General features: G+C 69.0%; 49 protein-coding genes and 1 pseudogene (2 of these 50 only partly in view). 19 read left to right on the plus strand and 31 right to left on the minus strand.

All coding sequences use genetic code 11. From position 1 onward, the window contains the following. From AC3WQR_RS07390 to AC3WQR_RS07440, 11 genes are all read right to left on the minus strand, one after another. Window positions 1–310 carry the beginning of a DUF1501 domain-containing protein gene (locus AC3WQR_RS07390; protein ID WP_492741601.1) on the minus strand. Its footprint begins 914 nt before the window's first position, so only the first 310 of its 1,224 coding nucleotides appear in the window; it begins with the start codon at window positions 308–310; the stop codon falls past the left edge of the window. 13 nt (window positions 311–323) lie between these two features. Beyond that, window positions 324–1,919 (minus strand): DUF1800 domain-containing protein, encoded by a 1,596-nt coding sequence (locus AC3WQR_RS07395; protein WP_492741603.1) that lies wholly within the window; start codon window positions 1,917–1,919, stop codon window positions 324–326. A gap of 115 nt (window positions 1,920–2,034) precedes the next feature. Next, window positions 2,035–2,709, minus strand: coding sequence for a DsbA family oxidoreductase (locus AC3WQR_RS07400; protein WP_492741604.1), 675 nt, complete (start codon window positions 2,707–2,709; stop codon window positions 2,035–2,037). Between the two features lie 47 nt (window positions 2,710–2,756). Next, the gene (locus AC3WQR_RS07405; RefSeq protein ID WP_070059401.1) at window positions 2,757–4,178 is read right to left on the minus strand and encodes an MFS transporter; all 1,422 of its coding nucleotides are present in this window, start codon (window positions 4,176–4,178) and stop codon (window positions 2,757–2,759) included. Between the two features lie 49 nt (window positions 4,179–4,227). Next, window positions 4,228–6,129 (minus strand): bifunctional sugar phosphate isomerase/epimerase/4-hydroxyphenylpyruvate dioxygenase family protein, encoded by a 1,902-nt coding sequence (locus AC3WQR_RS07410; protein ID WP_492741605.1) that lies wholly within the window; start codon window positions 6,127–6,129, stop codon window positions 4,228–4,230. Between the two features lie 141 nt (window positions 6,130–6,270). Beyond that, window positions 6,271–7,047, minus strand: coding sequence for an alpha/beta fold hydrolase (locus AC3WQR_RS07415; RefSeq protein WP_492741606.1), 777 nt, complete (start codon window positions 7,045–7,047; stop codon window positions 6,271–6,273). Then, entirely contained in the window at window positions 7,044–8,285 is a 1,242-nt protein-coding gene (locus AC3WQR_RS07420; protein ID WP_492741607.1) for a multidrug effflux MFS transporter, read from the minus strand. The genes AC3WQR_RS07415 and AC3WQR_RS07420 overlap by 4 nt, the downstream gene beginning before the upstream one ends. Continuing rightward, on the minus strand, window positions 8,282–8,722 hold the full coding sequence (locus AC3WQR_RS07425) for a carboxymuconolactone decarboxylase family protein (protein WP_159272283.1): 441 nt from the start codon (window positions 8,720–8,722) through the stop codon (window positions 8,282–8,284). The genes AC3WQR_RS07420 and AC3WQR_RS07425 overlap by 4 nt, the downstream gene beginning before the upstream one ends. After that, entirely contained in the window at window positions 8,719–9,933 is a 1,215-nt protein-coding gene (gene pcaB, locus AC3WQR_RS07430) for a 3-carboxy-cis,cis-muconate cycloisomerase (protein WP_095744850.1), read from the minus strand. Before pcaB ends, AC3WQR_RS07425 begins: the two co-directional genes overlap by 4 nt. A 16-nt stretch (window positions 9,934–9,949) precedes the next feature. Next, window positions 9,950–10,783: a shikimate dehydrogenase family protein gene (locus AC3WQR_RS07435; RefSeq protein WP_492741608.1), complete on the minus strand. Its 834-nt coding sequence runs from the start codon at window positions 10,781–10,783 to the stop codon at window positions 9,950–9,952. A gap of 30 nt (window positions 10,784–10,813) precedes the next feature. Next, on the minus strand, window positions 10,814–11,737 hold the full coding sequence (locus AC3WQR_RS07440) for a shikimate dehydrogenase family protein (protein ID WP_492741609.1): 924 nt from the start codon (window positions 11,735–11,737) through the stop codon (window positions 10,814–10,816). A 199-nt stretch (window positions 11,738–11,936) separates the two neighbouring features. On the opposite strand from AC3WQR_RS07440, the gene AC3WQR_RS07445 reads away from it, so the two are divergent. Next, window positions 11,937–12,731, plus strand: coding sequence for an IclR family transcriptional regulator domain-containing protein (locus AC3WQR_RS07445; RefSeq protein WP_056573982.1), 795 nt, complete (start codon window positions 11,937–11,939; stop codon window positions 12,729–12,731). A 91-nt stretch (window positions 12,732–12,822) separates the two neighbouring features. Here AC3WQR_RS07445 and AC3WQR_RS07450 read toward each other — a convergent pair whose 3' ends face one another. Beyond that, a complete protein-coding gene (locus AC3WQR_RS07450) occupies window positions 12,823–19,806 on the minus strand; it encodes an autotransporter outer membrane beta-barrel domain-containing protein (RefSeq protein ID WP_492741610.1) in 6,984 nt (2,327 codons plus the stop codon). Window positions 19,807–20,083: 277 nt separating this feature from the next. On the opposite strand from AC3WQR_RS07450, the gene AC3WQR_RS07455 reads away from it, so the two are divergent. The 7 genes from AC3WQR_RS07455 (at window position 20,084) to map (ending at window position 25,780) form a co-directional block, all read left to right on the plus strand. Beyond that, window positions 20,084–21,091, plus strand: coding sequence for a Bug family tripartite tricarboxylate transporter substrate binding protein (locus AC3WQR_RS07455; protein WP_492741611.1), 1,008 nt, complete (start codon window positions 20,084–20,086; stop codon window positions 21,089–21,091). Window positions 21,092–21,117: 26 nt separating this feature from the next. After that, window positions 21,118–21,783 carry a response regulator gene (locus AC3WQR_RS07460; RefSeq protein ID WP_062482520.1) on the plus strand — a complete coding sequence of 222 codons (666 nt, stop codon included), beginning with the start codon at window positions 21,118–21,120 and terminating at the stop codon, window positions 21,781–21,783. After that, window positions 21,784–23,199, plus strand: a complete 1,416-nt coding sequence (locus tag AC3WQR_RS07465; protein ID WP_492741612.1) for a sensor histidine kinase — start codon at window positions 21,784–21,786, stop codon at window positions 23,197–23,199. Between the two features lie 23 nt (window positions 23,200–23,222). After that, the gene (locus AC3WQR_RS07470; RefSeq protein ID WP_492741613.1) at window positions 23,223–24,242 is read left to right on the plus strand and encodes a Bug family tripartite tricarboxylate transporter substrate binding protein; all 1,020 of its coding nucleotides are present in this window, start codon (window positions 23,223–23,225) and stop codon (window positions 24,240–24,242) included. Window positions 24,243–24,257: 15 nt separating this feature from the next. Beyond that, the gene (locus AC3WQR_RS07475) at window positions 24,258–24,662 is read left to right on the plus strand and encodes a DUF6194 family protein (protein ID WP_492741615.1); all 405 of its coding nucleotides are present in this window, start codon (window positions 24,258–24,260) and stop codon (window positions 24,660–24,662) included. Window positions 24,663–24,728: 66 nt separating this feature from the next. Next, window positions 24,729–24,989 (plus strand): ParD-like family protein, encoded by a 261-nt coding sequence (locus AC3WQR_RS07480; protein ID WP_062482851.1) that lies wholly within the window; start codon window positions 24,729–24,731, stop codon window positions 24,987–24,989. Then, window positions 24,989–25,780, plus strand: a complete 792-nt coding sequence (map, locus tag AC3WQR_RS07485) for a type I methionyl aminopeptidase (protein ID WP_492685301.1) — start codon at window positions 24,989–24,991, stop codon at window positions 25,778–25,780. The genes AC3WQR_RS07480 and map overlap by 1 nt, the downstream gene beginning before the upstream one ends. Window positions 25,781–25,810: 30 nt before the next feature. On the opposite strand, the gene AC3WQR_RS07490 is transcribed toward map, so the two are convergent. The 6 genes from AC3WQR_RS07490 to AC3WQR_RS07515 form a co-directional block, all read right to left on the minus strand. Next, window positions 25,811–26,785 carry a Csu type fimbrial protein gene (locus tag AC3WQR_RS07490; RefSeq protein ID WP_492741616.1) on the minus strand — a complete coding sequence of 325 codons (975 nt, stop codon included), beginning with the start codon at window positions 26,783–26,785 and terminating at the stop codon, window positions 25,811–25,813. Next, window positions 26,773–29,097 (minus strand): fimbria/pilus outer membrane usher protein, encoded by a 2,325-nt coding sequence (locus AC3WQR_RS07495; RefSeq protein WP_492741617.1) that lies wholly within the window; start codon window positions 29,095–29,097, stop codon window positions 26,773–26,775. The genes AC3WQR_RS07490 and AC3WQR_RS07495 overlap by 13 nt, the downstream gene beginning before the upstream one ends. Window positions 29,098–29,122: 25 nt before the next feature. Next, window positions 29,123–29,872 carry a fimbrial biogenesis chaperone gene (locus tag AC3WQR_RS07500; RefSeq protein ID WP_492741618.1) on the minus strand — a complete coding sequence of 250 codons (750 nt, stop codon included), beginning with the start codon at window positions 29,870–29,872 and terminating at the stop codon, window positions 29,123–29,125. 33 nt (window positions 29,873–29,905) lie between these two features. Next, on the minus strand, window positions 29,906–30,430 hold the full coding sequence (locus tag AC3WQR_RS07505; protein ID WP_492741619.1) for a Csu type fimbrial protein: 525 nt from the start codon (window positions 30,428–30,430) through the stop codon (window positions 29,906–29,908). Window positions 30,431–30,831: 401 nt separating this feature from the next. After that, entirely contained in the window at window positions 30,832–31,956 is a 1,125-nt protein-coding gene (locus tag AC3WQR_RS07510; protein ID WP_159277427.1) for a 3-deoxy-7-phosphoheptulonate synthase, read from the minus strand. A 146-nt stretch (window positions 31,957–32,102) separates the two neighbouring features. Beyond that, window positions 32,103–32,744 (minus strand): hypothetical protein, encoded by a 642-nt coding sequence (locus tag AC3WQR_RS07515; protein ID WP_307694066.1) that lies wholly within the window; start codon window positions 32,742–32,744, stop codon window positions 32,103–32,105. A 199-nt stretch (window positions 32,745–32,943) separates the two neighbouring features. Here AC3WQR_RS07515 and AC3WQR_RS07520 point away from each other — a divergent pair, with 199 nt between their 5' ends. Further along, window positions 32,944–33,201 (plus strand): hypothetical protein, encoded by a 258-nt coding sequence (locus AC3WQR_RS07520; RefSeq protein WP_492741620.1) that lies wholly within the window; start codon window positions 32,944–32,946, stop codon window positions 33,199–33,201. 62 nt (window positions 33,202–33,263) lie between these two features. Continuing rightward, complete coding sequence (locus AC3WQR_RS07525; protein WP_492741621.1) at window positions 33,264–33,617, plus strand: hypothetical protein; 354 nt, start codon at window positions 33,264–33,266, stop codon at window positions 33,615–33,617. 13 nt (window positions 33,618–33,630) lie between these two features. Here AC3WQR_RS07525 and AC3WQR_RS07530 read toward each other — a convergent pair whose 3' ends face one another. The 4 genes from AC3WQR_RS07530 to AC3WQR_RS07545 are packed head-to-tail and all read right to left on the minus strand — an operon-like array spanning window position 33,631 to window position 37,646. Next, entirely contained in the window at window positions 33,631–34,854 is a 1,224-nt protein-coding gene (locus AC3WQR_RS07530) for an ROK family transcriptional regulator (protein ID WP_492741622.1), read from the minus strand. Then, window positions 34,847–35,644, minus strand: a complete 798-nt coding sequence (locus AC3WQR_RS07535) for an ATP-binding cassette domain-containing protein (RefSeq protein ID WP_492741623.1) — start codon at window positions 35,642–35,644, stop codon at window positions 34,847–34,849. Before AC3WQR_RS07535 ends, AC3WQR_RS07530 begins: the two co-directional genes overlap by 8 nt. After that, a complete protein-coding gene (locus AC3WQR_RS07540) occupies window positions 35,644–36,603 on the minus strand; it encodes an ABC transporter permease (RefSeq protein ID WP_062475719.1) in 960 nt (319 codons plus the stop codon). The genes AC3WQR_RS07535 and AC3WQR_RS07540 overlap by 1 nt, the downstream gene beginning before the upstream one ends. 29 nt (window positions 36,604–36,632) lie before the next feature. Then, entirely contained in the window at window positions 36,633–37,646 is a 1,014-nt protein-coding gene (locus tag AC3WQR_RS07545) for a sugar ABC transporter substrate-binding protein (protein ID WP_492741624.1), read from the minus strand. Between the two features lie 467 nt (window positions 37,647–38,113). On the opposite strand from AC3WQR_RS07545, the gene aspT (AC3WQR_RS07550) reads away from it, so the two are divergent. From aspT (AC3WQR_RS07550) to AC3WQR_RS07580, 7 genes are all read left to right on the plus strand, one after another. After that, window positions 38,114–39,802 (plus strand): aspartate-alanine antiporter, encoded by a 1,689-nt coding sequence (gene aspT, locus AC3WQR_RS07550; protein ID WP_492741625.1) that lies wholly within the window; start codon window positions 38,114–38,116, stop codon window positions 39,800–39,802. A gap of 73 nt (window positions 39,803–39,875) precedes the next feature. Continuing rightward, window positions 39,876–41,564, plus strand: coding sequence for an aspartate-alanine antiporter (gene aspT / locus AC3WQR_RS07555; protein WP_062475727.1), 1,689 nt, complete (start codon window positions 39,876–39,878; stop codon window positions 41,562–41,564). A 55-nt stretch (window positions 41,565–41,619) separates the two neighbouring features. Continuing rightward, on the plus strand, window positions 41,620–43,293 hold the full coding sequence (locus AC3WQR_RS07560) for a bifunctional aspartate transaminase/aspartate 4-decarboxylase (RefSeq protein ID WP_492741627.1): 1,674 nt from the start codon (window positions 41,620–41,622) through the stop codon (window positions 43,291–43,293). An 87-nt stretch (window positions 43,294–43,380) separates the two neighbouring features. After that, entirely contained in the window at window positions 43,381–45,087 is a 1,707-nt protein-coding gene (locus AC3WQR_RS07565) for an Hsp70 family protein (protein WP_492741628.1), read from the plus strand. A gap of 18 nt (window positions 45,088–45,105) precedes the next feature. Beyond that, window positions 45,106–46,803 carry a TonB family protein gene (locus AC3WQR_RS07570; RefSeq protein ID WP_492741629.1) on the plus strand — a complete coding sequence of 566 codons (1,698 nt, stop codon included), beginning with the start codon at window positions 45,106–45,108 and terminating at the stop codon, window positions 46,801–46,803. Continuing rightward, the gene (locus AC3WQR_RS07575; RefSeq protein WP_492741631.1) at window positions 46,800–47,486 is read left to right on the plus strand and encodes a site-2 protease family protein; all 687 of its coding nucleotides are present in this window, start codon (window positions 46,800–46,802) and stop codon (window positions 47,484–47,486) included. The genes AC3WQR_RS07570 and AC3WQR_RS07575 overlap by 4 nt, the downstream gene beginning before the upstream one ends. Window positions 47,487–47,495: 9 nt before the next feature. Beyond that, window positions 47,496–48,188 carry a prepilin peptidase gene (locus tag AC3WQR_RS07580; protein ID WP_447743327.1) on the plus strand — a complete coding sequence of 231 codons (693 nt, stop codon included), beginning with the start codon at window positions 47,496–47,498 and terminating at the stop codon, window positions 48,186–48,188. A gap of 9 nt (window positions 48,189–48,197) precedes the next feature. Here AC3WQR_RS07580 and AC3WQR_RS07585 read toward each other — a convergent pair whose 3' ends face one another. From AC3WQR_RS07585 to AC3WQR_RS07625, 9 genes and pseudogenes are all read right to left on the minus strand, one after another. After that, window positions 48,198–49,391: an MFS transporter gene (locus AC3WQR_RS07585; protein WP_492741632.1), complete on the minus strand. Its 1,194-nt coding sequence runs from the start codon at window positions 49,389–49,391 to the stop codon at window positions 48,198–48,200. Beyond that, window positions 49,391–50,503, minus strand: a complete 1,113-nt coding sequence (gene aroC / locus AC3WQR_RS07590) for a chorismate synthase (protein WP_095947386.1) — start codon at window positions 50,501–50,503, stop codon at window positions 49,391–49,393. Before aroC ends, AC3WQR_RS07585 begins: the two co-directional genes overlap by 1 nt. A gap of 33 nt (window positions 50,504–50,536) precedes the next feature. Further along, window positions 50,537–50,722 (minus strand): hypothetical protein, encoded by a 186-nt coding sequence (locus AC3WQR_RS07595; RefSeq protein ID WP_062475744.1) that lies wholly within the window; start codon window positions 50,720–50,722, stop codon window positions 50,537–50,539. Between the two features lie 54 nt (window positions 50,723–50,776). Further along, the gene (locus AC3WQR_RS07600) at window positions 50,777–52,360 is read right to left on the minus strand and encodes an MFS transporter (protein ID WP_492741634.1); all 1,584 of its coding nucleotides are present in this window, start codon (window positions 52,358–52,360) and stop codon (window positions 50,777–50,779) included. Then, the gene (locus AC3WQR_RS07605) at window positions 52,357–52,725 is read right to left on the minus strand and encodes a YciI family protein (RefSeq protein ID WP_062475751.1); all 369 of its coding nucleotides are present in this window, start codon (window positions 52,723–52,725) and stop codon (window positions 52,357–52,359) included. The genes AC3WQR_RS07600 and AC3WQR_RS07605 overlap by 4 nt, the downstream gene beginning before the upstream one ends. Continuing rightward, complete coding sequence (locus AC3WQR_RS07610) at window positions 52,722–53,102, minus strand: YciI family protein (RefSeq protein WP_492741635.1); 381 nt, start codon at window positions 53,100–53,102, stop codon at window positions 52,722–52,724. Before AC3WQR_RS07610 ends, AC3WQR_RS07605 begins: the two co-directional genes overlap by 4 nt. A gap of 72 nt (window positions 53,103–53,174) precedes the next feature. After that, complete coding sequence (locus tag AC3WQR_RS07615) at window positions 53,175–54,449, minus strand: RNA polymerase sigma factor (RefSeq protein ID WP_492741636.1); 1,275 nt, start codon at window positions 54,447–54,449, stop codon at window positions 53,175–53,177. Beyond that, a complete protein-coding gene (locus AC3WQR_RS07620) occupies window positions 54,446–54,928 on the minus strand; it encodes an SRPBCC family protein (RefSeq protein ID WP_492741637.1) in 483 nt (160 codons plus the stop codon). Before AC3WQR_RS07620 ends, AC3WQR_RS07615 begins: the two co-directional genes overlap by 4 nt. A 149-nt stretch (window positions 54,929–55,077) precedes the next feature. After that, window positions 55,078–55,365 (minus strand): annotated as a pseudogene (locus tag AC3WQR_RS07625) (ArsR/SmtB family transcription factor); the annotation flags it as partial. On the opposite strand from AC3WQR_RS07625, the gene AC3WQR_RS07630 reads away from it, so the two are divergent. Beyond that, on the plus strand, window positions 55,364–55,786 hold the full coding sequence (locus AC3WQR_RS07630) for a cupin domain-containing protein (protein WP_492741639.1): 423 nt from the start codon (window positions 55,364–55,366) through the stop codon (window positions 55,784–55,786). The pseudogene AC3WQR_RS07625 and the gene AC3WQR_RS07630 overlap by 2 nt on opposite strands. Window positions 55,787–55,866: 80 nt before the next feature. Further along, window positions 55,867–56,693, plus strand: the 5' portion of a protein-coding gene (locus AC3WQR_RS07635) for a DUF2167 domain-containing protein (RefSeq protein WP_492741640.1). The gene runs 91 nt beyond the window's last position; the window shows 827 of its 918 coding nt (coding positions 1–827); its start codon is at window positions 55,867–55,869; its stop codon lies off the right edge, out of view.

The raw sequence follows: 56,693 nt of genomic DNA on the forward strand, positions 1-56,693 counted from the left end.
AGGCCGCCTGCTTGCGCTGGTACAGCGGCAGCACGCTCTGCGCGAGCGCGGGGTGCAGGCCCCAGTCGCCGCCATCGAGCGGCAACGCGCCGTCGGGCGTGCCGGGCCGGGGGATGGCGATGTTGGGCCGCGAGGCGTAATAGAAGTCGCTGTTCGCGGTGGGCACCAGCAGGCTGGTGCTGTCGTAGGCGCCGCGCAGGAACACGACGAGCAGCTTGGTGCCCTCGGCAGCGGGCGCGGCGACCGCGCGCGCTGCGGCGCCGGCCAGCGGCGTGGCGGCGATGAGTTGCAGCAGGTGTCGACGTTGCATGGTGGTCCCTCTTTCAACGCCGCATCAGCTCGGGTGATGCGAGCAGGAAGGTGTTCCACTCCGGCGGGCTCTTCGCCTGCGCGAGCGCCTGTTGCGTGTCGGCGCTCAGGCCGGGTTGCAGCGCACGCACGGCGCGCGACTCGGCCAGCGGCGGAAACGGCGGCTTCTCGAGCGGCGCCTTGTCGTCGGTGCGGAACAGCACGGCGCCGCCCGTGCCGATGGCGCGCGCGATTTCGAAGCGGGTGTTCATCTGGCCCGCGCTGGCCCAGGCGGCCTCGTTGAGCGGGTAGCCGTCGGGCGTCTCGTGGGCGTACAGGGTCTCGCCCATGCGGTTGATCCAGCCGATCATCGGCGTGGTGTTGAGCACCACGCGCTCGTCGTAGGCCAGCCGCACGCCCGCCACCACGTAGTGCACGGGGTCGCGGAACTTGCGGCCCAGCGAGGCGGCGAACTCGCGCGACTCGAACAGCGTCTGCAGGGTGGCGGCGATGTCGCCGTCGCTGCGCGTGAAGGTGGCGGCCATGCGATCGACCAGCGCGGGCGGCGGCTCGTCGGCCACGAAGTACACGGCGAGCTTGCGCGAGATGAAGCGCGCGGTGGCCGGCGCACGCGCCAGGCGGTCGAGCGCCTCGTCGGTCTCGGCCAGGCCGCGCACTTGAATGGGCTGGCCCAGGAAGGTCTTCGGGCCGTAGTCGTGCCGGTTCGGGTGGAACTCGAACAGGCCCTGGCGCACGTAGTCGGCGCGCACGGCCGGGCGCATCGCGGGCGGCGCCGCATCGGGCGGCTGCACGCTGACGCCCACGCCGGTCAGCACGCGCGCCAGCTCCTGCACGTCGGCCTGCGTGTAGCCGCCGCCCACGCCGAGCGTGTGCAGCTCCATGAGCTCGCGTGCGTAGTTCTCGTTGATGCGATTGGCGGCGTTCTGCGCGTTGTCGAGGTAGCGCAGCATGGCCGGATGCCGCGCGGTGGCGCCCAGCAGGTCGCGGAACTTGCCGAGCGCGTGCGGACGGATGGCGTTCTCTTCGTAGTCGCCGACCATCGCGCGCACCAGGTCCTTGCGGATGCTGACGCTGAAGTGGTTCATCCAGAACCAGGTCATCTGCTCCTGCAGCTGGTTGGGCGAGTACAGCGCGCGCAGCAGGAAGCGCTGCTGCGCCTCGCGCGCGAGGGTGTTGAGTTCCTGCTGGTAGGCCGTGCGCGCGGCCTTCTTCGCTTCTTCGTCGGGCAAGGCGTCGGCAGCCTTGCGCCGGGCGTCGAGCGCGAAGACGAGCTGGTCGAGCGGCGTGCGCGAGATGGCCATGGCGTCGATCTGGGCCTGCGCCGCCGCGGGCAGCAGACGCGGCGCGGGGCGCAACTGGCGGCCCATCCAGCGCGGCAGGCCGTCGCGCGCCAGTTCGGCCTGGCTGCCGGCGTTGGCGCCCCAGCTCACACGATCGAGCCAGCGCAATTGCGCGGCGGGCGTGTCGGCGGCATGGCCCAGCGCCGTGAGCGGCGGGCCCTCGGGCCGCAGCAGGCCGGTGGAACAGGCGGTGAGCGCCAGCACGGCGGCCAGTGTCACGGCGATCGCGCGCGAGCGGTGCAGCTTCGGAAACGGCATGCGGTCGATCATGAACCGATCAACCGCTTCGCGATGTAGGCGGTTGACCGACCTCGGCCCGCGCTCAGGTAAAGCTGAAGGTCAGCTTCGTTTCAGGACGAAACGCCGGGGCCGCGGCCCTGCGCCTTCAGGCCGTGGCGGTGCGGCTGGGCTCCGCGCCCGCAATCTGCCGCAGCGCGCGCTCGAACACCTCGACCGGCTGGCCGCCGGAGATCAGGTGCTGGTCGTTGATGATGATCGCGGGCACCGAATGGATACCGGCGTCGGTGTACAGGCGCTCGCGTTCGCGGGTTTCCTGTGCGAACTCGTCGCCGGCCAAAATCTCGCGGGCCCGCGCCGCGTCGAGCCCCGCCTCGGTCGCCGCGCGCACCAGCACCTCGATGTCCGAAGGGTTCTGGCTGTCGGTGAAGTAGGCCTTCAGCAGCAGCTTCTTGAGCGCCACCTGCTTGGCCGGGTCTTCCAGCTCGGCCCAGTGCAGCAGGCGGTGGGCGTTGAAGGTGTTGTACACGCGGGGCCGGCCCCCGGCGCTGAACTCGAAGCCGACGGCCGCGCCGCGCTGGCGGATCGCCTCGCGGGCCTGGGCCTGCTGCTCGCGCGAGGAGCCGTACTTCTGGTTCAGGTGCTCGAAGGTGTCCTGGCCTTCGGGCGGCATCTGCGGGTTCAGCTCGAAGGGCTGGAAATGCAGTTCGGCCGTGACCTCCGGCGCCACCCGTTTCAGGGCGGCTTCGAGTGCGCCAAGGCCCACGGCGCACCAGGGGCAGGAGACATCGGAGACGAAATCGATCTTGAGATGGGCGGTCATGGCGCCATTCTTCATGGCGCCACAACCCCTTTGTGCGCGCGGGGTCTTCAGGCCATGGCCTTGCGGCGCTCGCGCTCCGTGCGGGCGCTGGCCAGCGTTTCTTCGCGCAGCCGGTCGTACTCGGCCTTGTCGACCGGCACGGCGTTCGGGTTGCCCAGGTCGCGCATGTGGACGCGGTAGGTCTCGCGGGCGCTCATGGCGGCCAGCGCGGCCAGCACGGTCACGGCGAAGGTGATGGCACCCACGGTGAACCAGATGTTGGTCGAGCCCGGAGGCGCCACGGCGGCGAACAGCGCGGGCAGCAGCGCGGTGAAGGTGGTGCCGATGTTCTGCGAGATGGCCATGGCCGACACGCGGTTGCGGGTGCGGAACAGCTCCGGGTAGAAGCTCGGGAAGGTCGCGTTGTAGCCCTGGTACACGACGCCCCACATCAAGAGCGACATGCAGATGGCCAGCGGCACGTTCTTGATGCTGATGGCGTACAGGTACACGAACGACAGCAGGCCCGAGGCGAGTGCGCCCACGATGATCGGCGGCTTGCGGCCGATGCGGTCCGACAGGTTGCCCACGAACGGGATCACCAGCACGGCCAGGATGTTGCCCAGCACGGGAATCCACAGGTACACGTCTTTCTGGAAGCCGATGCCGTAGGCGGCCTGCACTGCGTAGGCCGCGCCGAACACGGTGGCGACCACGGGAATCACGTTCATCAGCGCCATGCAGATCACGCGCAGCATGTCGCCCCAGCTGTCGGTCAGCGCCTGAACGATCGGCGCCTTGGCCACTTCGCCCTTCTGGTCGACTTCGGCGAAGGCCGGCGTCTCGTCGACCTCGCGGCGGATGATGTAGCCGGCCACGATCACGATGAAGCTCAGCAGGAACGGAATGCGCCAGCCCCACGAGTTGAAGGACTCTTCAGGCATGTAGTGCGCCAGCGGCAGGAACACGGCGGCCGCCAGGATCTGGCCGGCCTGCACGCCCTGCAAGGTGAAGCTCGCGAAGAAGCCGCGGCGCCCGAACGGCGCGTGCTCCAGGATCATCGAGCTCGCACCCGAGATTTCGCCGGCCACCGCGAAGCCCTGCACCAGGCGCAGGAACACCAGCAGCGCCGGGGCCAGCAGGCCGACCTGGTCGTAGGTCGGCAACAGGCCCACGGCCACGGTCGAGAAGCCCATCAGGAACATGCACAGCACCAGCACCTGCTTGCGCCCGTGCGTGTCGCCCCAATGGCCGAGCACGAAGGCGCCGATGGGGCGCGCGACATAGCCCACACCGTAGGTCGCGAGCGACGCGATGATGGCCGTGGTCGGGTCGCCCTTGGGAAAGAAGATCTGCGGAAAGATCAGCGCCGCGGCGGTGGCGTAGATGAAGAAGTCGTAGTACTCCAGCGCCGAGCCGATCCAGCCGCTGGCGGCGGCTTTCCTCGACTGGTGCTTGCCTTGCGGCTCTTTGGCGGATGGGTGGGCCATGGGTTGTCTCCAGTGGTGTGACGAAGGTATCGGATGCGAGGGGAAAAAATCAGTCTTGTTGTTGGGGCTGCTGCGCCTGCGACGCCATGCGCGCGGGTGCGTTGAGCGCGCCGTAGGCGTCGTAGCCGCCCACGCGCTGCGCGACCTCGAAGAAGAGGCCGCCGTCGAAACTCTCGGTGTAGATGTGCAGGTAGTCGCCGGCCGCCGAGCGGTCGAACAGCACGCCCGCTTCGCGCATGCGCGCCAGCAGCTCGGGCGCCACGTCGATGCGCGTGGCCAGGTCGTCGTAGTAGTTGTCCGAGATCGGCACGAAGCGCGTGCCGTTGGCGCGCAGCCGGGCCACGGTGTCGAAGATGTCGTCGCAATCGAGCGCGATGTGGTGCACGGCGCCGCCGCCGGTCACGCTCAGCGTGCGCGCGGTGCGCGTGCGCTGGCTCAGCGACACGTTCAGCACCAGGCGCAGGCTGCGGTCGGCATTGGCCACGCCACGGCTGCGGATCAAGCCGAAGGGATCGGCCAGCTCCAGGCTCTCGCCGGGCTCCAGGCCGAGCACGGCGCGCGTGAACAGCACCCAGGTGTCGAGCTGGTCAAGCGCCAGGCCCAGCGCCACATGGTCGATGCGCGTGAGGCCGGCATCGTGCGCATCGGGCGCTGCGTCCTCGAGGATGAAGTCGGTCTCGTACAGCCCGTTGGCGCCCAGCGCCTCGGGCACGAAATGGATCAGGTTGCCGCCCGGCGCCACGATGGCCGGCACGCGCAATTCGTTGGGACCGACCGGGCTGTCGTGGCGCTGCGAGCGCATGGCGCTGGCGCGGCCCACGGCCGCGAGCGGGTCGGCGCAGCGCACGCCCAGCGCGCAGACCGAGGTGCCGTGCGCCTCGAAACGGCGGCGCGCAAACGAGTCCGGCTGCGCGTTGACGATGAAGTGGATGCCGCCCTGGCGGTACAGCGTGACGGCCTTGGAGCGATGGCGCCCCACACGGCGAAAGCCCAGCTGCCCCAGCAGCGCACCGAGCGTGACGGCAGAGGCCTCGTTGGCCGCGAACTCGATGAACGACAGGCCCGAGAGCGCCGGCGCGGGCGGCGGGTTGAACAGCTCCACGCGCTGCGGCTGCACGGGGGCATTCCCGCTGGCGAGCCGCTCACGCGTTTCGCTTTCGAGGTACAGCAGCGAACGCATCGCATCGACGGCGGTGCGGCGGTTCGGCGTCTCGCGGAAGATGTCGTTGAAGATCTCCAGCGACAGCGGCCCGGTGTAGCCCGCGCGCAGCACCTGCTCGAAGAAGCCGACCACGTCGAAGTCGCCCTGCCCCGGGAACGAGCGGTGGTGGCGCGCCCACTGCAGCACGTCCATCGACAAGAGCGGCGCATCGGCCATCTGCACGAAGAAGATCTTCTCGCCCGGAATCGCGGCGATGCCCGCCGGGTCGTCCTTCAGCGACAGCGTGTGGAAGCTGTCGAGGATCAGCCCGAGGTGCGGGTGGTCGGCGCGCTGCACGATGTCCCAGGCCTGGGCGTAGCGCGAGGTGTGGCGGCCCCAAGCCAGCGCCTCGAAGCCCACGCGCAGGTTGCGGCGCGCGGCGCGTTCGGCCAACTCGTGCAGTTGGGCGGCGGCGCGCGCCGGGTCGTTCACCGACAGCGGCGAGGTGTTGGAGCAGCACAGCACCAGCGGCGCGCCCATGGCTTCCATGAGGTCGAACTTGCGTTCGGCGCGCTCCAGGCTGCGGTGGAACTGCGCCTCGGGCATGCCTTCGAAGTCGCGAAACGGCTGGTACAGGTCGATCGACAGGCCCAGGTCGGCCACGATGCGGCGCAGCTCGGCGGCGGTGCCACGGAAGTTGACGAAATCGGCTTCGAACAGCTCGATGCCGTCGAAGCCCGCGGCCGCAATGGCTTCGAGCTTCTGGCGGAGGGTGCCGCTGAGCGAGACGGTGGCAATGGCGCGGTGCATGGGGATGGACTGTAGAAAGAGCCCGGGCGCGCCACAACGCAAATCAGCCCCTCATGATCGATGATCGCACGCTACCGATCATCATTCGCACGAAATAGGGGTTACACCTAGCCAACACGGGGGTGCGGGCCGGGCGTTTTTTCAGAGGCTGCGCCAGTAATCGATCAGCATCTGCGCGAACTCGACCGGGCGCTCCACCGCGCTCAGGTGCGCGGCATCGATGGTCGCCAGCCGCGCGCCCGGGATCTGCGCCACCATGGCCTCGGACATGGCCAGGGGCGTGGCCTCGTCCTGCAGCCCGCCGATCACCAGCGCGGGCGTGGCGATGCGGCGGTTGCTGTCGCGAAAGTCGATGGCGGCCACGGCGTTGCAGCTCTCGATGTAGCCCTGCGCGTCGGTGCGCACCAGCGTGTCGTGCAGCGTGCGCGCGGCCAGCGCGCCCTCGGGCGTGGCGGCGTAGGCCGGCGTGAGCCAGCGTGCCACGGCGCCCGGCGCGATGGCGGCCACGCCCTTGGCGGCCACGGTTTCCGCGCGCAGGCGCCACGGGGCCTGGTCGGGGTAGTGCGCGGCCGAATTGGCGATCACCACGGTCTTGAGCTGCGCGGCATGCCGTACGGCCAGCGCCTGCGCGGTCATGCCGCCCATCGACAGGCCCACGAAGTGCACGGGCTCGCCGCCCGTCTCGCGCGCGATCAGCTCGGACGCGTCCTGCGCCAGCGTTTCCACGCGCAGCACGCCGGGCACCACCTCGGAGCCGCCGTGATTGCGGTGGTCGTAGCGGATCACCGTGTGGGCGCGCGCGAGCTGCGCGGCCACGCCGTCCCACATGTGCAGGTCGCAGCCGAGCGCATGGCTGAGCACGACGAAGGGGCCGTCGCCTTCGCGCACGACATTCAGGCGGGGGGAGGAAGTGGTCATGGGGTGGAGTCCTTCTGGGGAGAGGATGGAGAAGCAGGTTGTGCGAGACGCGGCAGCCACAGGAACGCGATGGCCAGCAGCACGGTGCCGGCCATCAGCATCGGCACCACCATCGGCCAGGCGCCATACGAAAAACTGGTGTCGACGAACAGCGCGGCGACCTGCCCCACACAGAACGCGACCATCATCATGCCGAAACCGGACCACGACACGGCCCGCCCCGCCAGGTGCGGCAGGTCGCCCACGGCGCCGGCCTGCCCGCAGGGCTGGTGGATGCCGTGGCCGAGGCAGTACACGGCGTGGCCCGCCAGCAGCGGCACCGCGCTGTGCGGCATCAGCCAGCAGCCCAGCGCCTGGATCACGGCGCCGGTGATGCTCAGCACCGCGCCCAGGCGCACCGTGCGCATCGGCCCGAAGCGGCGCAGCAGGCTGCGGCACATCGTGGTGCTGAAGATGTAGACCAGCGAGCCGCCGGCCGGAATCCAGCCGTACCACGCGGGCGACCAGCCGAGGTAGCCGATGTAGACCATCGGCGACAGCAGCAGGAAGCAGAACAGCCCGCCATAGGTGGCCGCCGCCACCGAGGCCCAGGCGCGGAAGGCGCGGCTCGCGAACACGGCGCGCGTGCTGCCGCGCGGCGCGGACGATTCGCCTCCGGCCAGCGGCTTGCGCGTTTCGCCGAAGGAGCGCCAGCACAGCGCGAACAGCGCCAGCGAATAGACCGCCATCGCGACCATCACCCAGCGCCAGCCCGCGCCCTGCACCAGCCAGGCGCCCAGCAGCGGCGCCACCAGCCCGACCATGCCCAGCCCCGTGAGGCCCCGTGCCATGACGTGCGGGCCCTCGTGCGCCGGATACAGGTCGCGCACCGCGGCGCGTGAGCACACGAGAGTCGCCGCCATCGAAAAACCCTGCAGCGTGCGCCAGCCCGCGAGCACCGCCACGCTGCCCGCAAAGGCACCGCCGAAAGCCGCGACCACATAGCAGGCCAGCCCCGCCAGCAGCACCGGCCGTCGGCCGAAGCGGTCGGCCAGCGGGCCGCACAGCAGCTGCGCAAAGCCGAAGGCCAGCACGAACAGCGTGAGGCTGGTGCTGGCCGAGCCCAGTTCCTTCGCGATGGCGGGGAGCGCGGGCAGATAGCTGTCGGTGGCGACCGGTTGCGCGGCCAGCAGCAGCGGCAGCAGCAAGGTGAAACTGACGTCGAACCGGCCCTTCTTCGGGGCGACCGGCGCCTTCACTGCGCCGCGGACGGAGCAGCGGGTGCTGCGGGCAGCAGGCCCTTCTCGCGCAGGATGTTCGTCGCGATGCCGAAGGCGTGGTTGGCCACCGGCACGCCGCAGTAGATCGCGGCCATCATGATCACTTCCTTGATCTCGTCGGGCGTGAGGCGCGACTCGGGCGGGCCGTCGAGCGCGGCGCGCACGTGCATGGCGAACTCTTCGTACGCATGGATGCCCAGCATCATCGACAGCACCATGAAGCGGCGCGTCTTGTCGCCCAGCGCGGGGCGGCCCCAGATGTCGTTCCACGCGTGGCGCGTGATGAGCTCCTGGAACTCGGCGTTGAAGCCGTTGCGGTTGGCGAGCGACTTGTCGACCCACGCGTCGCCGAGCACGCGGCGGCGGTTGACGAGGCCGTCTTCGTAAGGATTGCTCGGGGTGTCGGGGGCGGTCATGGCGAGAGTTCCTTGTCGGATGAGAGTTGGGCTTGCAGGGCTTTCACCTGCGCCAGTGCGGTCTGGCCGGCGTTCACGGCCAGCGCCGGGTCGAACCATTCGTCCGCCGCGTCGCGCGGCAGCTCGGCGCGCAGCCGGTCGATGTTGGCGCGCATGCGCGCCGCATCGACCTGCAGGCCGGGCAAGGCGCCGGCCATGGCGCGCACGCTGCCGTGCGCCGACATCAACAGCTGCGGCCATTCGGCCAGCTCGGCCTGCCAGGCGCCGAGCGCGCGTTCGTGCTGCTGCGGCATGGCGCCGAGCAAGGCGGCCACGCGCTGCGGCGCGCGGTGCGCGGCGGCGATGGCGACCATCGAGGCCACGGGGTTGCGCTTGTGCGGCATCGCCGACGAGCCGCCGCGCCCGGGTTCGCTGGGCTCGGCAACCTCGGCCACTTCGTACTGGCCGAGCAGCGAGATGTCGACCGCGACCTTGCCCAGGCTGCCCGTGAGCAGCCCGAGTTCGCAGCCGAGCGCGACCCATTCGTCGCGCTGCGTGTGCCATGTGGCGCCGGGGTCGCCCAGGCCGAGTTCCTTGGCCATGCGCTGGCGCACCGCGGCGCCCTGCCCCTTCATCTGCGCCAGCGTGCCGACGGCGCCGCCGAGCTGCAGCTGCAGCGCGTGCTTCGCGGCGGCGCGCAGGCGGGTGCGGCTGCGCACCAGCGGCGCGGCCCAGCCGGCGCACTTGAAGCCGAAGCTGGTGACCGAGGCCGGCTGCATCAGCGTGCGCGCGAGCATCGGCGTGTCGGCGTGCTGCACCGCCAGGCGCAGCAGCGCGTCGGCGGCCTTGGCGAGGTCGGCCTCGACGAGTGCGACGGCTTCGCGCGTGACCAGCGCCATCGCGCTGTCGATCACGTCCTGGCTGGTGCTGCCGAAATGCACGAAGGGCACGGCCTCGGCATTGAACAGGCCCACCGCTTCGCGCAGTGCCTTCACCAGCGGGATGGCGACGCTGCCCGCACGTCCGCTCTCGCGCACGATCTTGGCCACGTCGAACAGCTCGACCTTGCAGCTGCCGACGATCGAATGCGCGGCGCTCTCGGGAATCAGCCCCTCGGCCGCCTGCGCGCGTGCGAGCGCGGCCTCGAAGCGCAGCATGGCGTCGACGAAGGCGCGGTCGCTGAAGGCGCCCAGCGTTTCGGAGGTGGAAAGGAAGCCTTCAAAAATGCTCATGCGTGTTCCGGTGTTTTCAGTATTTCAGTTGCGCGACGGCGCGCAGTTCTTCAGGCGAAGCCGTGCCGAAGCCGAAGAACTCGAGGTAGGCCGGGATCATTTCGAACAGCATGTCGGTGCCCACCTGCACCTGGCAGCCCTTGGCCTTGGCGGCCTGCAGCAGCGGCGTGTATTCGGTCTTCATGACGACCTCGCCGACGAAGGTCTCGGGGGCGATGCGGTCCACGTCGAAGGGCAGCGGGTCGGTGTCCTTCATGCCCAGCGGCGTGGCGTTGACGACGATGTCGAAGCCGGCCGGGTCCTTCGAGCCCGTGGTGACCTTCATCTGCGGATAGTGCTCGCGCAGCCGCGCGGCCAGGGCCTGCGCGGAGGCATCGCTCATGTCGAACAGCATCAGCTCGGCCGCGCCGGCCGCCGCGATCGACGCCGCAATGGCCGACCCGACGCCGCCCGTGCCCGACACCAGCACGCGCGTGCCCTTGAACAGCCGCCCCTTGCGCTCCACGCCGCGCACGAAGCCCGCGCCGTCGAACTGGTCGCCCAGCAGGCTGCCGTCGGGCCGCTTGAGCACGGCATTGCAGGCGCCCGCGACGCGCGCGGTAGGCGTGACTTCGTCGACCAGCGACATCGTCGTGACCTTGTGCGGCATCGTGACCAACGCGCCGCGCAGGTTCGAAAACTTGAAGATCTGCGCGAGCGACACCGCGTAGTCCTCGGGCTTCACGCCCATGGGCACGACGACCGCGTCGATGCCCTGCTTGTCGAACCAGGGGTTGTAGATCATCGGCGCCTTGAAGGCTTCGGTGGGGTAGCCGATGTGGGCGATGAGCGTGGTCTTGCCGGAGATCATGGGAGTCGTCTTGTTCAGGAAGGTGCGGGGTCAGGCCACGCTCGGGGATTGGTAGCGCAATGGCGTTGCGATCTCGGCGTGCATCGCCGGCGGATAGATGAGCTCGCGCAAAAAGTCGGCGTCGGCCTGCATCGCATTGGCCGCGTCGATGTGGCCGAAGTAGCGGAAGTAGTGCGGCATCTGCTGCACCAGCATCTCGAAGCCGGCCTGTGCGTTGAGCCCGCGCGCCCGCGCCGCGCGCACCAGCGGCGTGGGCTGGTTGCGCAGCAGGATGTCGAACAGCGCCGCGTGCGGTTCCATGCGCGCCACGTCCAGCGGCAGCGCGTCGTCTTCGGCCAGGCCCAGCGGCGTGGCGTTGATGACAAGGTCGTACCCCTCGGGCGCGTTGCTGTCGACCGCCACCACGGTCGCATCGAAGAAAGCGTCGAGCTTGGCGGCCACGCCCGCGGCCTTGCCGGAGGCGGTGTCGAAGAAGGCGATGTGCTCGGCGCCGTTCACCGTGCCGCCCTCGGCCAGCGCCACGCCGATGGCCGCGGCGCTGACGCCCGCGCCGAGGATCAGCACGCGCTTGCCGCGAAACGGCACGTTGCAGCGGTCGAGCGCGCCGATCAGGCCTTCGCCATCGAACAGGTCGCCCTCGAGCTGGTCGCCCTCGGTGCGGCGCACCACGTTGACCGAGCCCGCCACGCGGCCGAACAGGCCGCAGCCGTCGAGCAGGTCGACCACGCGCGGCTTGTGCGGCGGCGCGATCACCATGCCGCGCACGTTGCGCGCCAGGAAGGCCGACTTCATGAACACCGCGAAGTCGCGCACCGGCACCTGCATGGGCACCAGCACCGCGTCGATGCCGTAGCGCGCGAAGGCCGCGTTGAACATGCGCGGCAGCCGCACGTTGCGGACCGGGTCGCCGGGGATGAGGTAGGCCTGGGTGCTGCCGGTGATGATGGGGCTCATGGGCGTGCTTCCGTTCGTCAATCGCTCGTTTCGGGGCGGAACAGCGGGCTTTATAGTCCCTTCGCGCGCAGCCTGCTGACACACGGATAGCCAAACGTTCGATGATCGATCTCTAAAGTTCGTCAATCGATCAAATTGCGGGTTTTTACTTAGCCATTCGGCCCTCGCCGCCGCGCCGGACGCGGGCACACTTCCGCCCATGAACAGCACCAGCCCCGACGACTCGACGCCGCCCGCCGGCCTGGACAAGCGCGACTGGATCGCCGGGCTGGAGCGCGGCGTGAGCATCATCGAGGCCTTCGACGACGCCAATCCGCGCCTCACGGCCAGCCAGGCCGGCCAGCGCACGAACATGACGCGCACCGCCGCGCGGCGCTACCTGCTCACCCTACAGCACATGGGTTATGTGGCCAGCGACGGCAAGCTCTTCTGGCTCACGCCGCGCGTGCTGCGCCTGGGGCAGTCGTACCTCGAATCGGCCCGCCTGCCGCGCGTGGTGCAGCCTTTTCTGCAGCGCGTGGCGGCCGGCACCAACGAGATCGCCTACTTGAGCGTGATGGACGGCGACGAAGTGGTCTACATCGCGCGCAACGGCCCCAACCGCAGCATGAGCACCGGCTATGTGCTCGGCGCGCGCGTGCCTGCGCAGGTGACGGCCTCGGGCATGTTGATGCTGGCGCTGCGCAGCGACGCCGAGCTGAACGACTGGCTGGCCACGCGCCAGCTCACGGTGTTCACCTCGCACACCATCGCGAGCATGGAGCGCATGAAGCTCGAGCTGGCGCGCATCCGCGCCCAGGGCTGGGCGCTGTCGGAACAGCAGCTCGACCTGAACTCGCGCGGCATCGCCGTGCCGCTGCGCGACCGCCACGGCACGCTGGTGGGCGCGCTCAACATCACGATGCCGATGGGCCACGAGAGTTCGGAAGACGCGGTGGCCCGCGTGCTGCCGGTGCTGCGCGAGACGGCGCAGGCGATGCGCAACCTGATCTGAGCCGAACCGGTGGCGCGCGTCGGTCATGCCGACGCTTTCTTTCGAAGCGGTCGCGACAGGCAGTTCCGCCGCGCCGCCTCACGTCACCTGCTCACCACTTCACTCGCACGCCCGCCGCCGCATTGATGGAGCTGCCCACCCGCGCCCCGCCACCCGTGGCCCACTGCTTGCCGAGTTCGCCGTAGAGGCTCGTGCGCTGGCTCACCGCCAGCGTGAAGCCCGCAGCCAGCTCGGTGCTGGTGCCACCAATCGGCGCGCCGACAGGCGTGATGGCCGCCGGGTTCACGAAGCGAGCAACGTCGTTGCCCTTGGCGCTGCGATAGACATTCAGGCGCGCATAGGGCTGCAGCGTGCCGGCGCCGGTCGCGAAGCTGCCCTTGATGCGAACGCCCGCGCGGCCGATCCAGCCGCTGTCCGCGTCCTGCTGCACGAGTGCGCCCGGGATGGACACGTCGTCAAGCCGCAGCCGTTGATGGATCAGCTGCAGTTGCGGCTCCACCGACCAGCCGCTCGCACCGATCGCGAAGGCCTTGCCTACTTCGATCGATGCCAGGAAGCTGTTGCCCTTGCCCGAGACGCCCGCACTCAGGAGCGGCTGCACCGTGTAGCGGTGGCGACCGGCCTGCAGCACCGCATCGGCATAGAAGCCATCCTCAGTGGTGAAGGTGCCGTAGAGACCCAGGTATTGGCTGCGCAGATCGTTGCTGCCTGCGGCGGTGTTCAGAAGGCCGCCGCTGAAGCCGCTCGTGCGGGCGTTGCCGTCGAGTTGGCCCACGTAGATGCCCGCGCGCCAATCCGGGTTGGCCCACAGGTCGGTGCCGGCCTGCAGTCCGGTCAGACGGCCCTCGCCGTGCGGCGAGACGGTGCCGCCCTGGCGGATGTCCATGTCGGTGGAGATCAGCCGGCCCCAGGCGCGACGGTTGTTGCCGTCGGTGCCCGGCGTTGCTCCCGCACCGCCGCGCACATCGTCGTCGCCGACGCGTTGGCTGCGGCTCGCGAGCATGCCCAGGTTGCCCTGGCGCAGCTGATGGGGCAGCGCCGCGAACAGCGAAGCCTCGGCGCGGTAGGTCGGCAGCCCGGCACCGCCGGAAGTGCCTGGAACGCCCGGAGCGCCCGGTTCGGCCTCGGTGCGCAGATACCAGTTCTCGCCACCGCCGCTGGCGTCGCCCGCGTACAGCCGGTACTCGAAGGCCCCGGCATCGACATGGCCGCCCGAGAGCACGAAGGCGTCCTTGGTGGTCTGCGCGGTGGTGGTCGCGCCGTTGCGTGCACTGATCAGCTCGATACCCGCGCCGCTGGTGCGTGCGCCCAAGCCGCCGAGGTTGGAAACCTGCACCGTCGTGCGACCACTCGCGCTGGCGGCAGCACCGTCGAGCACGAGACGGTCGGCGGTGCCGGGGTTGTCCAGCTTCGCGGCCAGCCGCAGCACGCCGTTGTTGCCGACGTAGGGGCCGGTCAACGTGAGCGTGGTGCCGGGCGTGCTGCCCAGCAGCGAGACCGTGCCTGCGTTGTTCAGGCCTGCCATCTTCTGGCTGAAGCCCGCCAGGTCGAGCGTGGCGCCGCTGGCCACCACGCCGCTCGACGCAGCGCTGAAGGCGTTGGCCGCGCCGGCCTTGAGCATGCCTGCGACCACGCGGGTCTCGCCGCTGTAGCTGGCCGTGCCTGCGAGCGTGAGCGTGCCTGCACCCACCTTGACCAGCGAACCGCCGGCGCCGCTGATGGCGCCCGAGATCGTGCTGTCGCTGCCGACTGCGCCGGTGGTCAGCGCCTTCGCGCCGAGCACCACGTCGCCCCCACCGCCGAGCGAGCCGATGCTCGCGCCGGTAGTGGCCAGGTCGATGCGCACCTGCGCGCCAGCCGCATTGGTCACCGTGGCGCTGGCGGCATTCGCGCCGTCCTGCAGCCGCAGCGTGCCCTGGTTGGCAATGACCAGCGTGCCCGCGTCGGCCTTGCCGCCGAACTGCAGCGCCGCGCCCGAGGCGATGCCGACAGCGCCCGTGCCCAGCGCGCCGCTGGTGTCGGTGGCGAGCGTGCCCGCATCGACCAGCGTGCCGCCGCTGTAGCTGTTGGCACTGGCCAGCGTCAGCGTGCCGGCGCCGATCTTGCGCAGCTTGCCGGTGCCGCTCATCACGCCGGCGTAGGTGCCAGCGGTCTTGTCCTGATCGAACGCGACCTCAGCGTTGTTGACGATGTTGCCCTGCAGGCTGGTGGCGCTGCCCTGCAGCACGCCGCCCTTCACGGTGGTGCCACCGGTGTAGGTGTTGATACCGCCGAGGATCAGCCGACCCGCATCTTCCTTCGAGATGCCGCCTGCGCCCGAGAGCGCGACATTCACCGTGGCGGTCATGGCCGCGCCCCCGGCCATGCCGTCGCCCACGCGCACCACCGAGTTGGCGTTGTCCAGCGTGAGGCCGTCGCCCTGGACCGTGTAGCCGTCGACCGCGAACTGCGCGCCCGCGATGCGCACCGCGCCACCGCCACCGGCCCCGTCGACCGTCACGGTGCCGGCCTTGCCCCCGAACACCGCGAACTGGCCCTGCGCCCAGTTGGCGTTGAGCTTGCCGTCCACGTCGGTCCAGCCGTCCTTCGAGGGCTGGGGGTTGCCCGCGCGCCAGGTGCCGCTGCCGCCGGCCACCTGGTTGTCGTGGTACTTGGTGCTGTCGCCGCCGTCCCAGAATCTCAACTCAAGGCCCGCGCGGTTGACCAGGTTGACCTGGTTCGCCACCGAGGTCTGCACCTGCAGGTCGGCCAGCTTGGTGCCGGCCGGTGCGGTGCCGATGTCCAGGCCGAAGTCGGTCAGCGTGCCGCCGTAGCTCATGAGGCGATACAACCCTGGCCCGAAAGTGCCGCCGGCCGACTGCGCGACGTTCAGCGTGCCATTCAACTGCAGGTTGCCCGTGACATTGATCAGGTCGTTGAGCGCGCCACCGGGCACGCCGGCCTGGCCGAGTTCGTAGTTCAGCGTCGCGCCGCCGCCCAGTGCGAGCGCACCGAGCGTCAGCGTGCCGGGGCTGTTGCCCGCGGCGAGGATGCCGCCGTCGGCAACGAAGACCGTGCCCGCGATGGTGCCGCTGCCCGCGAGCGTGGCGCCCGTTTGCACCTGCACACTGCCCGTGCCCGTGGCACTGCCGCTCTTGTTGTTCACGCTCAACGTGCCGGCGGTCACCCGGGTGCCGCCGGTGTAGGTGTTGGCGCCCGACAGCGTGAGCGTGCCGCCGCCCACCTTGACGATCGAGCCCCCGGCACCGCCGGTGCCGCTGATCGTGCCCGACAAGGTGTTGTCGCCACCGCTGCCGCCGAGCGTGAGTGCGCTGCCGCCGAGCACCAGCTCGCCTGCGCCGCTGAGCGAACCGAAGCTCACGCCAGTGACCGCCTGATCGATGCGCACCTGCGCGCCGGCCTGGTTGATCACCGTGGCCTTGTCGGCCGAGGCGTAGTCGGCAAAGTCCAGCACCCCGCCCGCGGCGTTGGTGATGGTCGAGGTGCCGGCGCTTGCCTTTGATTGGAAACGCACCGAGCCCTGGTTGTGGATGGCCGCGCCGCCCGCGTCGGCGTTGATGCCGAACAGCAGCCTGCCGGGGGCCGCGACGCTCACCGGGCCGCTGCCCAGGGCGCCGGTGACATCGGTGGAGAGCAAGCCGCCATCGACGAAGGTTCCGCCCGTGTAGCTGTTCGCGCTGCCCAGCAGCAGAATGCCGCCGCCGATCTTGCGCAGCCGGCCGCTGCCGCTCATCGCGCCGTTATAGGAACCGACGACGAACAGGTTCGGGTCGAAGACGACCTCCGCGTTGTTGACGATGTTGCCTCGCAGGCTCAGCGTGTCGCCCACCAGCACGCCGGCCTTGACGGTGGTGCCGCCGGTGTAGCTGCTGGTGCCGCGCAGCACCAGCGTGCCCACGTCGTCCTTGACCAGGCCGCCCGTGCCGGTGAGCGCGACATTCATCGTCGCGCTGCGCGCGGTGTCGGTGCCCGAGCCATCGCCCACGCGCACCACCGTGCCCGAGGCGCCGAGTTCGATCGCATCGCCCTGCACCACATAGCCATCGGCCGCGAACTGCGCGCCGATGATGCGCACCGTGCCGCCCGCGTTGCTGACATTGACGGTGCCGCCCGTGCCGCCGAACACCGCGACCTGGTCCTGTGCCCACGCCGCGTTGATCTTGCCGTCGGTGCCGGTCCAGCCGTCGCCGGGCACGCCCACGCGCCAGGTGCCCGCGCCGCCGGCGATCTTGCCGTCGTTGTACTTGCCGGCGTCGCCGCCGTCCCAGAATTTCAGCTCGAGGCCCGCGCGGTTGACCAGGTTGACCTGCTGGGCCACCGAGGTCTGCACCTGAAGGTCTGTGGCCGCAACCGGCACGCTGCCGATGTCCAAGCCGTTGTTGGTGAGCGTGCCGGTGTAGTCGATCAGGCGGTAAATGCCCGCACCGAACTGGCCGCCCTTGGACTGCGCCACGTTGAGCGTGCCGTCCAGCAGCAGGTTGCCGTTGACCTTGACCAGGTCGTTGAGCGAACCGCCGTCAGTGCCGGCCTGGCCGAGGTCGTAGTTGAGCACCGCGCCCTCGAAGAGGCTCAGGCTGCCAAGCGTCAGCGTGCCGGCACCACCATTGCCGGCCGACAGCACGCCGGCCTTGGAGATGGTGACCGCGCCCGCGATGCTGCCGTTGCCCGCCAGCGTCCCGCCGCCGAACACTCGCACCGCGCCGCTGCCGGTCGCACTGCCGCTCACGTTGTTCACGTTCAGCGTGCCGGCTGCGATGGTGGTGCCGCCGGTATAGGTATTGGCGCCGCTCAACGTGAGCGTGCCTGCGCCCACCTTGACGATCGAGCCGCCCGTGCCCGAACCCGGCTGCGAGAAGATGCTGCCCTTGTCGCTGACGGTGCCCGAGATCGTGTCGTTGCGGCCCAGACCGCCGAGCGCGAGCTGCGTGGCGCCCAGGACGACGGCGCCGCCACCCGAAACCGCACCGAGTTCAAGCGGGGGCCTGCCCGTCGCGCCCGACACGTCGAGCGTGGCGCCTGTGGCGTTGGCGACCGAGGCACTCGTGCCCGTCGCGGCATCGACGAAGCGCACCAGCCCGCCGGCCGTGTTGACGATCTGCGCACTGCCGGCCGTGGACGTCTGGCCGAAGGCCAACAGGCTGTTGCCTCCGTTGGTGATCGTCGCCGTCCCGGCGCTGGCGCTCTCGAAGAAGTTGATCGCCCCGCCCGCGTTGGTGATGGTCGATGCATCGGCACTCGAATTGCCGCCGAACTGCAACGCGTTCGCGCCGGCCATCTGCCAGGTCGCGCCATTGAGCGTGATCTTCGAGGAAGCGGCCGTGGCACTTTGGGCGAACGACAGCGTGTTGCTGCTGTCCCCGCCTGCGGCGCGGCCCACCGTGTACGCGTTACCGCCGGCGCTCGCCTTGTCACTGAAAATCAACTGCGAGCCGACGCCCTGCTGCTGCACCGCGCCGCTGCCGAACACGCCGCTCACGGTGGTGAAGATGCTCACGCGGTCCTGCAGCACCGTGCCGCCGCTGTAGTTGTTGGCCCCCATGAGGCTCAGGGAGCCGCCCTTGCCAGTGACGGTGAGCGAACCGTTGCCGGTGATGACGCCGGCCACGCCGAAGAAGTTGTCGCCCAGATCGATCGTGCCGCCGCCGGAGCCGAGCGCGACGTTGCGCATGCTGAAGGACGGCGCGGAACCCGCGGCGATGCGCAGGGTGCCACCATCCAGCGCCAGGCCCGTGCCGAACGCGCCGAGGTTGGCGTCGCCCGATATCTGCAGGATGCCGCCCTTGATCGTCGTGCCGCCGAAGAAGTTGTTGTTGCCCCTCAGCGTGAGCGTGCCGGCGCCGTTCTTGATGAGGCCACCGATGCCGCTGACGGTGCCGCCCAACGTGAAGTTGTTGTTGCCCTGCACGGTCAGGCTGCCGACAAGGTTCACGTTCTGGGCCAGCGTGAGGCCGTTCGCCGCGGCCTGGATCGCGCCGCCGTTGCCCATCAGCGTGCCGGTGCCGAAGGCGCCTGCGTCATCGAAGATCGCGACGCCGCCGTTGAGCAGGGCGCTGCCGCTGACCACCGGGCCGTTCAGGGTCCAGGTGCCGCTGTTGACCTGGAGGTTCTCGAAGTTCAGGTACTGCGCGGCCTTGATCTCGCCCGAGCCAGCACCACCGCCGGCGTTGCGCAGCACCAACGTGTCGGTGCCACCAACGCCCGCATCGACCGTGCCGGCGGCCGCGAAGTTGAGCGTGCCGCCCGACGGCGCCGCCACCGCAGTGGCCGGCACCAGGCTCGGTCCGCCGTTGATGGACGAGCCGGTGGCCGCGATGAAGGTGTCGTTGCGCGCCCCGGTGCCGAGCGAAACGCTGCCGTTGATCGTGCCCGCGTTGGTGAAACTGTTGCCGCTGGAAGTCGGGCTCTCGAACGCGATGCGGCCGGTGATCGTGCCGGTGTTCACCATGTTGATCTGGCCGCCACCATAGACGGCGACCGCCGCTGCATCGGCCTCGGCCAGTGTCGCTTTGGCGATAGCCCCGGTGGTCATCGTTCCGTTGTTGGTGATCGTCGTGATGCCGCCGCCGTTCTGCAGCGCGAGCGCCAGGCCGGCCAGGCCGACAGACGCATCCCTGGTGCCACTGATCGTCCCGTTGTTGATGACGGTGGCCGTACTGGCCCCGCCGTTGCCCATCACGACGCCCGTGGACAGGTTCGCGGTGCCGTTGCCGAACAGCAGCGGATCGATCTGGCCGTTGTTCGTGAGCTTGATGTCGGAACCCGTCAGCGTCATTGCGCTGCCGCTTCCACCCGGCAGCACGCCGACGGTCGCCCCGGCGTTCACCGTGACGTTCAGGTTGCTGGCGCCGTTCGCATAGTCCGGCGCCAGCAGGGGGGCGGCACCGTCGCAGGTCACGTCGTTGAATGCAACCGTGCACACCGCCTGCGCCGGAAAGAAGCTGGTCGCCAAAAACGCGAGCGCAGCGCCCGCCACTGTCGCCGTGCCGCGGCCCTTGCCGCAGCCCTTCGCCAGTTCCGATGCAACGCGAAACCGGCCCAGCCGACGGTCGAAGATCACGCGGTAGATGTGATTCAAAGGTCTCTCCTCCAATTTTGTAAACCGATGTTATCTAGCCGATGAACTCGAGGTCCCGTGAACGCGAGAAATCGGTGAAGGACCAAATGGAAGGCGAGGAAGTGTCTTGAAGCCACAACATTCCGAAGCCCGCGCCATTGATTGCGAGTTCGCGACCGGCAGCGCGACGCCATCCCGTTCGACCACCGGGCTCCATCCAGAGAGGCACAGACAGCATTCCGACAGCATCCGCCCGGCAGGATGCGGGCTTCCATCCAAAAAACACTGGAGACAAGCCATGTCCGACCGCTTCCCCACCGACGTTCCCCTGAGCCGCCGCCACTGGCTGCAAGCCGGCGGCGCCCTCACCCTCGGCGGCCTGCTGCCTTCGATAGCCTCGGCGCAAGATGCCTGGCCCAGCAAGTCGATCCGCTTCGTCGTGCCCTTCGCGCCGGGCGGCAGCTCGGAGATCGTGGCGCGTTCCACCGCCGCCGAGCTGTCGCGCACGCTGGGTCAGAGCGTGTTCGTGGACAACAAGCCCGGCGCGGCCGGCAACATCGCCATGAGCGAAGTGGCGCGCGCCACCGACCAGCACACGCTGATCCTCGGCCACATCGGCACGCTGGCCGTGAACCCCTACATCTTCGCCAAGCTGCCCTACGACGCGAACAAGGACTTCAAGCCCGTGAGCCTGCTGGCCAAGGTGCCCAGCCTGTACGTGGTGCACCCCGACGTGCCGGCGAAGAACCTCAAGGAATTCATCGCCTACGCCAAGAGCAAGCCCGGCAAGCTCAGCTACGGCTCGGCCGGCAACGGCAGCGCCGGCCATCTGGCCTTCGAGTACCTGAAGATGACGGCCGAGGTCTTCATGCTGCACGTGCCCTACCGCGGCACCGGCCCGATGGTGACCGACCTGCTCTCGGGCCGGCTCGACGCCTCGGCCATCGGCGCGGCGGCGATCATTCCGTTCATCAAGGCCGGCAAGGTGCGCTGCATCGCGACCGGCTCGGCCAAGCGCCTGGCGCAGCTGCCCGACGTGCCGACCGTGGCCGAGCAGGGCTTCCCCGGCTTCGAGATGACGCAGTGGTACGGCATGCTCGCGCCGGCCAGCATCACGCCCGCGCAGATGGCCAAGCTCTCGGCCGAGACCATGAAGGCCGTGAAGTCGCCCGACTCGATGCAGCGGCTCACGGCCGATGCGGCCGAAGCCGTGGGTGGCACGCCGGAGCAGTTCGCGCAGTTCATCACCGCCGAACAGAACCGCTGGCAGAAGGTGATCGCAAGGGCAAACATCAAGCCTGATTGAGGCAGGCAGGCCCTAGCATCGGCGCCATGCGCATCCTGCTGGCCGAAGACGAACACACCCTGGGCACCTGGCTCTGCAAGGCGCTGGAGCATGCGGGCATCCAGGTCGAATGGGTGGACGACGGCCGGCTGGCCGACCGGGCCTTGCAGCAGCGCGACCACGACGCGCTGGTGCTCGACCTGGGCCTGCCCGGCATGGACGGCCACACGGTGCTGCAGCGGCTGCGCGAACGCGACCAGCGGCTGCCGGCGCTGATCCTCACGGCGCGCGATTCGCTGGACGAGCGCGTCGCCTCCCTCAACGCGGGCGCGGACGACTTCCTCGCCAAGCCCTTCGCGCTGGCCGAGCTCGAAGCGCGGCTGCACGCGCTGGTGCGGCGCGCGCGCGGCGTGGAGCATCCGCGCCTGGCCTGCGGGCCGCTGGTGTACGACGGCGCACGCCGGCAGTTCACGCTGGGCGGCGAGGCGCTCGCCCTGTCGCCGCGCGAACAGGCGGTGCTGCGCGCGCTGGTGCAGCGCAGCGGCGAGCCGCTGTCGAAGCAGCAGATCCTCGACCGCGTGTTCTCCGACGACGACGAGGTGCACCTCGAAGCCATCGAGGTGCTGGTGTACCGGCTGCGCAAGCGGCTCGACGGCAGCGGCGTGCGCATCGTCACGCTGCGCGGCCTGGGCTACGTGCTGGAAGCGGACTGAGTGAGCGCGCTGCGCCGCTTCACCGACCGCCTGCGCCGCACCAGCCTGTGGCAGCGGCTCGCGCTGCTGCTGTTCCCCGCCCTGCTGCTGGTGACGGGCATCGAGCTGTGGATGACGCGGCACGACGCGCTGGCCGCCGCCAACGCCGCGTACGACCGCTCGCTGCTCGGCGCGCTCAAGTCGATCGACGCGAACATCTCCACGGCCTCGGGCGGGCTGTCGGTCGAGCTGCCGTACACGATGTTCGAGTTCTTCGAGCTCACGGCCAGCGGGCAGGTGTTCTTTCGCGTCGCGACCTCCGACGGGCTGGTGGAGCTGGGCAGTGCCGACCTGCCCGCGCCGCCCGTCGAGCCGCCGATGGGCGTGCCGGCCTTCTACGACGCCACCTACTTCGGCAAGGCCGTGCGGCTCGCGGCCTATCGGCGCGACCTGGACCGCGCGCCGGCCGGCAGCACCGGGCGCAGCGTGCTGATCCAGGTCGGCGAGAGCACGCGCTCGCGCCAGGAATTCACGAGCCGCTTCGTGCGCAGCGCCGCGCTGCGCGACGGGCTGATCCTCGCGATGCTGCTGTGCGGCACCGCGCTGGCGCTGGCGGCGGCGCTGCGACCGCTCTCGCGGCTGGCGCGCGAGGTCCAGGCACGCACGCCCGACGACCTCACGCGCATCGCCGAGACCGACCTGCCCGCCGAGGTGCGCCCGTTGGTGGCCGCCGTGAACCAGCAGATGGCGCGCACGCAGGAACTGGTCGCACAACAACGGCAATTTCTCGACGACGCCTCGCACCAGCTGCGCACGCACCTGACCACGCTGCAGATGCAGGCCGACTACGCACGCCGCGAGGATGACCCCGCGCAGGTGCGCGCCGCGCTCGACGCGCTGGGCGCCGAGATCGGCCGCGCCACGCGCAGCGCACAGCAGCTGCTGGCGCTGGGCCGCAGCGACACCGTGGCCGTGGCGCCGGCCGAATTCGACACCGCCGAGCTGCTGCGCGAAGTGGCGGTCGACCTGCTGCCGCTGGCGCGCGCCAAGCGCATCGACCTGGGCATCCACGCGCCCTCGCCCGAGCTGCACGCGGTGGGCGACCGCGGCCTGCTGCGCGAGGCGCTGAGCAACCTCGTGGCCAATGCCATCGCCTACACGCCGGCGGCCGGCACCATCACGCTCTTCGCAGCCGGCGACGCCGCGGGCTGGAGCCTCAACGTGGAGGACGACGGCCCCGGCCTGAGCGACGACGAACGCGCCACCTTGGGCCAGCGCTTCCGGCGCGGCACGCGCGCGGACCAGGGCGGCTTCGGGCTCGGCCTGGCGATCGTGCGTTCCATCGCGCAGCGGCACCGTGGCGACTTGCGGCTGGAAGCGCGCGGCGCCGGCCCGGGCCTGCATGCCATCATCTGGTGGCCCCGGCCTGCGGGGTGAACCGCCGCCCTCCTTCTTCTTCGATGCCACGCCCCCTCGCCTTCACCCGTCGCCATGTGCTGCGCGCGCTGTCCGCGTGGCTCACGCCTGTCGCGCTGCAGGCGACGGCGGCCGCGGGCGATGTGTCCGAGGGCCCGGCGGAATGCGTGATTCCCGCCAAGGCCGGCGGCGGCTTCGCGCTGACCTGCGCGCTGGCGCGCGATGCGCTGCAGGCCGTGCGCCCCGCGCGCACGCCGCTTGCGCAGCGCTACCTGCCGGGCGGCATCGGCGCCGTCGCCTTCGACCGCATCGCGAGCGGCCAGCTCGGCGGGCCGGGCACGCTGGTCGCGTTCTCGAGCGGCTCGCTGCTCAACCTCGCGCAGGGCCGCTTCGGGCCGCACCCGCCCTCGGCCGTGCGCTGGATCGCCACGCTGGGCACCGACTACGGCGTGGTCGCCGTGCACCGCGATTCGCCCTACCGCCGCCTGCAGGACCTGATCGCCGCGCTGCGCCAGGACCCGTCACGCGTGGTCTTCGGCGCGGGCGGCACGGTCGGCAGCCAGGACTGGGTGAAGGCCGCGCTGCTCGTGCGCGCGGCCGGCGGCGCACCGAAGGCGATGCGCTTCGTGTCCTTCGAAGGCGGCGGCGACGCGCTGGGCGCGCTGCAGGGCAAGCACGTCGACGCGTTCCCGGGCGACGCCGCCGAGGCGCTGCAGGCCATCGCTGGCGGCGCGCCGCTGCGCCTGCTCGCGGTGCTGTCCGAAGCGCGGCTGGGCGGCGCGCTCACCGGCGTGCCCACCGCGCGCGAGCAAGGCGCGGACATCGTCTGGCCGACCGTGCGCGGCGTCTACCTGAGCGCCAACGTGCCCGACGCCGCCGTGCGCGCCTGGACCGCCGCCTTCACCGAGGCCACGGCCGCGCCGGGCTACGCGGCGCTGCGCGAACGGCACGGCCTTTATCCTTTCGCCCTCACCGGCGCCGCGCTCGACGACTACGTGCAGGCGCGCATCAAGGCCTACCAGGCATTGGCCGACGAGCTCGGCCTGCGGCGCTGGAAGCCTTGACCTCATCCAATCTCCATGACCGAAGACGACATCACCCAACACCTCATCGACATGCTCGGCGGCGGCCATTTCGAAGTGGCCGACGACAACACCTTCTTCTTCCACGGCGCGGACAACAAGTTTCCCTTCGCCACGATCGTGACGAAAGACAACGAGTTCGACAGCGCCTCGCAGCTGAACCGGCTCGGCGTGTTCCGCCTGAACGTCGGCGTGGGCAAGGAAAGCTTTCGCGCGCTGTTCGGCGAGCAGCCGCCAATTGACATCGACTACACCGCGCTCGACCGGCTGATGCCGCACCCGGTGTACGCCAAGATGCACTGGGTCAGCGTGATCAACCCGAGCGCCGCGACCTTCGAGACCGTGAAGCCACTGCTGGCGGAGGCGCGCAACCTGCTGATCGCGCGGGACAAGAGCGCGTAGTCCACCCCAAACACCGGGCCATATGAAACGCATACAATACATATACGTTTCATACAGAGGTGGCCCATGGGCATCGTCAAGATTTCAGACCTGATGCACGAGAACCTGCGCGTGGCGGGCAACGCCCTCAGCCGGTCGATCAATGCGCAGGCAGAGCACTGGATGCGGGTCGGCATGCTGACCGAGATGCATCCCGACCTCGACTACCGGGAGGTCTGCCAGCTGCTGATCCAGGCCGAGCTCTCGGGCGGGCTGGACATTGCCGCGACAGTCACTGCGGCGCCACCCGGCAAGCCCCGCGCCCCCGCGAACGGCAAGCAGCACTGATGGCACACGACGTTCCACTCAAGTCCGCCGAAGAGCTGGTGATGGCGCGGCGCGCCGCACAGCTGGCCGCCGAGGTCCTGGCGATGATCGAGCCCCACGTCGTGCCCGGCGTGAGCACCGAAGCGCTCGACCGCCTCTGCCACGCACACATCGTGAAGGTGCAAGGCGCCATTCCCGCCAACGTGGGCTACCTGGGCTATCCGAAGACCATCCTCACCTCGGTGAACCAGGTGGTGTGCCACGGCATTCCCTCGGCCGACAAGATCCTGAAGGCGGGCGACATCGTCAACATCGACGTCGCCGTCAACAAGGACGGCTGGTTCGGCGACACCAGCCGCATGTTCTTCGTCGGTGCGCCCAGCGTGCTGGCGCGCCGGCTGGTGGAGACGACCTACGAAGCCCTGTGCGCCGGCATCCGCCAGGTGAAGCCCGGCGCGACGCTGGGCGACGTGGGCCACGCCATCCAGTCGGTCGCGCAGCGCGAGCACTTCAGCGTGGTGCGCGAGTACTGCGGGCACGGCATCGGCCGCATCTACCACGACGAACCGCAGGTGCTGCACTTCGGGCGGCGCGGGGCGGGCCTGGTGCTCGAGCCGGGCATGGTCTTCACCATCGAGCCGATGCTCAATGCGGGCCGCGCCGAAACGAAGCAGCTGGCCGACGGCTGGACCGTCGTGACCAAGGACCGCTCGCTGTCCGCGCAGTGGGAGCACATGGTGGCGGTGACGGCCGACGGCTACGAGGTGCTGACGGCCTGGCCGGACGGCACGGGGACTTACGCGCCGATCTGATGCGCGGCCCAGCCCCGGGGCGATGGCGATTCAGTAGGTCACGGTGACCGTGATCGTGTCGCTGTAGCTGCCCGGCGTCACATTGGTCTGGGCCGGCACCCGCCCATAGACCGGAATGCTGCTGCCGGGATTGCCGCTGCCGTCGACCGTGTCCGTGCCGACGGTGTTGCCCCAGCGCAGCGAACGCGCGGCATCGCGGTACAGCTCGTACTGGATGTAGTCACCGGTGCCGCCCGCCATGCGCCGCTGGGTCCCCGCCACGTTCACGCCATTGCTCAGTCCCACCTTCCAGGCGGTGCTGGGCGGGCAGGCCATCGTGATGGCGGCCGTGCCGTTGACCGCGGCGCTCAGCGAGCTGGCACTGCCGAAGTCCAGGTCGGTGGCCGCCACGCTGACGGTGCAGGCGTTGGAATAGAGGGCCGTGACCTGCGTGTAGAAGTTCGTCCTGCCGACGTACTTGGCCGAACTCGCGGTGCAGCTGTCGGGCGCGTTGCCGCTCTTCATGCCCCAGACGACCTCGGAGTTGTAGATGTTGGCCTGGTAGCTGCCTGCCGCCAGCGATTGCCCGGACGGCACGCGGCCATACAGCGGGATGTTCAACGCGACGTTGCCGCCACTGGCCGGCAGCACGAAGGTGCCACCCGCGCTGGCATAGGTGCCGCCGCCCGGCGGCGGGCCGACGATGCCGCTGCGGGCCGCGTCGGCATAGATGTTGTAGGCCATCTGCGAACCGTTCCAGTTGGTCATGTAGCGCGGGGCGTAGCCGGCGATCTCGTTGCCCTGGGAGATGTACACGCAGTAGCTCAAGTACATGGTCTGGCCGGTGTCGTTCTGGCACGCGAAGCCGACCGTGGCGGTGGTGTCCGTCGCAGCCGACGCCGTCACGGTGCCGAAGGCGAAGCTGGGCTGGCTGGCGACCCAGCAGCTCGGGTCGGCATGCGCGGCGCCCATGCCCAGCAGGCACGAGAAGGCCAGCGCCAGTTTCACGAATCTCAACGTCCACATGTCAACCGCTCTTTCTGCAAACCACCGCTCTCGGGACGCCGCCAGTCGAACTGTGCCCGGCACACCGCGCCGTCGGGCGTGCGCACGGCGAGCGTGTTGCGCACGGCGAGCGTGTCCAGGTACACCCAGCCGTCGTAGCCCACCACCGCGCCACCGCCCTCCTGCCCGTTCACCTGCACGCGGCTGCCCAGCGGCAAGGGCTGGCCCTGCGCATCTGCCAGCGCCACGTGGGCGGCCCGCACGGGCGTGATGCCGAAATGCGCCCGCGCGCCCGACCGGCCGGCCGGGGTGATGAGGCTCTCGGCACGTTCGATGCGCACGTCGGCGGGCAGGTCCATCGGGTCGATCGCCAGCTTGTTGTTCTGGTAGGCGTTCACCGGCACGACCAGCAGCAGCCCGCGCGAGTTGGTCTGCCCCACCGGTCGATTCTCGAGCTTCACGGGCACGCCGGCCACGCCGTCGGTGTCCACCACGGCAAAGGCGTCGTCGATGCGCCGCGCGGCCAGCACCCCGCCGCCCATCAGCACCAGCGCACCGCTGGCGCCCGCATAGGCGTAGCGGCTGGCGCGGCCGCCGCCCATCTCGCTCACGCCGGCCTGCACGCGACCGTAGGGGCCCAGGTAGTTGATTTCAGCCTGCCCGCCGGTCGTGCCGCCGCCCGTGCGCGCGGTGGCGCGCCAGCCCCAGCCGCCGTCGCCGAGGGGGGAGTGCTGCGCGCTGACGGTGCCCACGGTGCCCTGGTCGCCGCTGCGCTGCACGCCAGCGCTCACGCTGGTCTGCGCGTCCCACGACCAGCTCAGGCCGACGAAGATGCCGCGGTCGCTGCGCTTGTCCAGGTTCTGGTTCATGCCCACCGAGACCGAGGTCGTGCGCCCGATCGAACGGAACCAGTTCACGCTGGCGTAGCGCGACGCGGTCTGCCCCACCGGGCGCAGGTAGAGGTAGCTCACGCTGACGTTGCCCAGGCCGCCCATGTCGTAGCCCACGCTCGCGCTGGCGCTGCCCTTGGCCGGTGCCGAGCCGTAGGCCGTGGCCACGTCGCGGTAGTCGCCCTGCGTGCGGCTGCCGTTCAGGCCCACCGACAGGCGCTCCTGCCGCCACAGGTAGCCCAGGCTGGTCTGCGTGCCGCTGCGGCTGCCGCCGGGGGCGTCGGCGTCGTGCCGGCTGCCCGCCAGCGCCGCCGACAACGTGCCCGCCGCGCCCAGTTGCCACACGCCGCCGGCGCCGGCCAGCGCCAGGCCGCGCGTCACTTCGCCATGCGCTTCCACCGTGAAGCTGTCGCTGAGGCCCCGGCGCCAGGTGCCGGTCAGCACCGGCTGCTTGCCGTAGTCGAAGGAGCGCAGGCCGTAGTTGCGGCGCACCACGCCCAGGTCCACCGTCCAGTCGCTCAGCCCGGGCGCCAGCAGGCGGCTGCTGTCGAAGAGCGAGAAGCTCAGCGTGGCGGCGCGACCCAGCGCGTCGGTCACCACCACCTGCGCCGTGCCGGTGCTGTTGATGCGCGGCAGCGCGTTGAGCTGGAAAGGCCCCGCCGGCACCTGGCCGCTGTACTGGCGGATGCCGTCGATGAACAGTTCCACGTCCGAAGGCATCGTGGCCGAGCCGATGAAGCTGGGCAGCGGCGCGGTCTGCCGGTAGGGCTGCAGGCCGAAGTCGCGCGACAGCTGGATGCCGCCGATGCGCGTGGCGCGCGACCAGGGCACGGCGCCGGTGAGCGTGTCGCCCACGCGCAGGGTGAGCATCCTGTCGGGGAAGGCCATGCTCCAGATGCTGTCCATGCGCACGGACTGGTCCTTCCAGCCCTGGGTGTCGTGCGTGCGCTGCATCAGCCAGGTGGTGCTGAGCACGCTGGCGCCACGAAAGGCGCGCAGCTCGCCGAAGGCGCTCAGGCTGGCACTGCCACCCCTGCCCTGGGTGCCGTAGAGGTCGTAGTTCAGCAGCAGGCCGGTGGACGTGCTCAGGGGCTGCGCGGTGACTGCCGCCTGCCCCACCGTGGCCGTGGGCAGTTGCAGCATCGCCAGCGGCGCGGTCAGGCTCAGTTGCTGGCGCGCGGCGTCGTAGTCGGCCACGAGCCCGGGCAGGTCGCGCAGGGGCAGCCATTCGGCGCCGTTGTCGGGCAGGGAGAAACTCAGTTCGCGCAGCACCGCGCGGGAGGCCGACAAGGCCCCGGCCTGCAGGCGAAACGGGTGCAGCCCGCGCGCCATGCCGTTGAGGCTGACCTCCAGGTACAGCGTCATGGCCCCCGGCACGGACTGCGCGGCGGGCGCTGCGTGGGCGGGGAGCGTGGTCAGGGCCAGCGCAAACGGAGCCAGCAAGGCCCTCGCAGCGAACCCGGCCCGCTCAGCGCGCCAGCGGCGCGAGGTTGGCGTCCGTCGTTCTGCCATCGATCATGACCTGCCAGCGACCCGCGCCGGCCAGGGCGGCGGGCGACGTCTTCAGCGGCCAGCGCATGGTGGCGCCGGGCAGCACGTAACCCAGCAAGCCGGTGTAGGCGGCGACGGCGCGGCCGTCCGCGCCGGTGAACACGAGGTCCGCCAGCTGGGCATGCACCCCGCCGCTGTTGCTGACTTCCAGCACGGCCTTGCCGTCCTCGCGCCGCAGGCTCCAGCGCAACTGCGCGGGGGCCGGCTCCGCGCCCGCCGGGGACACGAAGATGGGCAGCGAGTGCCGCATCACGAAGTTCAGGTTGCTCTTCTTGCCGTCCGCCGCGGTGCCCGCCGCCTGGGGCACGGGCAGTTCATCCACCAGCACGCGGTAGGCTTCTTCCGCCGGGCCCGCGGGCGGCGGGCCGTTGCGGATCACGCGCACCAGTTGCCGTCCGCCGGTGGGCAGCTGCAGCATGGGCGGGCTGACGACCAGTCCGTCCGCCGGCTCCATGCGGTCCTGCCCGTCCACCTGCGTCCAGCGGAAGACGCGGATCTGCGCGTCCAGCGGCGCGGCTCCCGTGTTGCTCAGCCAGAGCCCGTCGCCTTGCCGCGTCGGCGCCAGCGTCAGGGTGACGGGCGAGACCTGCAGGCCGGCCGCCTGGACCGCACCGCCGCCAAGCAGGCATGCGCCCCACAGTCCGAGGATGGCAAGTGCACGTCTCACGATTCAGCTCTGGCTCGGTGATTCAGCTCTGGCTCAGTACGTGACCGTCACCGTGACGGTGTCGGCGTAGCTGTCCGGGGTGAAGTTGGCGTTGGTGTTCTTGGCGTAGACCGTGTGCGTGATCGCCGCACCGGTGCCCGTGCCGCCGACGACATTGGCGCCGGTGCCGGTGGTGTTGCCCCACACGGTGCTGTTGCCCGCGTTGGAGTACAGCGCGTAGGGCACCTTGTCGGTGTTGGTGGCCGAGTTGGCGACGGACGACATGGCACCCGTGCCGTCGGTGGTGCCGCCGTTGGTGGACGAAGGCAGCAGGCCGACGGTGTAGGGCGTGGTCTTGGAGCAGGTGACCGAGATGGTGTTGTTGCCCGTCTGGTTGGTGGCGGTGGGCTGCACGGAGGTGCCCAGGCTGATGTCGGAGGCGCCGCCGGCCGTCACCGCGCAGCTGCGCACGATGGTCATCTTGACCTGGAAGCTGGCACCGGCGGTGTCAGCCAGGGCCGAACCGGATGCGAAAACGAGGGTGGCGGTGGCCGCCGCGGCGACTGCGAGCTTGAGCATGAAAGCACTCCAAATGTAATCAATAAGACCTGACAGGTCGGTATTTTGTAATCATTTTGCATACGTTTTGACTACAAAGTGGCGCAAGGATGCCCCACAACCGGCCCGTTTGCCCTCGGATTCACGACGCCTCGGCTCAAATTTCGTGATCTAGTTCTCGTAACAATTGGAAAACTGTTTGCATTGTTTACATTTCCGCCACAGTCAAGGCGCCCCCTGCCTCCGCGAAGTGGAGGCCTTGGTGCGGTCGATAGCGGGTGGGGAAGTGGTCGCAACAAGCGCAGGGCTTGGTGGCGCCCGAGGCTGGGCAGCCTCAGGAAGTCGATGCGGGCCGGCTCAAAGCGTTGCCCGGACCCGCCCGGGCGCAGGCGGCAGGGAGTCGCCCTGCCCCCGCGTCAGCCTCAGGCCTTGGCCAACCGGCGCCGCGCCTTCACCGCCGACGCCAGCCCCTCGAGCACCGGCACCGTCTGCGCAAAGCCGATGCAGGCATCGGTGATCGACACGCCGTGCTTCAGCGGCACGCCGGGCTTCAGGTCCTGCCGGCCTTCCTCGAGATGGCTCTCGATCATGATCCCGGTGATGCGCCGCTCGCCGGCCGCGATCTGCGCGGCCACGTCTTCGGCCACCACGATCTGGCGCTGGTGCTGCTTGCTGCTGTTGCCGTGCGAGACGTCGATCATCACCTGCGGGCGCAGGCCGTTGGCCAGCAGCGCCTCGCAGCTGGACGCCACATCCGCCGCCGAATAGTTGGGCGCCTTGCCGCCGCGCAGGATCACGTGGCAGTCGTCGTTGCCGCGCGTCTCGAAGATCGCGGCCATGCCCATCTTGGTCATGCCCATGAAGGCATGCGGCGCGCGGGCCGCGAGGATGGCGTCGGCCGCCACCTTCACACTGCCGTCGGTGCCGTTCTTGAAACCGACCGGGCAGCTCAGGCCCGAGGCCAGCTGGCGGTGGCTCTGGCTCTCGGTGGTGCGCGCGCCGATGGCGCCCCAGGCGATCAGGTCGGCGATGAACTGCGGGCTCAAGAGGTCGAGGAACTCGGTGCCGGTCGGCAGGCCCAGCGTGGTCAGCTCCAGCAGCAGGCGCCGCGCGCGCTCCAGGCCTTCGTTGATGGCGAAGCTGCCGTCCAGGTGCGGGTCGTTGATGTAACCCTTCCAACCGACGGTGGTGCGCGGCTTCTCGAAGTAGGCGCGCATCACGATGAGCAGGTCGTCCTGCAGCGAATCGGCCACCTTCTTCAGGCGCTGCGCGTACTCGATGGCCTGGTCGTGGTCGTGGATGGAACACGGGCCGACCACCACGACCAGCCGGTCGTCGCGGCCGTGCAGCACGTCGGCGATGGCCGCGCGGCTGCCTTCGACCAGCGCGAGCGTGTTGTCGCGCACGGGCACGCGCTCCTGCAGCAGCGCGGGGGTCATGAGGGGACGCACGGCACCGATGCGCACGTCGTCGATGCGGGTGGTGTCGAGGGTGCTGTCGCGGGAGCCGACTTCAGCGTCGTGGCGGGGGTCGTCGAGGCGGGACATGATCGTGGAATGCTGTGATGTCGAGGGGGTTGCTTCGATTGTCCCCCAGCACGCCCTCCTCCCCAGCTCAGGCCGCCTTCAGGAACCCGTCGGGGTCCGTCGCGGCCTACATCGGCAGCTGGCCTCACAGGACAAAAGCCAGGCGATCACGCCGACGAACGCGACAGCGTCGCCAACTTCTTCCTCGCACTCTGCAAGAGGCCGACCTTCTCGGCGGGCAGCGGCGCCTTCGTATCCCCGAGCTTGATGATCTCGAGCGCCGCGGGTTTCGGCATGAGTGCATCGCGCGGCGTGAGGCCGTTGAACTTCGCGTTCGAGATGACGTGCACCTTCAGGTGACGGTGGATGTTCTTCGAGAGCTTCCGGCAGGCGGCCGCCAGGGTGGCTTCGTCGGGCATCGACTGGCCGTGCACGACGAGCAGCTCCAGGGTGCCGTCTTCGTCCTCCGCGAGCACGAAGGCGCGCACGACCGAGGCCTTGAACTTGCCGCGCAGCATCGCGCGAACCGGCTCGGCCGCGGCGAACGACTTGAGCGCGATGTTGCGCAGTTCGTCGTGGAAGATGAACGCGCGGTCGATCGAGAAGGTCTCGGCCTCCTCGGCCTTCGGCTTTTGCTTCTTCAGGATGCCGCTGCCGACGAGATGCGCCAAGGTGCGTTCCACGTCGGCCGTGTCGAGCTTCGAGCGATGGGCCAGCTCGCTGGAAGACAAGGGTTGTTGGGGCGCCGCGTAGGCGACCATCAAGAGCTTTTGCACCTCGGGGGCGAAAAGAAAATCTGCTGCACTCATTTCGCGGTTCTCTAGTTCTCTGCTTCTGTGGGGTTCTCTACAAGCGGGTTGCATTATCGAGAGCGCCCTGTCTCCCGTGCGATGCGGCTTTCTCCACGGCGTTTTCGCGGCGGATTCCGTCACCGCGCATGGCGCCGGCCTACAGCGGAGCCCGGCGCTCACCGGTAAGAACGGCTGAACACGACAAGGAGCTTCAGCCATGGACCTGAAACAGACGATCGACAAGATCAAGCAGGTGGATGCGGCGCGCGCCGACTACCCCGGCGAACACTTCGTCGTGCTCGGCGCCGGCGTGCTGCTGTTGCTGGCCGCGGGCCGCAGCCGGTCGTTCCTGATGCGAGTCGTCGCGGGCGCCGCCGGCGGCGCGCTGATCGGCCGGGCGGCGAGCGGCACCGGCGGCATCGCGAAGCTGGCCGGCGTGTTGCAGAACGGGGGCCTGGCATGGCCGCGGCGTTGAACTCACGGGCCGGCGACCCCCGACGGTATTGGGCCCCGTGCCTGGGCGTGGCGCTGGTGGCGATGTCGCTCTTCTATGTGACCTTGAAAGACCTGGTGCACGAGAGCGCGGCGCGTGCTGCGCTCCTGACCACGGCAGTCGTTCCGGTCGAGGCCGAGCCCGACAGATCGGCCGCCCGCGAAACGTTCCCGGATGCGGTGACCCGCGCATCCAAGGAACCTGCCACGCTGACGAACACGCACTTCGATCCCCCAGTGATCGCCCCCGCAGCCAAGTCCGTGCCTGCCGTCGTCGAGGTGCACAAGTGCGTCATGCCCGAGGGCGATGCGACCTACTCCGACGGGCCGTGCCCCGCAGGCGCACGCGCGAGCACGCTGCGATTGCCGCGCGACCTGCACGCCTCGGCGAGTTCCTGAGCTCTTGAGCGGCTCACCCCGCCTTCAAGAACACATCGTGGTCCGGTGCGAAGTTGGCGTGCAGCGGCAGCATCGCGCCGCCCAGCGCACACGCCTGCGCCCCCGCCCTGCCCCCATGCAGTTGCGGCGCCCACAGGCCTTCCCAGTTGCACTGCGTGAGCGCCGTGCGGGTCTGCACCAGCAATGCGTCGAGCAGCGCGCGCGACATCGAGCCGTCCATCACCACGTCGGCCAGGTCGAGCACCGCGGTGCTGCTGACGATGGCATGCGCCAGCGCGCGTGACGCGCTGCCGAGCCAGGCCTGCGTGGCTGCGGCGAACGGCACTTCGAGCGCGCGGTCGTCGTAGGCCGCCGTGGCATCGAGGCCTTCGGTGCGCAAGCGTTGCTCGAGCTCCCACAGCGACGCCTCGGCCACCACCTGCGTCGACAGGCCTTCGGAGGGCTTCTCGGTGCGCATCGGGATCGACGCGAGCGCGCCCGCATTGCCGTGCGCACCGGTGTGCAGGTGCGAGTTGATGACCAGCCCGCCGCCCACGAAGGTGTCGACGAAGATGTAGAGAAAGCTCTTGAGGTCGTGCCCGCGCCCCGTCACCAGCTCGGCCACACAGGCCGCCACGGTGTCGCGCGCGAAGCCCACGGGCACGTCGGTGCGCGCGCGCACCTCGGCCAGCAGGTCCATCTGGTTCCATTCGTCCGACTGCGCCTTCGACAGCCCCAGCGTGCGGTGCCAGCCGCCGAGCTGGAACGGCGCCGCCAGCCCCGCGCCCACGTTGCGCGCGGCCAGCGGCCCGAGCCCGTCGCGCAGGCGGTGGATGTGCTCGGCGATCACGGGCAGCAGCGCCTCGGCGTCCGGGAATTCGTAGCGGATCGCGTGGTGCTCGCGCACGCGCGCCGCGAAGTCGATCAGCAGCCACTCTGCGCCGCGCCGCCCGAGCTTGACGCCGATGGCAAAGGCGCCGTCGGGGTTGAGCGCCAGCGGCACCGAGGGCTGGCCGATGCGCCCGCGCACGCGACTTTGCTTGACGATGAGGCCGTCGTCCTCGAGCCGCGCGGTGATGAGGCCGATGGTCTGCGCGCTCAGGCCCGTGAGCCGCGCCAGGTCGGCCTTGGGCAGGCTGGTGTGCACGCGCAGCGCCTGCAGCACCACGCGCTCGTTGAACTGGCGCATGCCCACCTGGTTGGAGCCGCGCGGACGCAGCAGGGCCGACGGGCGCTCGAGGGCATCGGTATCAAGCATGCGCCTCCGCGGGCAACTGGTCGGCGGTCATGGCGCCGGTCATCACGGCCACGGTGTCGCTCATGCTGATCTTCTTCGGATTGAGCACGGCCGCGCGCCTGCCCAGGCGCGCCACGTGGATGCGGTCGGCCACCTCGAACACGTGCGGCATGTTGTGGCTGATGAGCACCACGGGCAGGCCGCGCTCGCGCACGCGGCGGATCAGCTCGAGCACCATGTTGCCCTCCTTCACGCCGAGCGCGGCGGTGGGCTCGTCCATGATGACCACGTGCCGCGCGAAGGCCGCGCTGCGCGCCACCGCCACGCACTGGCGCTGGCCGCCCGAGAGCGTTTCGACGGCCTGCGTCATCGACTGGATGCCGACCTTCAGGTCGGCCATGCGCGCCGTGCTTTCGAGCAGCATCTTTTTCTTGTCGAGCATGCGCAGCACATTGCCCAGAAAGCCGGGGCGGCGCAGTTCGCGGCCGAGAAAGAGGTTCTCGTAGATGGTCATCGCGGGTGCGACGGCGAGGTCCTGGTAGACCGTCTCGATGCCGGCGCGCCGCGCGTCCAGCGGGTTGCGGAAATGCACCGGCACGCCATCGAGCAGGATCTGGCCTTCGTCAGGCACGATGGCGCCCGACAGCGCCTTGATGAGCGACGACTTGCCCGCGCCGTTGTCGCCGATCACCGCGAGGATCTCGCCTTCGCGCAGCTCGAAGTCGACGCCGTCGAGCGCGGTGACCTGGCCGTAGCGCTTCACCAGGCCCTTGGCCTGCATCACGATCTTGGGGTTGGCCACGGTGTTCATCAGCGGGCTCCCTTGCGCGAGAGTTGATCGGCCGCCACCGCCAGGATCACGAGCACGCCCGTCACCAGCACCTGGTAGATCGACGACACGCCCATCAGCGTGAGTCCGTTGCGGAACACGCCCACGATCAGCACGCCGATGAGCGAACCCAGCACGATGCCGCGCCCGCCGAAGAGGCTGGTGCCGCCGAGCACCACGGCCGTGATGGCATCGAGGTTTTCGGTCTGGCCCGCGTTCGGGTCGCCCACGCCAGTGCGCGCCACCGACAGCAGCGAGGCGATGCCGTAGAACACGCCCGCCGCCACGTACACCGCGAGCAGCACGCGCTGCGTGGGAATGCCCACCAGCCGCGTGGCCTCCGCGTTGTTGCCGATCGCGTAGACATGCCGGCCGGCCGCCGTCTCGCGCAGCACGAACCACGCGAGCGCATAGAGCGCCAGCATGAGCACCGAGCCCCACGCCACCTCGGCGCTGCCGATGGTGAAGGTGGTGCCCAGGCCCGTGAGGCCGGCGGGCAGGTCGGTGATCGTTTGCGACGACGAATACAGCTGCGTGATCGCGAACGCGATGTTCAGCGTGCCCAGCGTCACGATGAACGGCGGCAGCTTGATGCGCGTGACCAAGAGGCCGTTGAGCAGGCCGAACAGCGTCGTCACGCCGATGCCGCACAGGATGGCCACCGGCACCGGCATGCCGAGCTCGGTGGCGAACTTCGTCATGATGATCCCGCCCAGCGCCATCACCATGCCGCACGACAGGTCGATGCCGGCCGTGAGGATGATCAGCGTCTGGCCGATGGCGATCACGCCCACCACCATCACCTGCTGCAGGATCAGCGACAGGTTGCCGCCCGTGAGAAAACGCTCGGACTGCGTCGCAAAGAAGATGCAGGCGCCGAGCAGGGCCAGCCACGGCCCGAGGGCGCCCCACGGGATGTGGTGCGTCGGAGATTTCGCCATCGGTGTGCCTCCCTATAGACCGGGGCCGTTTACTTCTTGCCCCAGCACAGCTCGGTGCCGGTCTTGGTGTCCTTGCTGTCGACGCCGGCCACGCTCTTGCCGGCGATGAGCGTCACGCCGGTGTCGACGTAGCCCGAGGCCTTCTTGCCGGTCTTGGCGAATTCGACGCCCGCGGCCACGCCCATGGCGGCCATCTTCAGCGGGTACTGCTGCGAGGTCGCGGCGATGATGCCGACGGCCGTGTCCTTGATGCCCTGGCAGCCGCCGTCGACCGAGACGATCATCACGCCCTTCTCCTTGCCCGCGCGCTTGAGCGCGTTGTAGGCACCGGCCGCGGCGGGCTCGTTGATGGTGTAGACCAGGTTCACGTCGGGCGCCTTCTGCAGGCAGTTCTCCATCACGGTCTGCGCCTTGGCCTGGTCGCCGAAGCTGTCGGCCATGCAGACGATCTCGGGCGCCTTGGACAGCTCGTTCGACTTGGCGTCGTTGGCCGGCAGGCCGAAGCCCTTCATGAAGCCGTTGTGGCGCTGCGCGCCCACGGGGTGGCCCGGCAGCAGGTCGAGCGCGACGATCTTGGGCGTCTTGCCGGCCATCGCGGCCTTGGCGTATTCGCCGATGAGCACGCCGGCCGTGTAGTTGTTGGTGGCGAAGAGCGCGTCGGTGGCGTCCGGCGGATCGGCCGGGCTGTCGAGTGCGATCACCTGCACGCCCTTGTCGCGCGCCTTCTTGATCGCCGGCACGATGGCCTTGGCGTCGCTGGGCGTGATGAGGATGGTCTTGGCGCCGGCGGCGATCATGTTTTCCATCGCCGTGATCTGGCCCGCGTTGTCGCCGTCGGCCTTTCCAGCCCCCGACAGCAGCTTGGCGCCGAGTTTCTTGGCTTCTTCCTGCGCGCCCTCTTTCATCTTCACGAAGAAGGGGTTGGTCTCGGTCTTGGTGACCAGGCCGATGACGGGCGGGTCGGCGGCCAGGGCCGTGGACGTGGCCGATGCGGCAAGGGCCAGGACGGCCAGGGCGGGAACGAAGCGCGGGCTGATGAACATGAGGTTGTCTCCTTCAGGGGGGCGGGCGCACAGCGCCTGCCGTACTTGCTATGGAACCGGATGACCACCCGCCAGCGAGCGGGAAGGCATTCGGACGAGGGGGACTATCGAGCAGTCGACCGACTAAATCAAGTAACTTGAGTTATCGAAAACCCGAGGCCTGACGGGTTCGTGCGGTCAGAGCTGACTGCGACGGAGGATTCCGTGCAGCGCGTAATTTGTAATTCAAACGGTCTCGTTTTTATTGCCGCCCGCTCAATTCTTTGATGATTTTGACAATTGTCATGGATGTTGTTTTATCGTCATCGAAGATGCAAAGAATCGGCAATTCGCAAAACGAAAAATAAAGTTTTCGCTGGAGCCCCACCACTCGCCAGCCGTTGATGCCAATGGATGCAGTGCTCCTTTTTTCGTTGCGATCCGCCGACCCGCTCGAATGAACAAATAACCCGGAGGGATCGCGGCAGATGTTCGGCCACCTTGTGGAAATACTCAGAAACAGTCCGGAAATCGCATTGTTTCTGGTGCTGTGCATTGGCTACGCGGTGGGCCAGATCCGTTTCGGCCCGATCCAGCTGGGCGGCATCTGCGGCACGCTGATTGCCGCGCTGGTGGTCGGCCAGCTGGGCATCCGGCTCGACGACAGCGTGAAGAACGTGTTCTTCATGCTCTTCATCTTTGCGCTCGGCTACGCGGGCGGTCCGCAGTTCTTCGCCAACCTCGACGCCAAGGGCCTGCGGCTGGGCCTGCTGTGCCTGGTCGAGGTGGTGGTGGTGCTCGCGCTGGTGCTCGGCGCCACGGTGCTGCTGTCGCTCGACCGCGGCACGGCCGCCGGTCTGATGGCGGGCGCGGCCACCGAATCGGCCGTGGTGGGCACGGCGACCGACGCGATCTCGAAGCTGTCGCTCCCCGCCGCCGAGATCGCGCAGCTGCAGGCCAACGTGGTCACGGCCTACTCCATCACCTACGTCTTCGGGCTCATCGCCATCGTGGTGGTCACGAGCCAGGTGTTTCCGCTGCTGCTGCGCGTGAACCTGCGCGCCGAAGCCGACAAGCTCTGGAAGACCATGGGCGGCGGCGCCGACGACCCGGACGCCGCCAGCGCCACGCCCGAGATGGTCGGGCGCGTGTTCCGCGTCACCGTGGGTCGTGGCCGCTCGGTCGGCGAGCTCACGTCGATCCTTGGGCGGCAGGCCAGCATCGAGCGCGTGGTGCGCGACGGCCAGAGCCTCGCGGTCGAGCCCGGGCTGCACTTGCGCGTGGGCGACCAGGTGCTGGCCATCGGCCGGCGCAGCGCGCTCGTCAACGTGGGCGAGCTGCTGGGCCGCGAGTTCGCCGACACCACCGCCTTCGACACCGTGGTCGAGACCACCGAGGTCGTCGCCAACCGCCGCGAATGGTTCGGCCGCGGGCTGCGCATGCTGGAAAACGAGTTGCCGTCCGCCGTGCAGGTGATCGGCGTGGCGCGCGACGGCCACACCATGCCGCTCGTGAACGACCTCACGCTGCAGCGCGGCGATGTGCTCCAGCTCTACGGCCCCGCGCCCGAGGTGGCGAGCGCCATCGCGCAGGTCGGCGACCGCGTGATCGCCTCCACGCGCAGCAACATCAGCTTCGCCGCCGCGGGCATCCTGCTGGGCGTGTTCATCGGCAGCTTCAGCGCGAAGCTCGGCGGCATTCCGTTTTCGCTCGGCACCGGCGGCGGCGCACTGCTCACGGGGCTGGCCTTCGGCTGGTACCAGTCCAAGCACCCGCACCGCCTGAGCGTACCGGCCGACGCGCTGGCGCTCATGAAGGACCTGGGCCTGGCCACCTTCATCGCCTGCGTGGGCCTGGCCTCGGGGCCGCAGGCGCTGGCGCTGGTCCAGAAGTTCGGCGTTGCGCTGCCGCTGGTGGGCATCGCCGTCGCGGTGGTGCCGGCCAGCATCTCGCTGTTCGTCGGCCACCGCCTGCTCAAGCTTGAGGCGCCCGTGTTGCTCGGCGCCATCGCCGGCCAGCAGTGCAGCACGCCCGCGCTCAGCGCGGTGCAGAACGCCGCGGGCAACGCCACGCCGCTGCTGGGCTACACGATCACCTACGCCATCTCGAACGTCGTGCTGCCGCTGATGGGTCCGCTGATCGTGGCCCTGGCCGGCCTGGTGCAGCACGCGAAATAAGACAACGACCCGAGACGCTCCACGCCCTTCTCTTCTCTCTTCTTCTCATTGATGCCTTGAAAGGACTTCCTCTATGGAATGGCTGCATGAACTCTTCAAGAAGTCGCCCGAAATGGCGCTCTTCCTCTCACTGGCGGTCGGCTACTGGATCGGCAAGATCAAGTTCGGCAAGTTCCAGCTCGGCGGCGTCGCCGGCTCGCTGCTGGTGGCGGTGATCGTGAGCCAGGTCGGCGTGCAGATCGACGGCGGCGTGAAGGCCGTGCTGTTCGCGCTGTTCATCTACGCCGTGGGCTTCGAGAGCGGGCCGCAGTTCTTCAGCTCGCTGGGCAAGCAGTCGATCAAGGAGATCATCCTGGCCGCCGTGATGGCGGCCACGGGCCTGGCGACCGTGGTGGTCATGGCCAAGCTGTTCGGACTCGACAAGGGCCTGGCGGCGGGCGTGGCGGCCGGCGGCCTCACGCAGAGCGCCATCATCGGCACGGCGGGCGACGCCATCGGCAAGCTCGGCCTCGCCGCGGCCGAGACCGCGCGGCTGCAGGGCAACGTGGCCATCGGCTATGCCGTGACCTACGTGTTCGGCTCGTTCGGCGCGATCATCGTGTGCGTCAACATCCTGCCCAAGCTCATGGGCCGCAGCATCCGCGACGACGCGATCGCGGCCGAAACCGCGATGCAGGCCGGCGTGAAGGTGCTCGGCCCCGACCAGGAAGAAGCCGCGCCCTCACTGGTCGGGCGCATCTACCAGCTCACGAGCGACCCGCAGCGCACGGTGGCCGACATCGAGAACGCCAACCCGGCCACCACCATCACCATCGAGCGCGTGAAGCGCGACGGCAAGTTCGTCGAGGTCAGCCCCACGCTCGTGCTGCGCCAGGGCGACTACGTGCTCACCGTCGGCCGGCGCGATGCCGTGGTGGCGAGCGCGCCGCTGCTGGGCAAGGAGGTCGACGCGGTCGACGGCATGGAGCTGACGCTGAACAAGCGCGAGATCGTGCTCACCAACAAGGACTTCGGCGGCAAGACCGTCGACCAGATCCGCCAGGCCACCGCCGGCGGCGTGCGCCACGGCATCTTCGTGGTGCAGCTCAGCCGCATGGGCCAGGTGCTGCCGATGAAGCCCGACACCGTGGTGCAGGTGGGCGACCTGGTGTCGATCTTCGGCGCCGAGCAGGACGTGAAGCGCGTCGCCTCCCTCGTCGGCGACGTGATCGTGCCCAGCGCCAAGACCGACTTCGTGTACCTGGGCGCGGGCCTGGTGGTGGGCCTGCTGGTCGGCCTGCTGAGCGTGAAGATCGGCGCCATTCCGCTGACGCTCGGCGCCGGTGGCGGCGCGCTGCTGTCGGGCCTGCTGTTCGGCTGGTACCGCGCGAAGAAGCAGACCTTCGGCGCGCTGCCGCCCAGCGCGGTGCAGCTGCTGAAAGACCTGGGCCTGGCGGGCTTCGTGGTCGTGGTCGGCCTGACGTCGGGCCTGCAGGCCGTGCAGACCATCAAGGAACTGGGCCTGACCATCTTCGGCGTCGGCGTGGTCGTCACGCTCGTGCCGATGATCCTCACGATGCTGTTCGGGCGCTACGTGCTGCGCTATGACAACACCGCCGTCTTCGCGGGCGCGCTGAGCGGCTCGCGCAGCGCCAACCCGGCCTTCGGCGAAGTGCTGGGCAAGGCCGAGAACGCCATTCCCACCGTGCCCTTCGCCATCACCTACGCGCTGGCCAACGTGTTCCTCACGCTGCTGGGGCCGCTGATCGTGGCGCTGGTCTGAGCACCGCGCCTTCCCTTTTCTTTCTTCTTTCTTTTTATCAACCAAGGAGTACTCCATGGATTTCGGCGACGTGAAAAAGCTGGGCGGTCTGAGCCCGTTCGAACTGAAGGATGCGCTGATCCAGGTCGCACGACAGAGTGACCGGCTCATGCTCAACGCCGGCCGCGGCAACCCGAACTTCCTGGCCACCACCCCGCGCCACGGCTTCTTCCAGTTCGGCCTCTTTGCCATGACCGAGGCCGAGCGCTCGTACATCTACATGGCGGACGTGGGCGGCTTTCCGCAGCGCGAGGGCATCGAGGCGCGCTTCGAGCTCTTCGCCAAGTCGCACGAGGGCGAGCCCGGCGTGCGCTTCATCGAGGCCGCCGTGTCGTACGTGCGCGACCAGCTGGGCCTGTCGGCCGGCGACTTCATCTACGAGATGTGCGAGGCCATCCTGGGCTGCAACTACCCGGTGCCCGACCGCATGCTGCGCCTGACCGAGATCGTCGTGGGCCAGTACATCCACAAGGAAATGATCGGCACCCACCCCTTCGTGGGCAAGTTCGACATGTACGCGGTGGAAGGCGGCACCGCCGCCATGACCTACCTGTTCAACAGCCTGCGTGAGAACCACCTGCTGTCGCCCGGCGACACCATCGCGCTGGGCATGCCGATCTTCACGCCCTACATCGAGATCCCGCACCTGAACGACTACCAGCTCATCGAGGCGCTGATCGACGCGCCGCCCGAGAACAACTGGCAGTTCACGAAGAAGGAGCTGCAGAAGCTGCTCGACCCAAAGGTCAAGGCCTTCTTCCTGTGCAACCCGAGCAACCCGCCCTCGGTGAAGATCAGCGACGAGGTGCTGGGCTACATCGCCGACATCGTGAAGCAGCGGCCCGACCTCATCATCCTCACGGACGACGTGTACGGCACCTTCGCCGACAACTTCCTGTCGCTGTTCGCGATCTGCCCGCAGAACACCATCCTGGTGTATTCGTTCTCCAAGTACTTCGGCGCCACCGGCTGGCGCATGGGCGTGGTCGCCACGCACGAGGACAACATCCTCGACCGCAAGATCGCCGCCCTGCCCGAGGCCAAGCGCAAGGAGCTCGACGCGCGCTACAGCTCCATCACCACCGAGCCGCGCAAGCTGAAGTTCATCGACCGCCTCGTGGCCGACAGCCGCACCGTGGCGCTGAACCACACGGCCGGCCTGTCGACCCCGGTGCAGGCGCAGATGGTGATGTTCTCGCTGTTCTGCCTCATGGACGAGGGCGAGACCTACAAGAAGTCGATGAAGCACATCGTCTCGCGGCGCAAGGAAGCGCTGTACCGCGAGCTCGGCCTGCCGCTGCAGCCCGACCCGAACTCGGTGAGCTACTACCACCTGCTCGACCTGCAGGACATCGCCACGCAGATGCACGGCGAGCGCTTCGGCAAGTGGATCCTCACGAAGCTGCAGCCGAATGAGGCGCTGTTCCGCATCGCCGCCGAAACCAGCATCGTGCTGCTGCCCGGTCGCGGCTTCGGCGGCAAGCACCCGTCGGGGCGCGTGTCGCTGGCCAACCTCAACGAGTACGACTACGCGAACATCGGGCGCTCGCTGCGCAAGATGGCTTCGGAGTACTTTGCGATGTTCGAGAAGGAGGTGGGGGGCGGCAAGGTGGACAACGCGGGAAAGGCGACCAAGGGCGGCGTCGGCAAGACCACTGTCGTTAAACCCGCAAAACGCGGCAAAAAGTAGCCTCGTTCCGCCCCTTGCGCGGCCCCGAAATGTATGCCTTTGACATACGATCAAAGGCATAAAAGAGGGATCGCAAAGGGGCGAGAAATGATCGTAGGCATTGACCTGGGCACGACCAACAGCCTGGTGGCGGTGTGGCGGGAAGGAAAGTCCGTTCTGATTCCCAACGGACTGGGCGAATACCTGACGCCGTCATGCGTCAGCCTCGACGAGGACGACACCGTGCTCGTCGGCAAGGCCGCCAGGGAACGGCTTCAGACACATCCGGACCGCACCGCCGCAGTCTTCAAGCGCTACATGGGCAGCAACAAGACGGTGCGCCTGGGCAAGCGCAGCTTCAGGCCCGAGGAGCTTTCGGCACTGGTGCTGCGTTCACTCAAGGCCGATGCCGAGGCCATGCTGGGCGAACCAGTTCATGAAGCCGTCATCACCGTGCCCGCGTACTTTTCGGATGCGCAACGCAAAGCCACCCGTGCGGCGGGCGAACTCGCCGGCCTGAAGGTCGACCGGCTGCTGAACGAGCCCACCGCCGCGGCACTCGCCTACGGCATGCACGACATGGGCGCCGAAACGCGCTTTCTGGTGTTCGACCTCGGCGGTGGCACTTTCGACGTATCGATCCTCGAAATGTTCGAGGGTGTGATGGAGGTGCGTGCGTCGGCCGGCGACAACTTCCTGGGCGGCGAGGACTTCGTCGAATCGCTGATCACCCTCTTCTTCGAACGCAACGCTCTGCCGGCGAGCCTGCGCAGCAACGCCCAGTTCATGCAACGACTGGCCGCGCAAACCGAAGCCGCGAAGCAGGCGCTGAGCCTGCACCCGCGCGCCGAGATCGTCGTCGCGCACGAGGCCGTGCAGCATCGGCTCGCGCTCGACGAAGCCCTGCTCGAACAAGCCTGCGCACCACTGCTCAAGCGGCTGCGCGCGCCGGTCGAACGCGCGCTGCGCGACGCCAACCTGCGAGCAGCGGAACTGGATGCAGTCGTTCTCGCGGGCGGTGCCACGCGCATGCCCGTCGTGCGGCGGCTGGCAACCACGATGTTCGGACGCTTCCCCTCCATCGACTTCAACCCCGATGAAGTCGTCGCACTGGGTGCCGCCGTGCAGGCCGGCCTCAAGGCCAAGGATGCGGCGCTGAAGGAAGTGGTGATGACCGACGTCGCGCCCTACTCGCTCGGCGTCGCGGTGAGCCATCGACTGGGCGCCAACACCTCGTCGCACGGGCATTTCGACCCCATCATCGAGCGCAACAGCACGGTGCCGGTCAGCCGCTCGAAGACATACATTCCCGGCTCCGACGCGCAGACCGCCATCGAACTGCAGGTGTACCAGGGAGAGTCACGCATGGTGCGAGACAACGTGCACCTGGGCAATCTCGAGGTACCGCTGCCACCCGGCCCCATTCAGGAATCGGTGGTCGAGGTCCGCTTCACCTACGACGTCAACGGTCTGCTGCAAGTCGAAGCGACGGTGCAGAAAACCCAGCAGACCTTCGGACTCCTGATCGAGGGTAATCCGGGGCTGCTCACTGACACGGAGATCAAGGAGCGACTGCAGGCACTGAGCGAACTCAAGATCCATCCACGTGACCGCATCGAGAACCGCACGCTGCTCGCACGCGGCGAACGGGTCTACCAGCAGCTGCGCGGCGATGTGCGTGAATGGCTGGGCGCCTGCATCACGGAATTCGAACGTGTGCTGGCTACACAGGACAAGCGGCTCATCGCACCGGCGCATCGCCAGTTTCAGGAGCAGCTGGACCACATCGAGCGCGACAGCCATCTGGCGGACTGACCGAAAGCGACGGCACTCATGAGCGAAGTACCGGGCTTTCTGCTCGCACTGGGCCTGCGGCCAGACGCCGATGAGCGCGCGATCCGGCGCGCCTACGCAGCCGAACTGAAAAAGATCGACCAAGAGGCCGAGGCAGACGCCTTTCAGCGCTTGCGTGAGACCTATGAAGCGGCCTTGAGCTGGGTGCGCCACAAGCCTCAGGCCGATGCACCTGCCACGCAGGAGCCCCCACCGGCGCCTGTCGAATCCACTGCGCAGAATGTGCAGCCCGCCCCGCTCGATACAACGCTGGCAGGGTCGCCCTCCGCTGTCCCCCAGACCGCCTCACCCCACGAGAGCGCACACGCGGTGGTCGCAGCGTTTGCCGAGCGACTTGCCGAGCACCCGCCCCGCTCGATCGACGACGCGGCAACGCTGCTGAATACCTCGCTGGAAGATGACCGCCTGCTCGACATGGACGCCCGCTTCCTGTTTGAGGCCAACGTGGCGCATATCCTGGCCAGCGGCTGGCAGGCGGGGCACGAGCACTTGTTCGAGGCGGCCGCCGAAGCCTTCGAGTGGCGCAAGGATTCCGCCCGACTGCAACGACTGGGCAAGGCTGGCCAGGTGGTGGATGCCGCCATCGTGGAGCAGCACGCCCACGCAGACCTGCCCACCGCGCACCGCGAACTGCAACTGAAGTACCTCGACCTGCTGCGTAAACGGTCGAACCCTGGCGAAGAAGCGGTGACGCTCGGCCTCGATCACGTCTTGCATGCGGCGGGGCTCTTTCCCAATTGGGTACGGCTGACATCCAAGACCGAGAACATCGCAGCCTGGCAGAAGGTCGACGCCAATACGGCAAGCTCGGCCTTCGGACCGAGCCCTCGTCGCACATCGCCTGCGACCGATGCACCGCACACACCGCTGAAGCCATCGCAACTGGTGGCATGGTTTGCGATCTTCTGTGTCGGCTCGATGCTGTTCGTGGTGTTGCAGTCGGCTCTCAAGTGGCAGGGCGAAAAGATGCCGGTTGCAGGGCCGCTCTCCTCGCACGCATCCCAGACGCCACCCCAGCGCGCAGCCTCGCCAGCGACAGTCATCCCGACCTCGCCTACCCCACCCACCTTCACGGCGCCCCCTGGGGCGCCCCGCGCCAGCGTCGCCCAGTCCGATGCGCCCAAGGCCGAATACAGCGTGGCGCCCCGTCCCGTCTATCCTCCGTTGTCGAAGCGATTTGGCGAACAAGGCAAGGTCCTCGTGAAAGTGCTGCCCGACAGCGAAGGCATCGTCCGGGGTATCCGCGTGGCACAGAGCTCGGGCTACGAGCGGCTCGACGCCGCAGCCCTCGATGCCGTCAAGGCCGCCCGGCTCATCATCCCCAAGGACAAAGTCGACAAGACGGGATCCACCTGGTACCTGGCGCCCATCAATTTCGTACTGACCGACGGCGCACAACCCGCCACGCGAAAGGACTGGGGCCAGATGGTGGCAGCAGCGGTCAGGCCCAACATCATTTTTGCGGCCGACGTACGGGGCAATCCAACGGTGGAGTTCACCCTGGACCTGGCGCCGAGCGGAAAGATCCTGAACGCAACCCTGTTGAAATCCAGCGGCGTTCCCGAATGGGACAACGCGGCGTTGCGCGCGATCCGCAAGACCGAGTACATGCCACTGCCCGATCAGGGCGCGATACCCGCCCAGATGGTGCTGGCTCTGCGCCCCAAGAATCCATGATCGACTTGCTTTTCGCTGTCGTGACCTGCGTCGTTCTTCACGTGTCATCGGCGGCATTCCTTGCCGACCAACTGAAGATCCGGGTGCGGGAGGTGTCGATCGGTTTCGGGCCTGTGCTCGCGCGGTTCGGCCGAGTCACGCTCAGGCCGTTTCTCTTCGGCGGCTCCGTGAGGTTCAAGGACTCCGAGGCGGAGTACCTCGATCCCGATGACATGCACGACGCTTTCGATGCCCAGCCACTGACGGCACGGCTTGCGGTCGGCGCCTCAGGCTGCATCGCGCTGGTGCTGGTGGCCGCGGCGACGCTGCGCATGGACGGTCTGCGCGCCTTCGTCAATGGCTTCGCGCAGATCGTCGGCGGCGCACTGTCCCCACTTGGCGAGGCGCAGGAACTGCTGGCACAGATGCATCTTGCGGGCACCACGCTGCCCTTCGTCTCGCTCCTCGGCTTCACAGCCGCCAAGTTCGCAGCGTTGAACCTGCTTCCCTCACCGGCAACCAACGGCGGCTTCCTGATCCGGACAGCCTTCTTGCGTACCCGGCTCTTCGGACTCTGGCCATCGCGAATGACTTCGCTCTGCGTGGTCGCCTACCTCGGGTTGCTGCTTTCATGGCTGTGCGCCCTACTGGTCTACCTGACCCAGTCAGGTGCCATCGACCTTCACATGCTCAACGGGAAGTAAATGACGCCCATGCAATCGAACATCGAGGTCCTTGTGGCCTATGCCCTCGGCGGCGGCGCCTTCGCCGCCTTTGCCCTGCTGCCATGGATACGGCGTATTCCACTCGACATGCACAGGGTGTGGGCCAGCGAATACCAGAACTATCAGCCCTTCCTGCGCGACACCTCCGAACTCGACATCTCCAAGGCGAGCAAGTTCGCCATCGTCATCGGTGCCGCCTTGCTCTGTCTCGGCCTCGCATTCGTGCGCGGCGCATCGTTGGACACAGCGATGCTGTGCGTGCTGCTGCTCGGATGGATCCTGCTGACGGCGATCAACGTCCGTCACGAGTTGCTTCCAGACCGGATCTTGCTCGCCCTGCTATGGCTGGGGCTGCTCTACCGTGCATCCACAGGACCGGCGTCCGACAACGTGCTCGGGGCGGTGTCGGGGTACCTGGCGCCGTGGCTGGTGACGACGGCAGTGCGCTCGAATACAGGTCGGGACATCGTGGGTCACGGCGACCTCAAGGCCTTCGCCGTCACCGGCGCCTGGTTCGGATGGGCCGCGCTGCCGACGGTGTACGTCGCGTTCGTGGTGGCTTCGTTGCTGACGGCGATCGTGTTCGCACTGCGAGACGCGCATCACAAGAGAGCCGTGCCATCCGGGCCGGCACACATGGCGGCGGCAATGGTGGCAATGCTGGGGTACCGAATCTTCTGACGGCGCGGCTCAAGCGGGCTTCGACCGCCCCGACGGCTCGAGCACCACCATCCGCCACGCACACAACGTCCCTGCCACCGCCAGCAACGCCGCCAGCGCGAACATCGTGCGGTAGCCCAACTCCTGCGCCACCGCCCCACCGAGCAGCACGCCCAGCACGCCGCCGAAGCCGTAGCCGATCACCGTGAACAGCGCCTGCCCGCGTCCGCGCAGGTGGCCGGGGAAGCGGCGCGACACCACGGCGATGCAGGCCGTGTGGTGCGCCGCGAAGCTCAGCGCATGCAGCCACTGCGCGATGACCAGCGCCGCGATGAAGCCGCCCAGCCCGGCCGTGAGGCCGAGCCGTGCCACGCCGGCGATGCCGCACACCAGCATCCACCGCGGCATCGGCAACAGGCCGATGAGCCGGCCCTGCAGGAAGAACCAGACGATCTCGGCCACCACCGACAGCGCCCACAAGAGGCCGATGGTGCTCTTGCCGTAGCCGATCGAATCGAGGTACAGCGAGAAGAACGCGTACACCGAGAAGTGCGACATCACCTGGAAGAACAGCGAGGCGAAGAACCATCGCACGGCAGGGATGCGCAGCACGGGGCCGATGGGCTCCTTCACGGCGTCGTGCGCGGCCGGCGGCTCGCGCAGGTCGGGCAGCTTCATGGTCGCGAGCAGCACCACGGCCAGCGTGCCCGCCGCCCAGTACGGAAAGTGCTTCATACCGAAGCGCTCGAACCACTCGCCCGCGACGAACACGGTGACCAGGAAGCCGGCCGAGCCGCACAGGCGGATGCGCCCGTAGCGCCCCCAGTCGCCCGCGACGATCTGCGCCATGGCCGCTTCGGTGAGCGACATCATCGAGCTGGTGTGCGTGAACATCACGAGCAGCACCAGCGCGAGCCACCAGGCGCCGCCGTGCCACCACAGCCCGAAGGAGCTGGCCAGCGCCACCGCGGCGCTGAAGCGCAGCAGCTTCACGCGCTGGCCGGTGTGGTCGCTGAGCGCGCCCCAGGCATAGGGCGCGAAGACGCGCGTGATCGATTGCACCGAGGCCAGCAGGCTGATCGTGAAGATCGGCAGGCCCAGGTCCTTGAGCCACAGCGGCAGGTACGGATTGAAGAAACCGATGTGCGCGAAGTAGCTGGCCGACAGGCCAGCGAATGCCAACAGGTGGCCGCGCCCGGCGGCCACAGGTGGCGCGGCGGACACTACAGGAAAGACGACTGCGGCGACGCAGCTTCGCTCTTCTCGACGGGCGGGTTCACGTCGCCGCACTGCGCGCGGTTGCGCAGCACGTGTTCCATCACCACCAGCGCGAGCATGGCTTCGGCGATGGGCGTGGCGCGGATGCCCACGCAGGGGTCGTGGCGGCCCTTGGTGATGACCTCGACGGGGTTGTTGTTCACATCGATGGACTGGCGCGGGCTGATGATCGAGCTGGTGGGCTTGATCGCGATGCTCACCTCGAGGTCCTGCCCTGAGCTGATGCCGCCCAGGATGCCGCCCGCGTTGTTGCTGAGAAAACCCGTCGGCGTGATCGAGTCGCCGTGCGTGGTGCCGCGCTGCGTGACGCTGTCGAAGCCGGCGCCGATTTCCACGGCCTTCACCGCGTTGATGCCCATCATGGCGTAGGCGATCTCGGCGTCGAGCTTGTCAAAGAGCGGCTCACCCAGGCCCACGGGCACGTTCGTGGCGGTGACGCGGATGCGCGCGCCGCACGAATCGCCGGCCTTGCGCAGGCGGTCCATGTAGTCCTCCAGCGCGCTCACGTCGGCGATGGGGGCGAAGAAAGGGTTGTTCGGGACGTGGTCCCAGCTCTCGAAGGGAATGGCGATCTCGCCGATCTGCGTCATGCAGCCGCGAAACACCATCCCGTATTTTTCGGCCAGCCACTTCTTGGCGACGGCACCGGCCGCAACCATGGGCGCGGTGAGGCGCGCCGAAGAGCGCCCGCCGCCGCGCGGATCGCGGATGCCGTATTTCTTCCAGTAGGTGAAGTCGGCGTGGCCGGGGCGGAACTGCTGGGCGATCTGCCCGTAGTCCTTGCTGCGCTGGTCGGTGTTCTGGATCAGCAGCGCAATGGGCGTCCCGGTGGTCTTGCCCTCGTACACGCCGGACAGGATCTGCACCGCGTCGGGCTCGTTGCGCTGGGTGACGTGGCGGCTGGTGCCGGGGCGCCGACGGTCGAGGTCGCCCTGGATGTCGGCCTCGCTCAGGGCCATGCCCGGGGGGCAGCCGTCGATCACGCAGCCGATGGCCGGGCCGTGCGACTCGCCGAAATTGGTGACCGCGAAGAGAGTTCCGAAGGTGTTGCCGCTCATGGCGGGGATTATCCCCACAAAGCAGCAGCCGACTCAGTCGGTGGTGTTTTCCATGCGCTTGGCGAGCGCGCCGAGCTGCAGCTCGATGCTGAACAGCCGCTCGTTCAACACCGCCGTCTGCAGCCGGATCGCCTCGACGATGGCCTTGGTCTGCGGGTCGGAGGTGCTGTCGGACAGTTCCGCCAGGTCATGCAGCTTCTTGCGCAGTTCGTTGCTCATGGGGCCTCCGTTCGGTCGTGGGATGCGTCGTGGAAGCCCCAGTATGGAGGCTCGTCAACGCTCCGGCAATGCGGCGCCGCCCGGGGGTAGGGCGCCCTCTTCCGCATGCGACGCGCCCACCCCGCGCAGCCGCACCGCCACCAGCACGCCGACGAACAGCAGCACCACGGCGCACAGGCCGGCCACCAGCCGCAGGGCGCGCAGCAGCGCCTCGCGCCCGCTGTCGAGCAGCGCGGCGCCGGTGGTACCGGGCAGTTCCCCGGCCAGCGCGACCGCCCCGCCCAGCGTGCTGCGGGCGGCTTCGACCGCCGCCGCATCGGCCAGACCGGCGGGCACGGCATCGGCCATGGCCGCGCGGTAGATCGCCGCGCCGACGCTGCCGAGGATGGCGATGCCCAGCGCCCCGCCGAACTCGGAGCTGGTCTCCGAGATGGCCGAGGCCACGCCCGCGCGCTCGGGCGGTGCGCTGCCCACGACCAGGTCGGTGGCCAGGGTGAACACCGGCGCCAGGCCGAGCGAGGAGATGAGCGCGCTCGTCACCATCCAGGCCAGACCGCCCTGCGCCGGCAGCAGCACCAGCATGCCGAAGCCCAGCGCCGCCACGCCCAGTCCGCCGCCCATCACGTAGGCCGGGCACAGGCGCCGCGTGAGCGCGGGCACGATCATCGAGCCGACGATGAAGGCACCGGCGCCCGGCATGCTCCACAGGCCCGCCGCCAGCGGCGGCAGGCCGAGCACCAGCTGCAGGTACTGCGCGTTGTACAGAAAGAGCCCGAACATCACGAAGCAGGCCAGCATGTAGGCCCCCAGCGAGACGCTGAAGGCCGGCAGCTTGAACAGGCGCAGGTCGATCATCGGGTTGGCCAGCCGCCCCTGCCGGCGCGCGAACAGCCAGCCCAGCAGCGCGCCGACCGCGATGGCCAGCAGCGACATCGCGTCGGGCCCGTGCTCGGCCACCTGCTTGATGCCGTAGATGGCCGCCAGCACGGCGCCCAGCGAGAGCGCCACGCTGGCCAGGTCGAGCGCGCCCGCGTCGGGGTCGCGGTACTCGGGCAAGAGCCACGGCCCGAGCGCCAGCAGCAGCACCATCACCGGCACGCCGATGAGGAACACCGAGCCCCACGGAAAGAACTGCAGCAGCACGCCGCCCAGCACCGGGCCGATGACGGCGCCGGCCGAGTAGCTCGAGATCCACACGCCGATGGCCACGGTGCGCTGCGCCGGGTCGAGGAACATGTTGCGGATCAGCGAGAGCGTGGACGGCGCCAGCGTCGCCCCCGCCACGCCCAGCAGCGCGCGCGTGGCGATCAGCATGTTGGCGCTGGTCGAGAAGGCCGCGAGCACCGAGGCCACGCCGAACGCCACCGCGCCGATCAGCAGCAGCCGGCGCCGCCCGATGCGGTCGCCCAGCGTGCCCATGGTGACCAGCAGGCCGGCCACGAAGAAGCCGTAGATGTCGACGATCCACAGCAGCTGCGAGGCGGTCGGCTTGAGGTCTTCGCTGATCGACGGGATCGCCAGGTTCAGCACCGTGAGGTCCATCGAATAGAGCATGCAGGGCAGCGCGATGACGGCCAGCCCCGTCCATTCGCGCGCCGTGGCGCGGGCGGGCGCCGCCCGGTCGAGGGCGCCGCTCATGGGCCGGCTCCGCTGTCGCTTGCCGACCAGGCCTTGCGCACCTCGATGCTGCTCAAGCGCGCCGAGGGAATGCCGGCCGCGAGCTGCAGCGCCTCTTCGTCGCTGTCGGCCTCGACCAGGTAGAAGCCGCCCAGCTGCTCGCTGGTTTCGGCGAACGGCCCGTCGGTGACCGAGAGCTTGTCGTTGCGCATGCGCACCGTGACCGCCGTGCCGGCCGGCTGCAGCGCCTCGGCCACGACGAGCTTGCCGAGCGCCTGCAGGTGGGCGTCGTAGTCGATGTGTTCGTTGATGTAGTGGTCCATGTCCTGCGCCGAGAAGTGGCTCGTCTGCGCGTCGGTTCCGTAGATCAGGCAAAGGTATCTCATCCGGCATTCCCCTCGGGGTTTTCGATCATTTCCATGACGTCGATGGGACGCACCTCGATGGCGCCATAGCGCGCCATCGGAATGCGGCCCGCCAGCTGGATCGCGGCGTTCAGGTCGCGCGCCTCGACCAGGATGAAGCCGCACAGCTGCTCGCGGGCTTCCGCGTACGGACCGTCGACGTGCGAGCGCTGGCCCTGGCGCACCTGCACGACCTTGGCGGCGCGCACCGGGCTCAGCGCCTCGGCGGCGATGAAGTGGCCGGCGGCTTCGAGCAGGCGGTCGTAGGCCATCGAGTCGGCATTGAGCGCACGGCGCTCGTCGGGCGGCAGCGCGCGAAGCACCGCTTCGTCGCAGTGAACGAGGCAGAGGTATTTCATGCGGAATCTCCTTGCAGATGTGAGTGAGGACATCGCTGGTCGAACGGCGACGGCCGGAATCGACAAGGGGCGTCAAAAATTTTTCGTGTCAGGCAGCGAGGCCAGCTGCCGCTCCAGGAACTGCCGCTCGGGCTGCTGGCGGACCAGCGACAGTGCCTGCAGATAAGCCTCACGCGCGTCGTCGGTGCGGCCCAGGCGCCGACACAGTTCGGCGCGCGCGCCGTGCGCCAGGTGGTAGCGGGCCAGCTCGCCGCGCGCGAGCAGCGCGTCGATCAGCGCGAGCCCCGCAGCCGGCCCATCGCGCATCGCCACGGCCGCCGCGCGGTTGAGTTCGGCCACGGGCGAGGGGTCGAGCCGCAGCAGCACGTCGTACAGGCCGACGATCTGCGGCCAGTCGGTGGCGGCGGCCTCGGCCGCTTCGGCATGCACCGCGGCAATGGCGGCCTGCAAGGTGTACGGGCCGAAGCGGCGCGACAGCAGCGCACGCTCGACCAGCGCCGCGCCCTCCCCGATCTGCCCACGGTGCCACAGGCTGCGGTCCTGCGCGTCGAGCAGCACGAGTTCGCCCTGCGCCGACGTGCGCGCGGCGCGGCGCGCGTCGTGCAGCAGCATCAGCGCGAGCAGGCCCAGCGCCTCGGGGTCGGGCAGCAGCTCGGCCACCAAGCGCCCGAGCCGGATCGCTTCGGCCGAGAGGTCGGCACGCGTCACGCTCTGGCCCGACGAGGCCGCATAGCCTTCGTTGAACACGAGGTACACCACGCGCAACACGGCATCGAGCCGTTCGGGCAGCTCGGCCAGGCCCGGCACCTGGTACGGAATGCCCGCGTCGCGGATGCGCGCCTTGGCCCGCACGATGCGCTGCGCGATGGTGGGCGCGGGCACGAGGAAGGCGCGCGCGATCTCCTCGGTCGCCAGCCCGCAGACCTCGCGCAGCGTGAGCGCCACCTGGGCGTCGGGCGCGAGCGCGGGGTGGCAGCAGGTGAAGACCAGGCGCAGACGGTCGTCCTCGAGCGCGTCGGCATCCGGGTCGGCCTCGTGCCAGGCGGGCGCGGGGTCGGCCAGCGTGTCGGTGTGAGCGGTGGCGTCATCCCACGCGGTGAAGCGCGCCTGCCGGCGGATGCCGTCGATCGACTTGAAGCGCCCCGCCGACACCAGCCAGGCGCGCGGGTTGGCCGGCACGCCTTCGCGTGGCCATTGTTCGAGCGCGGCGCGAAAGGCGTCGTGCAGGGCTTCTTCGGCCAAGTCGAAGTCGCCGAGCAGGCGCACCAGCGTGGCGAAGATGCGGCGCGACTCGGTGCGGTAGATCGCGTCGAGCGTGTCGGCGATGGCCGTCGGTTGTGCCGTCACCCGGTGTCGCCGGCGAGCAGCCAACTCTCGAGCTTGACGAGGGAGCCGGTCCAGCCATGGTTGTGGCCGTCGCGCGCCGCTTCGTCGAAGAACTGCTGGTGCATGAGCACGAGCTCGCAGCCGCCCGCGTCGGGCTCGAGCTGCACGGTGACGCGCGACTCGCGCTCGGGCGTGCTGCGCCAGGCCCAGCTGAAGACCAGCCTGCGCTCGGGCACGACCTCGATGTACGTGCCGCTCACGTCGTGCGTCTCGCCGTCGGCCGCCAACATGGTCACGCGAAAGCGCCCGCCCACGCGCAGATCGACCTCGGCCAGCGGCACGTCGACGATCTCCTCGGGGCCGAACCAGTGCTTCAGCGCTTGCGGGTCGGTCCACGCGCGCCAGACTTTGGCGGGGCTGACGCGGAAGTGCCGGCGGAGCGTGAGCGAGGGGCGATCGGTGCCGGGGCCGGCGGTGGTGCCGGGGGAAGGTTTCGCCATTCGGTGTCCTCCTGGTGGTAGAGAAAGCGCGCCAAGGCATCGAGGCGGCCGGTCCAGAACTTCTCGTAGCGCGAGAGCCACACGGCAGCCTCCTGCATCGGGCCCGGCGACAGCTCGCAGCGCACGACGCGGCCCGCCTTCGTGCGCGAGATGAGGCCGGCGCCTTCGAGCACGCGCAGGTGCTTCATGAAGCCGGTCAGCGACATGCCGTGCGGTTCGGCGAGCTCGGTCACGCTGAGGCCGCCCTCGCCCAGCGCTTCGAGCACGCTGCGGCGGGTCGGGTCGGACAGGGCCGCAAACACGGCGTCCAGGGCATCTGAGTGAACCATGCGGTTGAGTATCTGGAGCGGCCCGCAGGCCGTCAAGCAATGGGCCGTGCGCAGGAACGGTTTATGCATGCTGCATCGCAGCATCATCCCCCGCGAAGGAGCTCCCATGCTGGACCGAACCGCCACCCAGTTCTCCCACGTCAAGCCCGGTGACACCGACTACGTCTCGGGCGGGTTGCGAGACTTCTTCCTGTACCGCGACCTCGGCATTGCGGCCGCCACGCACGGCAAGGTGATCGCGCACCTGGTCAAGGCCAACATGGCACCGGAAACGGGCACCGGCTGGCACCGCCACGAGGCGGACTTCCAGATCGTCATCATGCTCAAGGGCTGGGCGCGCTTCATGTACGAGGACAAGGAGACACGCGTCGAGGCCGGCGACGTGGTGCACCAGCGCCCCGGCATCCGCCACTTTCTCTTCGACTACTCGCCCGACATGGAGTACCTGGAAATCGTCTCGCCGGCCGACTTCAAGAGCATCGACGTCGAGCCGGTCTGCGAAATTCCGCCGGCCACGCCCTGGCCCTGAAACCCGCTGCCAGCGCGGCTTCGCACGCCGATAAACTCCTCGCGTCTCACCAGAAACGACAACAACCGAGGAGAGAGAACTTGCGTATTCATACTGCCCGCCTGACGGCCGGCTTGCTGTTCGCGTGCGCCCTGACGGCCACCAACCTCAGCAACGCCGCATCCCCCACCACTGCCCCCACAGCCTCGACAGCGAGCTCGCTCGAAGCTGAGCAGGAAGCCGCCTTCAAGGCGGCTAAAGCGGTAGAGAAAGCCGGCCCCGCCGACATCACGCTGCGCGACCAGGCCCACCTGAAGCTGCCCGCCGGCTACGTCTGGGTGCCGACGCCCGCCGCCGCGCAGCTCATGCGCAGCATGGGCAACCGCACCGACGACACCTTCATCGGCGCGATCTTTCCCGCGGACGACGGCGACTGGATGGCGGTCGTGAAGTTCGTGAAAGAGGGCTACATCAAGGACGACGACGCCAAGGACTGGAACGCCGACGAGCTGCTCACCAGCCTGAAGGAAGGCACCGAGGCCGCGAACGAGGAACGTGCCAAGCGCGGCATCCCGGGCATCGAGGTCACGGGCTGGGCGCAGAAGCCGCAGTACGACGCCGCGACGCACCGGCTGGTGTGGTCGGCCCTGTCGAAGAAGAAGGGCAGCGACGGCGGCAACCCCGGCGTCAACTACAACACCTACGCGCTGGGCCGCGAGGGCTACCTGAGCCTGAACCTCATCACCAACGCGAACGACCTCGAGAAGTACAAGCCCGACGCCACCAAGCTGCTCGGCGCGCTGCAGTACGACGATGGCAAGAAGTACGCGGACTTCAATGCGTCCACCGACAAGGTCGCCGCCTACGGCCTGGCCGCGCTGGTGGCCGGCGCCGCCGCGAAGAAGCTGGGCCTGTTCGCGGTCGCCCT

The organism is Variovorax sp. FW305-3-2-15-B-LB1 (genome assembly GCF_058787635.1).

Excerpts from the sequence above, each read along its gene's own strand:
- AC3WQR_RS07445 (WP_056573982.1), top strand. The coding sequence starts at position 11,937 with ATGAACAGCACCAGCCCCGACGACTCGACGCCGCCCGCCGGCCTGGAC.
- aspT (WP_062475727.1), top strand. The coding sequence starts at position 39,876 with ATGGAATGGCTGCATGAACTCTTCAAGAAGTCGCCCGAAATGGCGCTC.
- AC3WQR_RS07435 (WP_492741608.1), bottom strand. The coding sequence starts at position 10,783 with ATGATCTCCGGCAAGACCACGCTCATCGCCCACATCGGCTACCCCACC.
- AC3WQR_RS07620 (WP_492741637.1), bottom strand. The coding sequence starts at position 54,928 with ATGGCGAAACCTTCCCCCGGCACCACCGCCGGCCCCGGCACCGATCGC.
- AC3WQR_RS07505 (WP_492741619.1), bottom strand. The coding sequence starts at position 30,430 with ATGCTCAAGCTCGCAGTCGCCGCGGCGGCCACCGCCACCCTCGTTTTC.
- AC3WQR_RS07525 (WP_492741621.1), top strand. The coding sequence starts at position 33,264 with ATGTCGCTCTTCTATGTGACCTTGAAAGACCTGGTGCACGAGAGCGCG.
- AC3WQR_RS07440 (WP_492741609.1), bottom strand. The coding sequence starts at position 11,737 with ATGAGCCCCATCATCACCGGCAGCACCCAGGCCTACCTCATCCCCGGC.
- AC3WQR_RS07570 (WP_492741629.1), top strand. The coding sequence starts at position 45,106 with ATGAGCGAAGTACCGGGCTTTCTGCTCGCACTGGGCCTGCGGCCAGAC.
- AC3WQR_RS07565 (WP_492741628.1), top strand. The coding sequence starts at position 43,381 with ATGATCGTAGGCATTGACCTGGGCACGACCAACAGCCTGGTGGCGGTG.
- pcaB (WP_095744850.1), bottom strand. The coding sequence starts at position 9,933 with ATGAGCATTTTTGAAGGCTTCCTTTCCACCTCCGAAACGCTGGGCGCC.
- AC3WQR_RS07410 (WP_492741605.1), bottom strand. The coding sequence starts at position 6,129 with ATGCACCGCGCCATTGCCACCGTCTCGCTCAGCGGCACCCTCCGCCAG.
- AC3WQR_RS07460 (WP_062482520.1), top strand. The coding sequence starts at position 21,118 with ATGCGCATCCTGCTGGCCGAAGACGAACACACCCTGGGCACCTGGCTC.
- aroC (WP_095947386.1), bottom strand. The coding sequence starts at position 50,503 with ATGAGCGGCAACACCTTCGGAACTCTCTTCGCGGTCACCAATTTCGGC.
- AC3WQR_RS07480 (WP_062482851.1), top strand. The coding sequence starts at position 24,729 with ATGGGCATCGTCAAGATTTCAGACCTGATGCACGAGAACCTGCGCGTG.
- AC3WQR_RS07400 (WP_492741604.1), bottom strand. The coding sequence starts at position 2,709 with ATGACCGCCCATCTCAAGATCGATTTCGTCTCCGATGTCTCCTGCCCC.
- AC3WQR_RS07560 (WP_492741627.1), top strand. The coding sequence starts at position 41,620 with ATGGATTTCGGCGACGTGAAAAAGCTGGGCGGTCTGAGCCCGTTCGAA.
- AC3WQR_RS07395 (WP_492741603.1), bottom strand. The coding sequence starts at position 1,919 with ATGATCGACCGCATGCCGTTTCCGAAGCTGCACCGCTCGCGCGCGATC.
- AC3WQR_RS07605 (WP_062475751.1), bottom strand. The coding sequence starts at position 52,725 with ATGAGATACCTTTGCCTGATCTACGGAACCGACGCGCAGACGAGCCAC.
- AC3WQR_RS07575 (WP_492741631.1), top strand. The coding sequence starts at position 46,800 with ATGATCGACTTGCTTTTCGCTGTCGTGACCTGCGTCGTTCTTCACGTG.
- AC3WQR_RS07490 (WP_492741616.1), bottom strand. The coding sequence starts at position 26,785 with ATGTGGACGTTGAGATTCGTGAAACTGGCGCTGGCCTTCTCGTGCCTG.
- map (WP_492685301.1), top strand. The coding sequence starts at position 24,989 with ATGGCACACGACGTTCCACTCAAGTCCGCCGAAGAGCTGGTGATGGCG.
- AC3WQR_RS07595 (WP_062475744.1), bottom strand. The coding sequence starts at position 50,722 with ATGAGCAACGAACTGCGCAAGAAGCTGCATGACCTGGCGGAACTGTCC.
- AC3WQR_RS07415 (WP_492741606.1), bottom strand. The coding sequence starts at position 7,047 with ATGACCACTTCCTCCCCCCGCCTGAATGTCGTGCGCGAAGGCGACGGC.
- AC3WQR_RS07520 (WP_492741620.1), top strand. The coding sequence starts at position 32,944 with ATGGACCTGAAACAGACGATCGACAAGATCAAGCAGGTGGATGCGGCG.
- AC3WQR_RS07470 (WP_492741613.1), top strand. The coding sequence starts at position 23,223 with ATGCCACGCCCCCTCGCCTTCACCCGTCGCCATGTGCTGCGCGCGCTG.
- AC3WQR_RS07535 (WP_492741623.1), bottom strand. The coding sequence starts at position 35,644 with ATGAACACCGTGGCCAACCCCAAGATCGTGATGCAGGCCAAGGGCCTG.
- AC3WQR_RS07515 (WP_307694066.1), bottom strand. The coding sequence starts at position 32,744 with ATGAGTGCAGCAGATTTTCTTTTCGCCCCCGAGGTGCAAAAGCTCTTG.
- AC3WQR_RS07610 (WP_492741635.1), bottom strand. The coding sequence starts at position 53,102 with ATGAAATACCTCTGCCTCGTTCACTGCGACGAAGCGGTGCTTCGCGCG.
- AC3WQR_RS07530 (WP_492741622.1), bottom strand. The coding sequence starts at position 34,854 with ATGCTTGATACCGATGCCCTCGAGCGCCCGTCGGCCCTGCTGCGTCCG.
- AC3WQR_RS07630 (WP_492741639.1), top strand. The coding sequence starts at position 55,364 with ATGCTGGACCGAACCGCCACCCAGTTCTCCCACGTCAAGCCCGGTGAC.
- AC3WQR_RS07405 (WP_070059401.1), bottom strand. The coding sequence starts at position 4,178 with ATGGCCCACCCATCCGCCAAAGAGCCGCAAGGCAAGCACCAGTCGAGG.
- AC3WQR_RS07545 (WP_492741624.1), bottom strand. The coding sequence starts at position 37,646 with ATGTTCATCAGCCCGCGCTTCGTTCCCGCCCTGGCCGTCCTGGCCCTT.
- AC3WQR_RS07600 (WP_492741634.1), bottom strand. The coding sequence starts at position 52,360 with ATGAGCGGCGCCCTCGACCGGGCGGCGCCCGCCCGCGCCACGGCGCGC.
- AC3WQR_RS07455 (WP_492741611.1), top strand. The coding sequence starts at position 20,084 with ATGTCCGACCGCTTCCCCACCGACGTTCCCCTGAGCCGCCGCCACTGG.
- AC3WQR_RS07580 (WP_447743327.1), top strand. The coding sequence starts at position 47,496 with ATGCAATCGAACATCGAGGTCCTTGTGGCCTATGCCCTCGGCGGCGGC.
- aspT (WP_492741625.1), top strand. The coding sequence starts at position 38,114 with ATGTTCGGCCACCTTGTGGAAATACTCAGAAACAGTCCGGAAATCGCA.
- AC3WQR_RS07510 (WP_159277427.1), bottom strand. The coding sequence starts at position 31,956 with ATGTCCCGCCTCGACGACCCCCGCCACGACGCTGAAGTCGGCTCCCGC.
- AC3WQR_RS07540 (WP_062475719.1), bottom strand. The coding sequence starts at position 36,603 with ATGGCGAAATCTCCGACGCACCACATCCCGTGGGGCGCCCTCGGGCCG.
- AC3WQR_RS07475 (WP_492741615.1), top strand. The coding sequence starts at position 24,258 with ATGACCGAAGACGACATCACCCAACACCTCATCGACATGCTCGGCGGC.
- AC3WQR_RS07425 (WP_159272283.1), bottom strand. The coding sequence starts at position 8,722 with ATGACCGCCCCCGACACCCCGAGCAATCCTTACGAAGACGGCCTCGTC.